Origin of the sequence: Collinsella aerofaciens (assembly GCF_040926185.1) — a bacterium.
In the GTDB taxonomy this organism is placed as follows: domain Bacteria; phylum Actinomycetota; class Coriobacteriia; order Coriobacteriales; family Coriobacteriaceae; genus Collinsella; species Collinsella aerofaciens_BC.
The window spans coordinates 1-55,336 of the sequence record NZ_JBCOIQ010000013.1; the positions used below are offsets into that span (position 1 = coordinate 1).

Consider the following 55,336-nt stretch of genomic DNA (forward strand, 5'->3'; position numbering starts at 1 on the left):
GGGCCGCGGGGGCGTTCAGCTAACTGCGGGAATGGCCTATTTGCTCAATGTGTTCGGCTGAGATCGGAAATCAACCTGCTTATGTCCTTGCAACCCAATGCGTCTTTACGTTTTAAACGGAATTAGAAAATCACTCATAGCAAAAACGGGCTTTAATCCCAAAGAGATGACTTTGATTATGAATCAAACCAGCAGCCAGGGCATAGCTGCAGTGCAATTGCTACAAGAAAGGCCGCCCTTGGTGGCGGCCTTTCTACTTGCTACTAGTCGCGCGTCAGCTTGCGGTGAATACGATGCGGCTGGGCTGCGTCCTCGCCCAGGCGCTCGATACGGTTGGCCTGATAGGCCTCGAAGTTGCCCTCGAACCAATACCAGTTGCCCGGATTCTCGTCGGTGCCCTCCCACGCCAGAATGTGCGTGGCGACGCGGTCCAGGAACATACGGTCGTGGCTAATGACCACCGAGCAGCCCGGGAACTCGAGCAGCGCCGCTTCGAGCGAGGACAGCGTCTCGACGTCGAGGTCGTTCGTGGGCTCGTCGAGGAGCAGCAGGTTGCCGCCCTGCTTGAGCGTGAGTGCCAAGTTCAGACGGTTGCGCTCGCCACCGGATAGTACGCCAGCGCGCTTCTGCTGGTCCTGGCCCTTAAAGCCAAAGCTCGCCACATAAGCGCGGCTCGGAACCTCAGTCTCGCCGACCATCATGTGGTCCAGGCCATCCGAGACGACCTCCCACAGGTTCTTATCGGGGTCGATGCCGGAACGGTTCTGGTCGACGTAAGAAATCTTGACGGTCTCGCCCACCTCGAGCTCGCCCGAAGTCAGCGGCTCCAGACCCACAATCGTCTTGAACAGCGTGGTCTTACCGACGCCGTTGGGGCCGATGACGCCCACGATGCCGTTGCGCGGCAGGGTGAACGAAAGGTCGTCGATAAGCACGCGGCCATCGAACTCTTTGTGCAGGTGATGGGCCTCGAGCACCTTGTTGCCCAAACGCGGGCCCACAGGAATGCGAATGTCGGTCCAGTCGAGCTTCTGGCTTGCGCGGGCCTCGGCCTCCATCTCCTCGTAGCGAGCCAGACGGGCCTTGTTCTTGGCCTGGCGAGCCTTGGGCGAGCTGCGTACCCACTCGAGTTCGGCCTCCATGCGCTTGGCGAGCTTGGCATCGCGGTTGCCCTGCGCCTCGATACGGGCAGCCTTGGTCTCCAGATACGTGGAGTAGTTGCCCTTGTAGGGATAAAGGTGGCCGCGGTCGACCTCGCAGATCCACTCGGCAACGTTATCCAGGAAGTAGCGATCGTGCGTGACGGCAAGCACCGCGCCCTGGTAGTTGTGCAGGAAGTGCTCGAGCCACAGAATCGACTCGGCGTCCAGGTGGTTCGTGGGCTCGTCGAGCAGCAGCAGGTCGGGAGCCTCGAGCAGCAGCTTGCACAGGGCCACACGGCGGCGCTCGCCGCCGGAAAGCACGTTGACCGGCATGTCGGAATCGGGCAGCTGCAGGGCGTCCATGGCCTGGCCGAGCTTGGAATCGATATCCCAGCCGTCGGCGGCGTCGATCTCGTCCTGGAGCTTTCCCATCTCGGCCATGAGGGCGTCCATGTCACAGTCCGGGTCGCACATCTCCTCGCCGATCTTGTTGAAGCGATCGACCTTGGCGATCATGTCGCCAAATGCCATGCGCACGTTCTCGATGACGGTCTTGTCGTCGTCGAGCGGCGGCTCCTGCTGCAGGATACCCACGGTGTAGCCGGGGGTGAGCCTGGCATCACCGTTGGAGACCTCCTCGATGCCGGCCATGATCTTGAGCAGGGTCGACTTGCCCATACCGTTGGGGCCCACGACGCCGATCTTGGCACCGGGGTAGAAGCTCAGGGTCACGTCGTCAAGGATTACCTTGTCGCCATGGGCCTTGCGAGCCTGATACATCTGGTAGATAAACTCCGCCATTTGCCTGTTTTATCCTTTCTACCTGCTGTTTCCCTATTCTTGTTTCGCTTTAGTGGAAACGAAATGAGGAAATCAGCTCTGAAACGTAACGAAAAAGGGGCATGGTTGCCCACGCCCCCCTAATACTACCTGGGAAAAGTCCCCCGGAACACACCATGAACTGCGTACGCTAGTTTTCCGCAACCTTAGCGAACGGCTCGCTGCGATTTGCGCCACAGCAGATACGAGTAGACGTAGACGGCTCCGACCGAACCAAACGCCAGAACCGCAATCACCGCGGCGACGACTTCACTCGAAAGCACGCTACCCACAACGCCCATCACTATCAAGCCGACACCCAGCACCATAAAGCAGGCACCGCCAAAGCGCTGCGTACGGCGCCAGTTCTCGGGATCGGCAAGCGCCCAAGGTGTCTTGATACCGAGCGTATAGTTCTGCTTCACACGCGGCAAGTAGTTGCCTACGCCGATGAACAGCAAACCGACAACACCGGAAATAAGCACGTTGACCGAACCGACCGCCGGCACCACGCCCCAGACCGTAAGCTCTCCCAGCCAGCTTATGGCGCACATGAACAAGGTGAAGGCGATTACGAAGCCCTGGTAGAACTTGCCCGAGGTTCGATATGCCTCACCTTTGGGGTCGATGCGCGGCACCACGCAGAACATTGCGAGAAGCGCCAGAGGCAGCGCGCCGAGCGCGGAGGCCATCCAGCTAGGACCCCAACCGTCGACGGCGCCGTTCGCGCCCCAGTGCGTGGGAATCTGCGCAGGCAAGCTCGGCATCACCATGAGGTGCGCTACGACATTGGCGGCGCACAGAGCGACCAGCGCAATCCACACGCGCGACGATACCCCCGTGGGGTGAATGCCCTTGTTTTCGTTATTCATCCTTATCACCTTCAGTGTTTGTAAAGCCCATAAACCAGCCAATTAAATCCTGCATGACGGTGGTGTTTAAGCTGTATACGATGTTTTGGCCATGGCGCTCGTCGGTCACCAACCCGGCATTTTTGAGCGTCGCCAAGTGATGGCTTAGCGACGGCTTACTGATATCGAAATGCTCGGCAAGCTCCCCCGCCGTGCAATTGCCCTCGCGCAGCAACTCCAAAATGCGCCGTCGCGTTGGATCGGCAAGCGCCTTAAAACCCTCTCCCGGCATAAGACCTCCTCTCATCATCTCTCATGACGCGCACACTATACTCGATATTTAGATGTTTGTCTAACTATCTAATCGCAATGCTTCAAACCACATCAAAGCAAACGCCATCGCAACCTATAGGCGATTACCTATAATGGCGATAGATAAAACACGACCTGCTTCCCCATCGGAGGATATTTATGACCGAAACCGCTGCCGCAGCCGCCATCGAGACACGCGACACCAAGCTCGAGATTATCATGGGCCGCGAGGCACTCGATAAGCTCGCCGATGCTACGGTGCTAGTGCTCGGCTGCGGAGGCGTGGGCTCCAACTGCTGCGAGGCACTCGCCCGCGGCGGCATCGGTCATTTCGTCATTCTGGATAAGGACATCATCGCGCCCAGCAATATCAATCGCCAGGCTATCGCCTTTCACAGCACCATCGGCAAGCGCAAGGTCGATGTTATGGAAGCCATGATCCACGACATTAATCCCGCCGCCACCGTTATCAAACGCACCGAATACCTGCTGAGCGACAACATCGACGAGTTCTTCGCGAGCGTTTTGGAGCAGACGGACGGCAAGCTCGACTACGTCGTCGACGCCATCGACACCATCTCGGCCAAGCTCACCATTGCCAAATATGCTCAGGACCACGACATTCGTTTGGTTAGCTCCATGGGCGGGGCCAACAAGCTCCATCCCGAGTGCCTCCGCTTTGCCGACATCTTCGATACGGTACGTGACCCCATGAGCCGCATCATGCGCAAAGAATGTAAGAAGCGCGGCATCAAGAGCCTGCATGTACTGTTTAGCTGCGAGGAATCGGTTAAGACACAGCCCCGCGACCCTTCCAATATCCACGAGCGCACCGAGTTGGGCACCGCCAGTTTTATGCCGCCCATCATGGGTCAGATGATCGCCGGCGAGGTTATCCGCCAGATCAGCGGGCGCGGCACCGAGCGCGTACGCGCCGACGGCCAACGCCTGGACTAGCAGGATGTCCTGCGATGGAACCGCAATTCTTTGACACGCATTGTCATCTTGATTTGATGCTCGGCCCCGATGCTGCAGCCAGTGAGTCGGCGGCGTCGGGTCTGGGGCTCTTTGACTGCGGGGTCGACCCACGCGACTTTTCGGCCGCAAACGAGCGCGCCCGTCGCCTACCAGGCGTCATCGCTGGCGTTGGGCTCCACCCCTGGTGGCTCGCCGACGGCCGCTGCGGTCCTGCCGAAGTCGATCTGCTTTGCGAAGTTGCTGCCCAAGAGCGCTACATCGGCGAGGTGGGACTCGACTTTTCCGCACGCTTTGCCGGAAGTGAGCCGCTACAAATACAGGCATTTGACCGGCTCTGCGATACACTCGTGCAGCATCCTCTTACCGGGCGCGTGATATCAATTCACGCCGTTCGTTCGGCAGGAGCCGTACTGGACGTCCTCGAATCGCATGGACTACTCATCCCAAACCCCGACTCCCCCGTTATCATCTTCCACTGGTTTAGCGGCACTTCGGACGAACTCGTCCGCGCGCGTGATGCGGACTGTTATTTTTCCGTCAACGAACGCATGCTCGCGTCTAAACGAGGACGCGAATACGCACGACAGATTCCACTCGATCGTTTACTGCTCGAGACCGATGCACCGGCGGAGGCAAACACAGAAACAAGCGCGCAGTCGCTCATCAAATCGCTCACAAGGACCTCGATGCGCATTGCCTCGCTCAAAAACTGCGATGCAAAGCGCATTGAGTCGGCAGTTTTAGCAAATGCGCGCTCTGTATTTGACCTTCGCTAACCCCTGTAGGCAAAAATGCCAAGGAACATGCGAATCGCACAACGCAGTCCCTATTGGAAGGCAGTACAGTTCGACAGCATTACACCAATTCGTGCATGAGATCACGGTTACGTGCATACAATTCGTCAAAGATATGGCGGCGCGACGCATATAACTCGTGGGCAGCCATATCGGGCACGATTGTTTGCGCAACGCCAAGGACTTGGGCGAGCTCATCCCATGATGCATAGGCACCACCTGCGAGAGCTGCCATGATGGCATCACCGAAGCATGCGCCCACCGTAACCTTGGCAACCGAGACCTCGCGCCCGCATACGTCGGCGATGGCCTGCATCCAAACTGGATTTTTGGTTCCACCTCCGACAAGCATAATGCGCCCAATTGGCAGTCTATGCTCTCGCTCGATAATGTCGACATGGGATGCAACGGTATACGCGACGCCTTCCAAGGCGGCGCGAACCATATGGGCTCGCGTATGCCTTCCGGTCAGGCCAAAGAAGACGCCGCGCGCCTCGGGATCGTTGAGCGGAGTACGCTCCCCCGCAAAGTACGGCAGACACAGGAGCCCATCGGCACCCGGCGCCACATCGGCGGCATCATGCGCCATAACCGAATATGCATCGGGGCCACCGTGGCCCTCGGCCTCCACGGCGTCGCGATACAGCTCTTGGCGCAGCCACGATGTGAGCGCACCCGCTGTATTGGTCCCCGCGCAGATCCCGTAAGTTCCGGGAATGATAAACGTCCCTGGCCACAGGCGGGCATCATCGACCATATGATCAGCTAGGTAGATGAAATACGCCGTGCTCCCCAACTGAACCATCATATCGCCGGGACGGAATACACCCGTCGAAATGGCCTCGGCACCAGAGTCGCCCGTTCCCACTAAGACAGGTGTCCCCGCCGCGAGCCCCGTCGCCTCAGCCGCACGCTGCGTAATCACCCCGGCAATATCGGTAGCCGACATTACCTCCGCCATCTGGTCAGGCCGGCAGAAACGAGCACATTCCCGAGCATCAACCTTCCAAGTGTAGCGGTCGTATAGGGGAAGAAAATCCTCCGCCAAATAACGGTCCACCGTAAAACGCCCCGTCAACTTCGCGCACAGAAACGATGACGCCGTCAGGAACTTCGCGGCACGTTCGTGCACCTCGGGCATATTCTCCTTAAACCACAAGATCTTGGGAGCAATATCTGACGAACAGGGATCATGCCCGAAAAGCTCGCGTGCGCGATCTGACCCATATTCGGAAAGAAGCTCGTCGATCTGCGGCTTCGAACGTGCATCGACTCCATACAAAATCGCGGGCGCCAGCGCGTTGCACTCGGTGTCGACCGGTACGCAGTCGCAACCCAATGCGGAAAGGCCCACGCATCCGATCTGTGCCGCGTTAACCCCCGATCGCACCACCAGCTCGCGCGACAAGCGGCAAAAATCGCCCCACCAAACTGCCTCCGCATCATGCTGGTACCATCCATCACGCGGGTTCTCCGTCTCGTGTCCACAAGAGGCCTGGCAAACGATGTTGCATCGATCATCGATTAAAACGCCTTTAGAGGCGCTTGTCCCAATATCAATACCCAGATAGAGCGCCATAGGTGCCTACTCCCCTCGCGCCGTACGAGCGGCAGCCATAAAACGAGCTACCCGCTCAACATCAACCGGGGCATCCAGCTTTCCGTCGCGCTTTAAGCAGGTGCCGACAAACGCGCCATCGTAGTGAGCAAATACGTCAGCCACGGTATTTTCGCGACAACCGGTGCCACATACCACGGGTACTTCGCCAACACGCTCGCGGACTTCATCGGCAAGCTCGCCCGAAGCGCCACGACCGGCAGCCGAACCGCCGATGACCATCGCATCCGGAAGGCAATTAAAGAGAAGTGAATCGGCAATGTCCGCAGTCGTGCGGTCGTTGAGATAAACCTCCCCCTCGCTCGTGATGAAGTGAAAAAGCTTGAGGTCGTCCAAACGCAGCGCCGCCTTGCGACGCATGGTGTGAGCGAAATCTCGGTTAATCAGCCCGAGATCACCGGCCCAGGCACCGCAAAAATTGCAGCGCGTGAACTGCGCGTCGACGGCAGCGCACAGCTCGATTGTGGCATCACCATCGTAAATAGCCTCAGCTCCCCAAGGAGTCGACAGATCATGGGACAGAGCCCCGATTACATAGCCCATCGATGCAAGGGTTGAGGGAGAAACGTGCTGCTCATAGGGCATCGAGAGCTCATTGGTAATCAAAATGCCATCGACACCGCCCTGCTGCAACGCCTCGAGATCGCGCTTGGCGGCTTCCACGACCTGCGACACGCTTCCGCCCGGGTAATACAGTGGATCGCCCGGCAGAGGACGCAGGTGCAGCATTCCGATAACCGGCTTTTCGGTCTTGAACATCGAGGTTAGAAACGACATAACATGCTCCTTCATAGGGTTATTGCAGGAACGTTATTCCCCCAGCACCTCGACGTACACTTTTCGCTTCTGAGGACCGTCAAACTCCGCAAGATAGATGTTCTGGGCACCTCCGCACACGATGTGGCCATCTTGGACGGGAAAGAAGCAACTGTTTCCACAAATCATGCTCTTGATATGCCCACAGGAGTTGTTGCCGGTGGCTCCATAGCTCGGCAGGAAGTGTGCATGCGCATAGGGGGCGTCGAGTGGGGCGATGCGATCAAGCGTCTCCATAAGATCCGTCTCCACGCAGGACAGCCCCTCGTTTACCACGATTCCACAGGTCGTATGCGACAAAATAATCGCTGCCAAGCCATTGGTCACCGAGCTGCGTTCGATGGCAGCGTGCACGTCTTCGGTAATATCGATGAACTGGTCCGGAGCAGTCGATAGATAGCTCAATGTCTCGAGCGTCACCATGTTTACTCATCCCCTTCAAGAAAACGCAGGGCATTACCCCAGTAGAGCCTTTCTCGCGCATCGTCGCGCATGGGCACGGTATCGAGCGCCCGCTTGAGTTTGAATGCACGGAAGCGCGGCGTATTGCTGGCGAACATCACTTGATGCGATAGCGCGCGCTCATACCACAGCGGCCCCATATCGACCGTGAAAAGACGCTGCATCATCTCCTCGGGCGAATCGATGTAAGTGATAGAGGTGTCCGTGTAGCAGTTGGGATACTTGAGCAGCATCGCCACGGTCTCGCGCACCCAGGGCCAGCCAAAGTGGGTCAAACTAAAGCGCACATTTGGATGCGTTGCGATTGTGTGCTCAAATGCAAGCGGGTTACTGCGCGAGAGCTCTGCGCCAGGCTCCCAAGACATACCGGCATGGAAAACCACCGGCTTGTTATAGCGCTCGCACAGCTCGTAAAGCGGCTCGGCCACAGCATCATCGGGGGCAAAACCCTGCTTTGCCGGATGCAGACAAAGCCCCTTTGCCCCCAACTCGGTAAAGGCGCGCTCCAATTCGTCTGCGGCACCGCTCACCTGCGGATCTACGCTCGCAAATCCCCACAGACGATCGGGGTGCGCGGCAACCAGCATGGCAATCTGGTCATTGGTGCCAAAATGCCCTCCGCATGCCGTGGTTACATCGAGCGGCATGAGCACACTCTTCTGCACGTCGCAGACGTCCATCTCGACTTGAAGCTCATCCCAATCCATGGGGCCCATATGCCCCATACCATATTCTCGTGACCAAAAACCGAATCCATCAGGCTCATCACCCGGCGTACAGATCTCGCCGTAGAGCATAGGATGGACCAACATGTCGATAACCATTTCGTACTCCTTTCCAGGCATTTAACCCTAGTACGGCTCAAACGAACCAATCACTCGGGACGACAGCTCAGCGCCCGCCTTCATACACGCCGGAATATCAAGGCCATCGATCACGCCCTTGGTAAACCCGGCAATATACGAGTCGCCGGCACCCACGGTATTAACGACCTTCTCCGCCGGTACGATCCCGCACTCATAGAAGCGCTCACCGTCATAGGCAATGCTTCCCTTCTCGCCAAGTGTGGCAACCGCAACGCGCGGTCCCAATTCCTGCACGTGGCGTACCCAGTCTCGCAGCTCCGGAGTGTCCTCTTCAAACGACATGAACGCATAGTCTACGTAAGGAAAATGAGCCTCGCATGCATATTCGGGATCCTGGCTGAACACCGAGAAGTCCATAACCACCGTCTTGCCCGCATCATGCCATTCGGGCAGGAGGTCCAAACAATTGCCAAACAGGTCGGTGTGAATGATGTCGTGCTCTAGGATAAACGCCCGGTCGTCTTCATTCGGACGATATGTCTCCATTACGCCATCGATTGCCTCGAGATGCACGCGATCGACGCCGTCTTTCAATGCCATGAGCATCACCGAGGTGTCGCCATCCTCCACCCGCAGATGAGAGATATCAAACCCCTCAGCGGCCAGCGCCTCTCTCATCTTGTCTCCGTACTCGTCCTTGCCGACAACCGACACGGCGGATACCGAAACGCCCATTCGTGCAAGATGGATACCCCAGTCAATGCCGTTACCAGTCGGATAGAACACGCCGATGTTTTGATAGACGTCCGCGCAGCAAAAACCAGCCGCACACGCTTTAATACCCATGGTCTTCTCCAATGCTCAAAAGGGGACCCACCACATGGCGAGCCCCCTTTTCGCGTTTCGCTTATTGTTTTGCATCGGCTGTCCAAGGCCTCATAGCCAGACCGCCGTACGCTTTCTTAAGCTATTCGACGATTGGCGCCCCGTGGCCCCAAGAACCTTCCATACCGCACACGGTCGAGGCAAACCCGGCAGCAAAGTCGAGCGCGCGCTCGATGGCCTCGGCGCCATCCTCACCACGCTTGGCGGAATCGAGATAGCACATCAAAAACGAGGTGAGGAACGAGTCGCCCGCCCCCATGGTGTCCTTCATGTCCGTTACCGGTTTAGCCAGCTGGCGGTAATAACGCTCGCCGTCGTAAGCAATGCAGCCCTCGGCGCCCGCCGTAGCCGACACAAAACGCGGACCCAGGCCCTTCACCCATGCCAGACGCTCGCGAATCTCGTCCTCACTCGCGGCATCCGCCGCACTAAAGAAAGCAAAATCGACGTAGGGCGCAATCTGCTCGTAGTACTCGTCGGTGGAGTCGTCCGAAAAGTCAAAAGAGACCGTGACGCCCGCAGCCTTCAGCTTGGGCAGCTCGCGCTCGGTAAAGCAATAGTTGCCCGAATGAACCACATCGAACTGCTTCATGTACGAAAGGTCAAAGCGATCGAGGACATAGCGCGCATCGCCACGGATACCGCCCTCGTTGGAGCCGAGGAAGACACGGTCACCGTCAACGACGGTCACGCGAGCCGCTCCGTTCTCGCCAATCATCTGCTCGCACTTGTCAAGCTCGATACCCTCATCCTCGAGGCTTGCAATGACATGCTCGGCAGCGGCGTCATTGCCAAAAATGCCCATGTATGCAGAGCGTGCGGCACCGCATTTCTTGGCATAAACGGCGAAGTTCACCGCATTGCCGCCGGGATACATGGTGTGGATATGCTCGTAGCGATCGACGACGTTGTCGCCAAATCCGAGCGCGTTAACGTTAAATGCCATGGCCTTTGTCCCCTCTAGTACTCGACAACACCCATATAGCGACGGAAATCGGGATCGTGATCAAACACCTTGCCGCGTGCAGCACGCAGCTCGCAGTTCATGGCGTAGAACAGCACCGGGTCCAGATAGGCACGGACGCTCGCCGGCACGGCTTCCATACCGTACTCCTTGGCATCGAGCACCATCAGCGTATCGGTATGCGTCTTAAGGAACGCCAGGGCGCGCTCGTCCATAGCACGGCACTCGCTGGAGCCCATCTGCAGGAAGTAAAAAACGCCATCCTGAGTAGCCTCGAAGGGGCCGTGGAAGTACTCGGCAGAGTGGATGTAGCTGCAGTGCTGCCACTGCATCTCCATAAGAGAGCAGATAGCGAAACCGTAGGTCTGGCTAAAGTTGGGACCGCTGCCCAGAATGTAGAAGAACTCGTGCTCCTGGCAAAGCTTGGCAAAACGATCGCCCAGCTCGGCATTTACCTTCTCGCGTGCCGGGGGAAGAATCTTATCCATCTCGGCGATACCGGCATACATATCGGCAAGATCGGCGTAGCCCTCCTGCTGATCGAGCAGCTCTGCCGCAAGCGACAGCGAAATACCAACGGGGACCTCGGCCTGCGGCACACCCTCGCCCCACGGGTAGACCCACGTGGTCCACTTGCCGGAGTCGATCTTGGATCCAGCGTTGTCGGTCTGGGCGATCACCGTAGCGCCGGCGGCAAGGGCAATCTCGCAGCCCTCGACGACCTCCGGGGTGTTGCCACTGTGGCTACAAGCGATGACCAGAGATTTCTCGCCCAGACGACGCGGACGCATAATGTCAAATTCACGCGCGGTATAGATATACGAAGTGAAGGTGGTTGCCTCGCGCTGCAGAAGCTCATGAGCCGGGATCAAATCGATCATGGAGCCACCGCAAGCAATCCAGTAGACGCTGTCGAACTTGCCCTTCTCGGCAATTGCCTCTTTGATCAGATCGTGTGCGTTCATATCCAGTTCCTTTCTTGTTTGGCCCGCAATCAATGACGTTGGTTGCGTGGCCGATGGTTGTTTTAGTCAATCAGATATTTCTCGAATGCGGCCATGTTCTTGGCATCTGCCGCTGCCGGGTCATCGTAGTAACGACCATCCGTGATTTCCTGGCCCAGCATGCCGTCGAAACCATGGGCGTTGAGTGTGGCGACGAAGGCGTCCATATCGTGCTTGCCATCGCCCCACACCAGATGGCCATACGGGTCGCCGTCGATAAAGTGCATCTCGTGAATTGCCCCATCACCAAAGGCGGCAAACCAGTCCTCGAGCGTCTCGCCTGCAACGCCCATCGCGGTTGTATCAACCATGGGCTGTAAGTACGGGCTCGCGACCTCGTCAATCATGCGCTTCGCATCGGAAACCGTCGTCACAAGGTTGCTCTCCTCGGGACGCAGGCTTTCCATCGTAAGCACCAGACCGTGCTCGCCGGCATACTCCGCCAGAATGGACAAGTGCTCGCGGCTGCGCTTCCAGGCTTCCTCGCGGTCCTCGTCCCAGTCGCCCCAGCCCGAGTTGATGGACATACGGTCGCACCCAAGTACCTCGGCAAGTTCAATGCCGTGTTTAAAGTACGCCAGGCTGCGCTGTTCATGCAGCGGCTTGCGTGCGCAGTACTGCCAAGGATAGACAATATTCTCGGGGCACAGAGTACGATACCTAAGCCCACGGTCTGCAGCCTTTTTCGCCAGGACCTCAGCCTCAAAGTAGCCCGTATGGTCGAGCGTCACATGCGGCTCTGCACACCACAGCTCAATGGACTCAAAGCCCAAGCGCTGCTGCACATCAAGGAAGTAATCGAGCGACCACATGATGTAGTGGATATTCATGCCCGCAATCTGCTCGCGACGCAGCGTCGGTTTGGATTCAGACATCTTATGCCTCCTTATTTCGATCGAACACGATTTGTCCGTCCGACATCGTCATATCAACCGCAAGATCGCGTGCGTCGCGATAATCGAGGTCGAACACATCCCGATCGAGCACGCAGATATCGGCAAGCTTGCCAACCTCAAGCGTACCCAGCTCGTCTTCGCGAATCAGATCGTACGCGCCCCCGGCAGTCCAAGCGCGCAAGAGCTCGACAAGCGTCAGCGTGTTGACCTCATTCACGGGCAGTCCGTCGGCGAAGAATCCGCCGCACGCGCTGTAGATTGACTCGCCCAGGCTCGGAATCAGCAGTGGCAAATCCGTTCCACAGCACACTGTGCATCCGGAATCTTCCATGCCGCGGCGATTCCAACTGTGCAAAAGTCGCGTCTCGCCAATTTGTCGACGCATCATCGACAGGCAATCCTCGCGCCGGTCCAGCGTCAGAATCTGCGGATAGACCTCGCAAATTCCACCTAACTTGCCAAACTCGACAAGATCGGTCGGGTCAGAGTTCTCGAGATCGGTAATCGCATGGCGGCGAAGCATCCGTCCATGCTCGTCTCGAGGCAGCGAGGCATAGAGCGCCACGGTGCGGCGAACGGCGCCATCGCCCTGGCAATGCAAGGAATATCGGAAGCCCTCAGCATCAATTGCACGCAGCTCGTTCTCAATCAGATCCCACTCTGGCTCCTCGACGACCGTCTTGCCGGCAGCGCCCGCATCGGCCGTGCCCTCATAGGGGTCAATCATCTCGGCAAGCCCCGCCCATACGCCGCGATCGGTCATACGGTTGAAGCCAGAAAAACGAACGAACGGTCCCCGGAAGCGCTCTCGCGCCTCGCGGGCATATGCCAGATTTGCACCGGCGCCCACCGGCTGCGACATCATAGAGACGCGAACCGTCAGCTCACCAGATTCCTCACGGCGAGCCATTTCGTCGGCAAAGCCGTAGTAGTCATCAAACGCCATTTCCTTGATGGCGGTAACGCCGCGCTCGTTAAGCATGCTCATGTAGTCCGAATACCCGGCACGCACCTCGGGCAGCGCAAGGAAATCGCTCATCATGCGCCAGATCTTCTCGGCATAGCACGCTTGGGGTGTAAAGCCATATCGCGCACTGGCGGCAGCATTGAGAACGCAGGTCTCCGCGCCCGGCGTAAAGCAGACGACAGGGATATCGCCAAAACACTCGTCAAACACAGCTGCTGTATTTGCGTTCTCGGCATCCGATGCCAACGCTTCGGGTAGGTTGTGGCCAAAAGCCGCCGCGCAATCCGGATGACCTTCTTTCCATGCACGCAAGAGCGACACGGCCTCTTTGGCATCAGCGATGCCGGACAGATCAGACCCCAACGTCCGCAGCGCCCAACCTGTATAGAAGGTATGCACATCGATCAGGCCAGGCATGACAGTGCGGTCGCCCAGGTCAACTACCTCGTCCGCCTGGGTCAAATACGAAGCTACCTCACACTTGGTGCCAACAGCCTCAATCCGATTGCCGCGTACCGCGACAAAACCTTCAAACTGCTGGTCTTCCGTACCGGTGAAGACGCTCTTGGACGTCAGCACCGTCAAACGATCGGACATCGCGACCTCCTTACGCCGGAAGCATGCCGGAGATGGCGGTAATGACCAAGCCAAACACGACCATGAAGATGAAGAACTTCCAGATGGTCTTCCACCATTGGCCAAACGAGATCTTTGCCACGGCAAGGCCCGCCACCGTCATACCTGCCACGGGGCTAATGGTGTTAATGGTCTGGTTGGCAAACTGCAGCGCCGTTACGGCGGCTTCGGGGTTGAGGCCCATAAGCTCGGTCAAAGGACCCATGACAGGCATGGTAAGCGCGGCCAGGCCGGAGCTCGAAGGAACCAGGAAGGACAGGAGGCCAAGGACAACGTACATGAACGTGGTGTACACGGCGGCAGGGGCTCCAGCAAGCAGAGTGGCAAGTGCCTGAAGGATGGTGTCGATAATCATGCCGCCCTCGGCGATGACCAGAATGCCGCGAGCGATACCGATAACGACGGCTGCGTAGGCAAAGTCGGCAAGACCCTTAACGAACTCATCGGCGATGGTCTGCTGGTCAAGACCGCCCAGGATACCGGCGAGCAGCCCCATGCCAAGGAACACGGCAGAGATCTCGTTCATATACCAGCCCTGCGTAACAAGACCCCACACGATAAGCGCCATACCACCGGCAAAATCAATCAGCACGAGCTTCTGGCGAGTGGTGAACTCTTCCTCGATGGAAGCATCGGTCACGGAGAACTCAATGCGCTTGAGTTTGTCGTCCTCGAACGTAACGGACGACTTGGGGTTCTTCTTGACGCGCATGGCATAACGCATGGCCCATGCGATGCCGGCGGCGGTGAAAATAACCCATGCAACGGCACGCAACCACAGCTGCGGGTTGCCCTCGATGCCAATGATGCCCTGCGCGATCAAAACGTTGAACGGGTCAATCGTCGAGGCGCAGTAGCCCAAGTTGGGACCGAGGAAGCAGATGATAAATGCCGTCATGGAGTCATATCCGATGCCCATCATGATGGGGATGAAGATGGCATAGAACGGCAGGGCTTCCTCAGACATGCCAAACGTGGTGCCGCAAATGGACAACAGCGTCATGGTAATAGGAATGATGAGGATGTCTTTGTTTTTGAGCTTTTTAATCACGCGGCTCATACCGGCGTTAAGCGCGTTGGTCTTGGTGATGATCGCGAACGAGCCGCCGATCAGCAAGACGAACGCAACGACGTCGGCGGCCTCTTGAATACCCTTAGTAGGCGCCTGCAGGACCGCAAAGATATCTTGGCCCAGGTTAACGGTCTCGCCGGTCTCGGAATCGGTATAGTTCTTATCGACCTGTTCATAGGTTCCGGCAACGGCGACTTCGCGCTCGCCTGCCGCAGTCGAGATCGTCTTGCGCTGGTATTGGCCAGAAGGAACGACCCAGGTTAAAACTGCAAAAACCACGATCAGCAAGAACATGATCGTATAGACGTGCGGTAATTTGAATTTGAAACGTCTGTTTGTCTTCTTCGCCTTCGTATCTGACATAGATACCTCCAAAGAACCCGAGACCTTATCGTGTCTCGCTTTAACGTTCGCGCAATGCAAACGTCCTATGACGTTCTATAGATTATCAGCGTGTTTTTAGCACTTCAAGGATATTTCGGACAGATTACGAGGACTCGGGTGAACGGTCGTTCAACGGCGGCGAACGGCAAAAACGCCCGGCAGGCAATTTAGCCTGCCGGGCGTTCTCTTGATCAACGTCCTAAATATCAAAAACGTAGCGCGATCCTACAATCCGCTGTCGGCCGATGATAAACGGCCGCTGCTGCTCGTCATAGAAATATGCCTCCATATAAAACAGAGGCTCTCCCGTGGGAACGGACAGCAGCCGGGCGACTTCGGGTGACGCACACGCGATCTCAAGCGTGCACGGCTCGGTGCGAGCAGGCCCGCGACCCGTCTGTTCGCGCACGACCTCGAAAATTGATTGATCGGTAAGGTCCGCCTTCGCCAAAAAGGCGTTGTCTTCATAAACGTACGTGTTGTTCTCGAGCATCACGGGGATGCCATCGGCGGTGCGCACGCGTTCGATGCAGATCAGCTCCGACCCAGCGGGAACGCCAAAAAACTGCGCTTCGGTAGCATCGGCCGGCAACACTTTTCTTGAGACAATACGCGCCCCGGGCTCCATCTCGTTGACGCGGCAGGCGTCCGAAAAACTCTGAACGTCGTCCTTCTGGCGGATTTTACGCTTGAGCTTGGGGGCGTTTACAAACGTGCCCCTCCCCTGCTGCTTGGTTAGGTAGCCCTGCTGCACGAGCTCCTCAATGGCCCGCCGAACGGTAACGCGACCAACTTTGTAGCTTTCGGCCAATTCGAATTCATTCGGTATCCGAGCGCCCGCCTTATAGGTACCAGAATTGATGTCATTTTTGATGATATCGATAACCTGTTGATATAGCGGGATTGCCGCTTTTCCGTCGGTCAACCCTTCAGTCGATGGCATTTGCCCTCCCCTAGCAAATATGGAATCAATAATCGGTGCGGATTACGCATCGCCAGTCCTACGCAAGCTCCAGCAGCTCCGGCAGCTGGTTGATGATCTTGTCAGCGGCATCCTGGCTAAAGCCGAAGCGCTCCTCGCGCTTGGCGATCACCGTCAGACCCGCTCGCTTGCCGGCAGTGATGCCAGGGACGGAGTCCTCGACGCAGCAGCAACGGTCCGCAGGCAATCCCAACAGATCCAGCGCATGCAGGTAAATATCGGGTTCGGGCTTGCTCTCCTTAAACTGCTCGCCGCTCACCACGTACTCAAAGGCATCCGACAGGCCGCACGCATCGAGCACTTCCTCGATGCTGTCCATGGGAGACGAACTGGCCAGCGCCACGCGAACGCCGCGACGCGGGAGCTCGCGAATCGTCTCCACGGCGCCCGGATTGATCAAGGTCTGATAATCGCGCGGGCGTTTATGCGCCCACTCATCCCAGCGGGCCAGCGCCTCCTCGCCGGTAAAGTGTCCCTTTCCGGCGCGCTCAAACCAATCGACCAGCATATGCAAGAAGAACTGGTGCGAGGTACCAACCTGCCCGTTCAACTCCTCTTGGGTCAGGTTCAGCCCAAGCTCTTTGGCAAACGCAGCGGTCTCCCCCAGGTAATAATACTCGGTATCGACGATGACACCGTCCATGTCAAAGATAACGGCGTCGAACGGAAATGCGGACACGGCACCCTCCCTAACAAAAAGGCGCCCGCAAGCGGACGCCCGAACCATGCACTATCGGCGATTCTAACCCAGCAGCCTATCGAGTGCCACCGCGATGCCGTCTTCGTTGTTATCGGCGGTCACCATCTGGGCCACGGCCTTGACCTCATCGACGGCGTTGCCCATGGCGACACCGGTGCCGGCCCACTCGATCATGGACTTATCGTTCTGACCGTCGCCAAACGAAACGACCTCACTGGCATCGATACCCAGCTTGGGCAGAGCGCCCTGCAGCGCGCGGGCCTTATCGATACCGGGCGCCGTAAACTCAAAGTACCAATCGGCCGTGAACATGCCCGAAAGCGTCTCGGTAAAGGGCGCGTACATCTCCTCGTGATGCGCCTGCAGATAGGCCGGATCGCCCGCGGTGAGCAGTTTGTCTACGGGGTAAGCATCCGCGACTTCATGAAGGCTCTCGACCTCGCGAATCTTAAGATCGCACGCGTCGCGCTCATACTTGACGATGTTCTTCTGCGAACCGTCCGGCAACGTGATCATGCAACGATACGAGTCCACGACATGCAGGTCGCGACCGAGCGAGATCATGGGAATCACGTCAAAGTTGCGCAGGTGGTCGAGCAGACGGTGCAGCTCGTCGACCGGCATAGCCTGGTCAAACAGCACCTCGTCGGTCTGAGCATCGACCACGTGCGCACCATTAAAAGCCACCAGCAGGCCATCGTGGTTCTGAAGATCGAGCTCCTGCGCCAGAGCATGAAGCCCCCATGCGGGACGGCCCGAAGCCAAGATGAGCTTGATGCCCGACTCCTGCGCCGCGAGCAGCTTCTCGCGCGTGCGCGGGCTGATCACCTTCTGGTCGTTGGTGAGCGTACCGTCGATATCCATTGCAATGGCCTTGATTGCCATATATGCCTCCCTGCGTTGAGTTTGTCGCGCACCATCATATCCGAGCCGAGCATCCCCCGAAGAACATTTTTGAAAAAGATACTTGCCAAATCGCTGGAGCCTGATTAAGTTAAAAATGACCGTAACGTTGGTCACCATTTGGTCGAGCATATTCAGTTTCAGTTTTCAGCATGTAAGAGAAGGAAGATCGGCAAAGTACAACCCCAAACGCAATGACAACTTAATGAGGTAACTGCCACATGTGAGGCACCCAGGACATTGCTGTCTCGATTTTGAGCACGATGCCTTCCGCCTTGCATGGGCCGTTCCATCCCGCCCCTGCAGCAACTGCCTCACGGGCTCATTGAAAACCGCATAGCACCCCAACGTCAGCACATCACCCACGGCAAGCACATCACTCACGACAACCAACACATCAACAAACAGCACGAACATCAACCGATTGGAGAAGCTATGACAAACCACCACGCTGAAGACGGCGATAAGAAAAGCATTCTGGATGCCCGCATTGAGCGAGCATATGCAAACGAATATGACGCCGCCTTTGCCGCCGCGACCATCAAGAACTACGCGTCGCTACCGCTCGCGACGATCTTGGCCGACCACCCTCAACTGCTGAAGCGCTGCACAAAGATCATGGGCGACCCCGACATTCGCAAGCTGACAGACCCCTATGCCCCAAAACGCGACAACGATTCGTACGTTCTTACCGTAGGCTGCCTAGCCCATATGCTTACGGCGCTTGACACGAAACTCAAGCTCGAATGGGAACCCGACGAGCGTCATGAACTCGAAAGCAAGCGGAACACCCTGCGCACCGCACTGTTCCTTCCGTTGGACGGCCTCAAGCGCTGCAACGTCGAGCTCAATACACAGGCGCGGCAAAAGCCCGGGACCACGGGGCAGAAAACTCCAAGACCCCATGCGGCCATCGTCGACCGCAACCGATATAACCGCATGACCGCGCACTTTTCCGCCGAGGGAGCAGCCATAAGGACGCTGATCGACCTGCTGTGCCTCCTGAGCATCAACGAGCTATTTGAGGGCTATCTCGCCCTTGTTCCCGCGACGGCACCCAAGTCGGCAGCAAAGATCATCGAGACCTGCAGACGCCAGTTTGAGCGCCATCGCAATGGCAGCGAGATGAACGCCAGCATCGCGCAGTACTACGCGGCTCATTACAAAAATGACGGATGTGCCCCTGTCGAGCATCAGCTGCGGCTCGCCTACACCACGCCCGTCGCAACGCTCCATCGCTTTGGAGCCCTTGGCGCTTGCGAGCCGCACGAACAGGCAGCCTGCCCCACAGCCGAGCTCGATCTCAGGCTCGGACGAACCCTGTAGCCCGCCAGCCCCTCCGCGGGCAACAATCCTATTCCACAACACAACCAACAGAAAGGAGTCCTCATGGACACCAATCATTCCCCCATCATCAGCCCCCTCACCATGCGTGAATCCGCCCGAGGTATCACGCTTACCAGCATTTACGATGAGATGCTCGCCCGTCGCGAGCTCTCCGTCATGGGAAACATCGAAACCCCGATGGCCCACGACCTATGCCAGCAGATTCGCCTGCTCGATGCCACCGACCCCAGCCGCCCCATCACCATATTTGTCGCCAGCGCCGGCGGAAGCGTGCGATCGGGTCTTGCGATCTATGACGCCATGCGCCTCGCATCGTGCCCCATCCGCACCGTCTGCCTGGAATTCGCCGCGTCCATGGGCGCCGTGATCTTTATGGGCGGCGACGATCGCCGTATGGCGCCCCATGCAGAGCTCATGATTCACGACCCGCTGATCCCCCAGGGGGCAGGCGGCTCGGCACTTGCGCTGCAGGAAACCAGCCGGCGTCTCATGCAGACCCGCAAGACCCTCACGCAAATCCTCTCGGATCGCAGCGGCCTCACGCCCAAGCGCATCCAGTCCCTCACTGCAAAAGACACCTACCTTTCGGCCGAGCGCGCCGTCGAGCTCGGCTTTGCCCACGAAATCCTCTCGACCACCAAGGAGGTCGCCCATGTCTAACCTCGCCAGCCGCCTCGCCGCATCTGAGTCCGCATCGTCCACCATCCTCGCCAAGGATCGAACACTTTCCTGCGACACCCGCCAAACGGGACTCAACAACAACGCACTTGTAATCGGCCCCTCGGGAGCCGGCAAGACCCGAAACGTCCTCAAGCCCAACCTGCTGCAAATGAACGCAAGCTACATCGTGCTCGACACCAAAGGCACGCTCTGTCGCGAAGTGGGACCCGTGCTGGCAGCCCACGGCTACCGCGTGCAATGTCTCAACTTCGCCGACCTCAACACCGTCCCGGCCCTTGCGCCCGGCATCGAGCGCTGCGGCTACAACCCCCTGAGGCACATTCGCCGCAAGGCGGACGGCAGGCCCAACCAGCAGGACATCCTCTCGGTGGCAAAGGCCATCTGCCCCATCGAGGACAACAACCAGCCTTTTTGGGATCATGCGGCGGCAAACCTGCTGTCGTGTCTTATCGCCTACGTCACCGAACAGCTACCCGCCGACGAGCAGACGATCAGCTCGGTCATCAAGCTGATCGAGCACCTGCAGGACGGTGCCACGGGTCGATTGTTTGACGACCTGATCACGACCGACCCCCAAAGCTATGCCCTCTCGCTATGGTGGCGCTACGCCATTACACAAAATGCCGAGCGCATGCACGCGAGCATCGTCGGCATCCTTGCCGAAAAGGTCATGTGTCTGGGATTCGACGGTGCGGCACGGCTCTATCGTGAGTACCATCAGGTGGACTTCGCTTCCATGGGACACACCCCCTGCGCCCTGTTTGTAACCGTGAGCGATATCGACCGCAATCTCGATCCGCTGACCGGCCTCTTTATTACGCAGGCGTTTATGGGCCTCATTCGCGAGGCCGATAGGCAGCCCGACGGCAGCCTGCCCGTGCCCGTGCGCTTTATGCTCGATGACTTCGCAAATCTGCAGATCCCCCAGATCGACAACGTGCTCTCGATTATCCGAAGCCGCAACATCTGGGCAACGCTGCTGCTGCAGTCGACCAACCAGCTCGATGCGCTCTATGGCGAGGCACGCGCACGCTCCATCATGGGCAACTGCGACACGCATCTGGTGCTGGCGTTCCAGGATCCCGAGAGTGCCCGGGTGTTTTCCGACCGCGCCGACGCGCTGCCCAGCACGCTCATGGCGACGCCGATCGATCGCTCGTGGCTCTTTGTACGCGGTCGCACTCCCGAACAGGTCGAGCGCTTTAGGCTCGAAGACCATCCGCTCTACGGGGAGCTGCCCGAGGCGCAGCGAGGCCATGCGGAGGCCGAGATCTAGGCGCAGGGTTCTCGCAGCGCGCGACGCCCCGGCGATGCTCCACAAAGGCCGTGCGCCCCGGGACCACGGCAAAGCAAAGGGGCCCGCATCCGATAGGATACGGGCCCCTGACTATAAGGCGCGATGCGTTAACAGCAGCGACTACTTGCGATGCGCGCGATAGAACTCGATGAGCGCCTGGGTCGAAGCGTCCTGCTCGGCCTTGGCGGCATCGTCGTGGAAGGCAGGGGTGATCTGCTTGGCAAGCTGCTTGCCCAGCTCAACACCCCACTGGTCATAGGAGTCGATGCCCCAGACCGTACCCTCGACAAACGTGATGTGCTCGTACAGGGCGATGAGCTCACCGAGTGCGAACGGGGTCAGCGTGTCGCCAAAGATCGAGGTCGTCGGGCGGTTACCCTCAAAGCAACGGGCCGGGACGATCTGCTCGGGCGTGCCCTCGGCACGAACTTCGTCGGCCGTCTTGCCAAAGGCGAGCGCCTTGGTCTGGGCCAGGAAGTTGCCCAGGAACAGCTCGTGGACATCCTGACCGCTGTCGGTTGCGGGGTTGGCAGTATTGGCAAAGGCGATGAAATCGGCCGGGACCACCACGGTGCCCTGGTGCAGCAGCTGGTAGAAGGCATGTTGGCCGTTGGTGCCGGGCTCGCCCCAGAAGATCTCACCGGTGTCGGAGGTCACGGCGCTGCCGTCCCAACGGACATGCTTGCCGTTGGACTCCATGGTGAGCTGCTGCAGGTAGGCCGGGAAACGGTGCAGGTACTGGCAGTACGGCAGCACGGCATGGCTCTTGGAACCGAAGAAGTTGACGTACCAGACGTTGAACAGGCCCATCAGCGCGACGGCGTTGTTCTCGAGCGGGGTATTGCAGAAGTACTCGTCGATGGCGTGGAAGCCCTCGAGGAACTGCTGGAAGCGCTCGGGGCCGAGCACGACGATCAGCGACAGGCCCACGGCGGAGTCAACAGAATAGCGGCCGCCGACCCAGTTCCAGAAACCGAAGGCGTTGGCGGGGTCGATGCCGAAGGCCTCGACCTTCTCGAGCGCGGTGGAGACGGCGACGAAGTGCTTTGCCACGGCCTCGGCGTTCTGCTCATCGGAGCCGTCGATGGCGCCCTGAGCCTTGAGCTGCTCGAGCATCCAGGTCTTGACCTCGCGAGCGTTGGTGAGGGTCTCGAGCGTGGTGAAGGTCTTGGAGACGATGATCACGAGCGTGGTCTCGGGGTCCAAACCCTTAAGCTTCTCGGCCTGGTCGTTGGGGTCGATGTTGGAGATGTAGCGGCAGTCGATACCGGCGTCAGCATAGGGACGCAGAGCCTCGTAAGCCATGACCGGGCCCAGATCGGAGCCGCCGATGCCGATGGACACCAGGTGCTCGATCTTCTTGCCGGTAACGCCCTTCCACTCACCGGAGCGCACGCGCTCGGCGAAGGCATACATGCGGTCGAGGACCTCGTGCACGTCGGCGACGACGTCCTGGCCGTCGACAATGAGCTGGCCCTTCTCGCTTGCCGGGCGACGAAGCGCGGTGTGCAGGACGGCGCGGTCCTCGGTGGTGTTGATGTGCTCGCCGGAGAACATGGCGTCGCGGCGCTCCTCGAGCTTCACCTCGCGGGCAAGATCGCACAGCAGCTTGACGGTCTCATCGGTCACCAGGTTCTTGGACAGGTCGAAGTGCAGGTCACCGGCGTCAAAGCTCAGCTTGTTCACGCGCTCCGCATCGGCAGCGAACCAGGCCTTGAGGTCGATACCCTCGGCCTCGAGCTTCTCCTGATGAGCCTCGAGTGCCTTCCAAGCGGCAGTCGACGTAGCATCGATAGGTGCGGCAACAGTTGCCATAGAGTCCTCCTCAGCATACGGGCGCACGCCTCCATGCGCCCGGACATTCAGATGCCACTATTCTAGCGCAGGTCAAGACTACAATCAGCGAGCGTTGCCAATCGGCCCCCAAACGGCAACCGATCAAAAAGGGACAGGCTTATTTTGGCAGGTCAAACGCTTTACCAACCAAAAATAACCCGTCCTTTTATGGCAAATATTAGGCCGCGGCGCAGACGCTACCGAGTAACTCACGCAGAGGAGACCCGATGCCCTCCAGCAGTTCGGGCGCGATAATGGCAAAAACGGGAACCTCGCCGGTGCCCACGACAGCAGGCACCTTGCCCTCCGAGACAATGCATCCATAAGGCACAAAGCCGTCTTCGCCGGCATCGAGCGCCGCCATGCGACGCGCGAGCTCGCGCGCAAAGCCAGCAGTATCGGCATCGCCAATCGCCAGGACAAAGTCCACGCCTTCATCGGTCGCCAGGGCCACGGCTTCGTCGATCAGCTCGTCTCCCCCGTCGCCCTCAAACGAGCCGCAGCGGAAAAGCACACGCTCGAGTAGGGCTCGATCAAGCGAGCCAAGTGCCGCCGAGACAAGCTCATCGCGCGTATGCTTGTCACCGCCCAGCACAACCAGCGCCTTGGTGCCACCGTAGTGAGCGACCAATCGTCCGCACCAGCGAGCCACGTCTCCATCCGCAACAAGGCGCGTCGGCATACCAAACCCATAATTGACCATCTTTTCCACAACCCTTCCGTGCGTATAGGCGGTATCAATCGTTAGGCTCATGCTACGAAGCGAGGTTTTCCGAGCTGTTTCGCACTCTTTAGAGCTGCGTTAAAACCCGATCCAACCGCACGACCATACCTACCAAAACAAACCAGTCCCTTTTTGACAGGTTTTGACGATGTCCGGATGAGCGGGTATTATCGAACAGGTATTCGATAAGAACATGTGTTTGATGGGAGGCTCGGATGGCGCACGAGCAGCACACCTATATCTGCATCGACCTCAAGACGTTTTATGCCAGCGTCGAGTGCGTCGACCGTGGGCTCGATCCGCTCACCACCAACCTGGTCGTTGCCGACGAATCGCGCGGACGCACGACCATCTGCCTTGCCATCACGCAGGCCATGAAGGACCTCGGGATACACAATCGCTGCCGTCTGTTCGAAATTCCCGATGGCATCGACTACATCACGGCCGTACCACGCATGCAGCATTACATGGAGGTGTCGGCGAAAATCTACGGTATCTATCTGGAATACGTCAGCCCCCAGGACGTGCACGTCTACTCCATCGATGAGTGCTTTATCGACGTGACGCCCTATCTGGACCTCTATCACACCGATGCTGAAGGGTTCGCCTGCACGCTGCGCGACGAGGTCCTCGCGCGCACCGGCATCACGGCGACGGTCGGCATCGGCCCCAACCTATTCCAGGCCAAGGTAGCGCTCGACATTACCGCCAAGCACGTACCCAGCCGCATCGGCATACTCGACGACGAGACCTTTCGCAAGGAGATCTGGCCCCATCGTCCCATCACCGATATCTGGGGCATCGGTCCCGGCGTGGCAGCCCGCCTCGAGAAATACGGCGTCTACGATCTGATGGGCGTCGCGGCGCTCGACGAAAACCTGCTTTACGACGAGCTCGGCGTCAATGCCGAATATCTCATCGACCATGCCTTCGGGCGCGAGCCGACAACCATCGCCGATATCCAAGCCTATCGCCCGCAAGCAACTTCGACCACCACAGGACAAGTGCTCTCGAAGGGCTATGCCTACGAGCAGGCCTACACCGTCTTGCGCGAGATGGTCGACAACGCCGTGCTGGATTTGATCGACAAGCACGTGGTGTGTGACAGCATCTCGCTCTTTGTAGGCTATGCAAGCGAGCGCGCCGACATACGCCGGCTCGATGCCAGCGGCACAGCGCAATATGTGGACGGATGCGGACACCTACGCTCGAGCACGTCGAGTATCGAACCCACCGCAACCGCCGGCCCCGAGCTCGCGCCCCGTGCGCCCAAGCCCGTCCAGCGCGATGACGAACGGCGGCGCTTGGTGCGTGAGGCGCAGGCAATCGATGGCATCTTTGTGGGAGAGCATGGCGGCAAACCGCGTGGTGGCTATGCCGCACTCTTTGCGCACTCTAACGCCTCGCGAAAGCTGCCCGAGCGTACCAATTCGTTTAAGAAGATCATGGGCTATTTCGATGAGCTCTGGGCGCAGACCGTCGATCCCAAACGACCGGTCAAACGCATCAACCTGGGCTTTGGCAACCTCATGCCCGAGGAATTTGCCACCATCGATCTATTTAGCGATATCGAGGCAGATGAGCGCGAGCGCGACCTGGCGCGCGCCGTCCTGGCCGTAAAGGGTAAGTACGGCAAGAACGCGCTCGTCAAGGGATTAAGCTTTACCGCCGGCGCCACCGCACGCGAACGCAACGATCAGGTAGGAGGACACCGTGCCTAAGCCCCAACAACAGCCGATGCGGCCACCGACACCTTTTGAACGCCTAGCGGACCCCGAGGGAAGACGTCGCTCCGCCGACCCCAAACTCACCGCCAACGGCGCCGTCCGCGCCGGCCGTGCCGCGCAATTTATGCCCTTTGCCGCCCTCACGGGATACTACGAGCTCGTGCGCAAACAAGAGATTACTGTTGAGCCCAAATGCGAACTCACAGAAGAAAAAGCCCTCGAGCTTTCGAAAAAGCTCGAGGGCCTCAAACGCGGCGACTTGGTGCGCGTCATCTATTACGATACGTACGGCTATCGTAGCCGCACGGGCATTCTCGACGAAGTGTTACCCGCATTCAAGCTGCTCAAACTCAGGGATATCGCCATCAACTTCGACGATATCCAAGGCATCGAACTGCGCGGACGAGCCTAGACAAGGAAATGCATCCAAGGTGGTGCTTACAGCGTCATGACGTAGTAACCCGCATCTCTCACGGCCGCCACGAGAGCGCCGCGGTCGATCGGCTGCTTAGAGCGTACGCGTGCCGTGTGGTCCGCATACGTCACCGTTGCCCACACGTCATCCAGCGCATTCAGGGCATTGGCCACGTTCTGAGCGCAGCCGTCGCAACTCATGCCGCCGATAAGCAGCTCATCGCTATAGGGGTAGTGGGACTCGTCGGTGTCTGCCACCACAACTTTCTTGGCTTTCTTGCCGCTCGCACCATCGCTGCAACAACTCTTCCCGTGTGTCGAAGCAGCAATGCGACGCAGTCCAAAAAACATGCCAACGGCAATGACGACCAGCACGATGAGATTCGCGGGGTTAAGCAAATCTTCCATGCGTTCCCCTTTCTCCAAATACTGATATCTATACCCCCATGGGGTGTTCCCATCTTACTCCAAACTCGTGTCGGTTCAGTCAATTAGTTTCCCTCTTCAAACTTTTTTGTTGACCTAGGCTTACTTTCGTGTATAAGTTTTCCTAGGCTAACAGTGAGGACCAGAAGGAGCGCCGTGACTCGAACCATAGACATCCCAACGTTTCAGGCAGCGGTCGTGCGCAACTGCTCCCCCACGCTCGCGAGCATCAAGCCGGCATCGCTCTTTACCTATCCCGGCGTTTACGCCAACCAAAACGGAAAACCCGGCGCCGCCCATATCGAAGGGCGACGCTCTCGCCTGCTCGCCGTCATAGCCCAATGCAACCGCGAGCTCCAGCCACTCGGGATCCATATGAGCGTTTTGGTCTGGCGCCCCTGCGGAGCGCTCATCTATGTGTACCGCCCTGCGGACCTCATGCGATACCTCTCCGACCCCCGCGCCACGACGGCGCTTGCCGCCGAAGGTTACGATGTCCACAACCTGCCCGCATCGCTGGTGCATCTTGCCGCGCGCATCACACTGGCAAGCAGCAATGCCGCAGAAAGCGCCTATGACGGCAGCGTCTGCGCACTCGCACGGAATAGGCACTGCGATACGGGGTGCACGTGCGAGTTCCCCCACGAAATTGGCTATTTTTTGGGCTATCCCTACGAAGATGTCCATCAGTTTATCGTCCAGCACGGCGAAAACTATAAGGTCTTTGGCGCATGGAAGGTATACACAAACGTTGAGCAGGCGCTCACGACCTTCGATTCCTATCGCGCATGCACGCAATACCTTACCTACATCTATCAACAGGGCTGCACCCTGGGACAACTTGTCCAGGCAACCCGATAGAGCATACAAAACGCGGCCGCACACCGCACAACCGAAAGGAAAACATATGAGCAAGATCACAGTCGTCTTCTGGAGTGGCACAGGCAACACCGAGGCCATGGCAAACTTTGTTGCCGAGGGCGCAACCGGTGCCGGCGCCGAGGCAGAGGTCATCTCCTGCGCCGACTTCTCCGCAGACAAGGCCGCCAGCTATGACGCCATTGCCTTCGGCTGCCCCGCCATGGGTTCCGAGGAGCTTGAGTATGACGAGTTCCAGCCTATGTGGGACGAGGTCAAGGAGACCCTCGGCGATAAGAAGGTTGTCCTCTTTGGCTCCTACTCGTGGGCCGAGGGCGAGTGGATGGACAACTGGAAGGCCGATGCCGACGAGGCGGGCGTCAACGTCGTCGATTCCGTCATTTGCTACGATGCGCCCGACGATGAGGGCGAGGCAGCCTGCCGCGCCCTTGGAGCCGAGCTCGCCTAGCGGCAATGAGCTCTGCCCATAACGCGCTCTGCACCAAAACACATTCGCGTCCCAACAAAAACGGGAGCCGGATCACATCCGGCTCCCGTTTTCTGCTATGTCAGTCATATAAAGCGGCTACGAGATATTGCCCAAGAACGCCTTAGTGCGCTCGCTCTTGGGGTGGTCGAAGACCTCGCTCGGCGTACCCTCTTCCACGATAACGCCGCCGTCCATAAAGACCACGCGGTCGGCGACATCGCGGGCAAAGCCCATCTCGTGCGTCACCACGATCATGGTCATACCGTCACGTGCCAGGTCGCGCATGACGCCAAGAACGTCGCGGACAAGCTCGGGGTCAAGCGCTGACGTGGCCTCGTCAAAGAGCATCACGTGCGGATTCATCGACAGGGCGCGGGCGATGGCCACGCGCTGCTGCTGGCCGCCCGAAAGCTGACTCGGCATAAAGTCGATGCGCTCGGCCAGGCCGACCTTGGTCAGCTCCTCGATGGCGATCTTCTCGGCCTCTTCTTTGCTGCGCTTGAGTACCTTTTGCTGCGCAAGCATGACATTCTTTTTGACTGACAGGTGCGGGAACAGGTTGAACTGCTGGAACACCATGCCCAGATGCGTACGTACCTTGTTGAGGTCGACGCCCTTGGCGCACACGTCCACGCCCTCAACGACAATCGAGCCGCTCGTGGGATGCTCCAGACGATTGATGCAGCGAAGCATCGTCGACTTGCCCGAGCCAGAAGGACCCAGGACTACGACGACCTCGCCCTTGTGCACATCCAGATCGATATCGCGCAGGACCACGTTATCGCCAAAAGCCTTCTGAAGGTTCTTGATGCTGACGACGACCTCGTTCGAGTTATTGGTTTCGCTCATGATAGAACCTCCTTACAGACCGGCAATATGATCGGCGGGCGTCGCGACGACCTGTCCGGCGCTCTTGGTGGGACGCTTCTTTTTGGTTTCGGCCGTCCCCAGCAGTCTCGCCTCAAGACCACTCACCAAGCGCGCAAGCGGCAGGGTGATGACCAGGTAGAACAGGGCGGCAACCACATACGGCGTGATGGACCCCGTCGTGGCAACGATGGTGCGGGCGTTCATGACGATCTCGACCACGCCAACGGCGGCGAGCAGCGACGTATCCTTGTAGAGCAGGATAAACTCGCTGGTCAACGTAGGCAGGACATTGCGGAACGTCTGCGGAATCATAACGTAGAGCAGCGTCTGAAAGGCATTCATGCCCAGCGAGCGCGCGGCCTCGTTCTGGCCCTTGGGGATCGACTGAATACCGGCGCGGAAAATCTCGCACAGGTACGCAGACGAGTTCATGGCCATGACGATAACGCCCAAGACGTAGTCGTCAACCTTGACGCCGGCCAGCGGCAGGCCAAAGAACGCGATGTAGATCTGCAGGAACGCCGGCGTACCGCGGATGATATTCACATAGATGCCGGCAAGACAACGAAGGATGCGCGACTTGGAAATGCGCATGAGAGACAAGGCAAAGCCAAAGGGAATTGCCAGCGGAAACGCCACAAGCACGATCGAGAGCGACATGAGGAAGCCCTTAAAGACGATCGGCAGGCTTTGGACCAAAATGACCGGGTTTAAGAACAGGCGCAGGAACATATTGGAGTTCCAGGCCTCGACCCACGGCTGCTCCTTAAGATCGGCCAGGAAATTATCGAATGCCGTCACGCCCTTGATCTCGACGGAAGGAATCTTGGAAATCTTCTTGGTCGAACCGTCGGCGAGCGTATAGGTACCGCTGAAGGCCTCATCGCCTCCCTCGACGGGAAACGTCACGCCGTAAACCTCGACACGGAAAAAGCCGCCGGCAGGCGCCGTCTCGCCAAAGTCGATCTTGAGCGTCTGGCCGTCAGCCTTGCACGTGGGCTTCATGGGCGTACGATCCATGAGGTCCTCGCCCGAGAGCATCGTCAATCGCGTGTCATCGGTACCAAACGTCGTGCCGTCGACAAACGTCAGCGAAAGACCGCTCAGCTCCTCGTCGGCGTCGGCCTGAACTTCCCAGGTAATGCGCGTCTCGGTGCCGCCGACCACAGCGCTGCCCGAACCGGTGTTGGGTCGGGCGGTAATCTTTGCGGTCTCAAGCGCCTGGGCGGTCGTGGGCGCATATGCCCCCGCGCACACCAGCGCGAGCGCCACGGCCATGACACAGGCTAGCTTTTGGAGCAAGGCGGGCAGTGGAAAACGCTGCTCCGCGGCCCCTTTGTTCAGTCGAGACAAGGTGGCTCCTATCGTAGAAGTTGCCGGCAAAACGAGACGGAAATGCTCTCCGTCAAGAGAAGCGCAAAGGCCCTCTCCGCCAAAACGGAAAGGGCCCGCGCACAATCAAGTAGATATTTTACTTGATATTGTACTTAGCCATGAGGGCGTCAACGGTACCGTCGTCGGTCAGGTCCTTGATGGCCTGGTTGATGTCGTCCTTGAGCTTGGTGTTGCCCTGGTTGATGGCGATGGCGTACTCCTCGCCGGTGCTGATCTGCTTGATGGTCTGGCAGGTGTTGAACTGCTCGGCGGTCAGCTGGCTGGCAACGGAGCGGTTGGTGACTACGGCGTCGCCCTTATCGGACTGCAGAGCGCTGAAGCACTCGGTAGCGTCCTTGTAGGGGACGATCTTGGCCTTGGGGAAGTTCTCCTGGGCAAAGGCCTCGGCGGTCGATCCAGACTGGACGATGATGGTAGCGTCGGCGTTGTTGAGCTTCTCGCTGTAGTTGTCGGCCGTGATGTCGGTGTTATCGACCTTGGTCACGATAGCCTGATCGTCCATGTAGTAGGAATCGGAGAAAGTGACTTCCTTCTCACGCTCGGGCGTGTCAGTGATAGCCGCGATGGCGACGTCGTACTTGGCGCCCGAAGCAACGCCGGGGACGAGCGTGTCGAAGTCGTTGTTGACGTACTCGACATCCAGGCCCAGCTTGTCGCCAATAGCCTTGATGAGCTCAAGGTCAAAGCCCTGATAATCGCCGTTGTCATCCTTGTACTCAAACGGAGCGTACTCGGCAGAGGTGCCGACGGTCAGCGTACCGTCCTTGACGAGCGCATACTCCTTGGAGCCGTCGACCTTCTCGACCTTAGCGTCGTCAGAGCTGCTGGAACCGGCATCAGAACCAGAGGTGGCGTTGGACGAACCACAGCCCGTCAGAGCAAGGGCGAGCGCCATAGCACCCGTGGCGGCAAATGCGCCAAGCTTCTTCAGCTTCATAATCAGTCTCCTTCCAATGACCCCACATGATTCAGGGGCCTGCAAAAACTGAGGGTTATTATGCACCCGCTTGGGAGAATCTGCAATTAGAAAACTGATTGAAACAAACCCATAACGTGAATGGAGCACTCCACTTTACGACAGTTATTACTGCTGCAACGACCTTAACAGTTTGATTTCAGCCGCATAACCTGCAAGTTCGTTCGGTGTCTCCAAAATGAATGGCAATGCACGCAAACGACCATTCGATACAATATTCTGCATAACCTGCATACCACCGCCAAACTCTTCACCACCCAGATAGCCCTTACCGATGCATTCGTGGCGGTCCTTATGGGCGCCGCAGGGATTCTTGGAGTCATTAATATGCACGGCGCGCAAGCGCTCAATACCCACCACACGATCGAACTCGTCGAGCACACCGTCAAGATCGTGGACGATGTCATAGCCGGCGTCATTCACATGGCAGGTGTCCAGGCAAACGCCCAACTTGGCCGACAGCTCGGGGCGCTTGTCGGCAACACCCTCAATGATGAGCGCCAGTTCTTCAAAGCTGCGGCCTACCTCGGTGCCCTTGCCGGCCATGGTCTCGAGCAGCACCGTCGTCTGCTGACCCTCAAACATCACCTGGCACAGGGTGTCGACGATCATCTGAATACCGGCGTCGGAGCCCTGCCCCACATGCGCACCGGGATGGAAGTTGTAGTAGTTGCCGGGCAGTGCCTCCATGCGCCGCAGGTCCTCTGCCATGGCCTCCAGGGCAAACTCGCGCGCCCGCTCTTTGGCCGAGCAGGGGTTATAGGTATACGGGGCATGAGCCACGAGCGGGCCAAAGTCGTTTTGCTCCATAAGCTCACGCAGGGCCGCCACGTCATCCATGTCAAGATCTTTCGCCTTGCCGCCGCGCGGGTTGCGCGTAAAGAATGCAAAGGTGTTGGCGCCAATGGATAGCGCCGTCTCCCCCATTGCCCGATAGCCCTTCGTCGTCGAAAGATGACACCCAATCGTCAGCATCTCCAGCTCCCCCTCATCAGTTGCGGTGAAATAGTTTCTGTTTGGCCCCTATTCTGCCGCAAACAGGAACTATTCCACCGCAACTTATAAAAGGGGCATCAGAGATGCGGGCCGCCAAGCACTACGGCTACGGGCGCCAGCGTCATAATCCCCTATGCGTCAGCGCCAAGTCCTAGAGGGCTAGACAGATTGCATCGATAATGCGCGCGCAGCGCTGTGTGGCGGCAAGGGGCATGGCGGGACTCTCGAGTTTCCCCGCCCGGATGAGCTGGGTCGCATGCTGGATTTCGCCGTAGAAATCATCAACCTCAAACGGGGCATTTATTTCGAGCATTCGCCCGTCGGAGTACTTCACATGGGCGAGCTCGGGGCGATGGAGGCGCTCGATTTCCAACGAGCCCCGCTCGCAGACAATCGTTAAGCGGCTTTCATATGCTGCTTTGCCATCGCACGCCATATGAATAGGTATGCCGCCGACGCTCATACGGATTTCATCGGCCCAATCGACGCGGCCGCCTGATACGTCACGCCAGCGAACTTCACGGGACGAAACCTCACACGCGCCCGCGAGCAAATCCTCAAACCAACCGACCGCATAGCATCCCATGTCATATAGACAGCCACCCTGCAACGGATCGAGCAGATAACTCGAAGGGGATTCACCATAATCGAGTTTTTGCACGCTTTCAATCGAGACAATACGGCCAAGCTCACCCGACGCAAGCAAGTCCTTCACGCGAGTGCGCATCGGGCAAAACCGATTCTTCATCGCCTCCATAAACAGCACTCCGCGCTCGCGAGAGGCGGAGGCAATCGAGAGAGCCTCTTCCTCACTCAAAACGGCCGGCTTTTCGCACAGCACGGCCTTTCCGGCGCGCAGCGCGCGACAGGCCCAACGCGTATGCATGCCATGCGGAAGAGCCAAGTAGATTGCGTCGACATCGGGGTCGGCAATCAGCGCATCATAGGCCGCATCGCCGCTATCGTCAGCCGTGGCATAACTGTGCGCGGCATCAATCGAAAACGCCCTGCAAAACTCCTCAACATGCGAAGGAGTGCGACCGGCGGCAGCCACAAGCCGTGCCCCGTCCACCTCCTTGAGCGACGATGCAAATCGATGCGAAATGCGCCCAGCGCCCAAAACGCCCCAACGAACCTCACGCAAATCATCACATGAATCCCGATGGCCCACGACAGCCCCCTTCAGTTGCGGTGGAATAGCTCCTGTTTGGCCCCTATTCTGCCGCAAACAGGAACTATTCCACCGCAAGTTATAAAAGGGGCATCAGGAGCGCGTTTTGCAAAAGGCTTTAAGCGCGGCCGTTACGGGGCCAGGCTGGAAACGTCGGCGCACATCGTCGAGACGCTCGGGAATATCGATGTGCTGCGGGCAGTGACGTGCGCATTTACCGCACTTGACACAATTGCTCACCAGCTTGGGCTCGTTCGTCCGCACCGCGCTCGCCGTAAAGTATTGAGACAGCCCCGTAAACCAACTATGTGCGTAGCTCGCGTTGTAGGCGCCAAAGCAACCGGGAATATTGATGCCCTTGGGGCACGGCATGCAGTAGCCGCATCCCGTGCAGGGCACGCGATTCGATTTTTCAAACTCTCCCAGCACACGCGCGATGGTATCGAGCTGCTCTGTCGTCATCGAATCCGGCAGCGCGCAATCCGCCAATGCCGCGTTCTCGTCCACCTGCGCGGTATCGGTCATGCCCGAAAGCAGCATCGTGACTTGAGGATGGTTCCACACCCACGAAAGGCCCCAAGCAGCCGGCGTCTTCAGGTACGGATCGCGTACGTCATCGAGCACGGCGCGGGCCCGCGGAGGCAGTTTGCCCGCCAGGCGTCCACCCAAAAGCGGTTCCATCACAAACACCGCGAGCCCGCGCTCGGCGGCTGCCATGAGTCCCGCCGTTCCCGCTTGGTATCGCTCTCCAGCGTAGTTGTACTGGATCTGGCAAAAGTCCCAGTCATACGCGTCAAGCATCGTGAGGAAGTCCGCCGCACTGCCGTGGTACGAAAAACCTATCTGGCGAATACGCCCCGCAGCCTTTTGGTGCGCAATCCAGTCCTCGATACCCAACGCTACCACGCGCTCCCACTGCGCGGGCGAGGTGATGTTGTGCATAAGGTAATAGTCGATATGGTCAGTCCGCAAACGGCGCAGCTGCTCGTCGAAGAACCGATCGAAATCCTCTGCGCACTTGCACGAAGCGTGCGGCAACTTAGTCGCCAGCAACACCCGGTCACGCAGCCCCAAGCGCTCAAGTGAGGCGCCCACGCACACCTCGTTACCGGGATAAAGATACGCGGTATCCAGATAATTAATCCCCTGCTCTACCGCACGGGAGATGATGGCATCGGCCGTCTTCGCATCGGGGTGTCCCGGCGCACCGGGAAACCTCATGCACCCCAGTCCCAACGCCGAGATACGGCTGCCGCTTTTGGGGTCAACGCGATATTGCACGGCCCCTCCCTTCGCCATCGGTGTCCCGGTCACGCGAAACACAACGGTCACGCCGTCGAAACAACTTGGAATCGCAATTGAGAACGTATCGTAACGCAGCGGAAATCGAGCCGTCACGGCACCGCTTTAACATCAGCAAAAAGCCCGATGAAAGGAGCCAACCATGCCCGCGCTCGACCTTTGGAACCTCGCCTCCCAGCTCAAAAGCACCGATTATCGCTGGGTCGACCTCACCCATACGCTTTCGTGCGATACCCCGCACTGGTTTGGCTTTAAGCCGTTCGAGTCCACCAAGCTTTTCGATTATCTGCCCGACACGCCCGAGGACATGCTCGCGCCCATGCGCTGCTTTCAGTATTCGGTCGCTTCGCAGTACGGCACCCACGTCGACGCGCCGCGCCACTTTCATGTCGACGGGCGTTCTCTTGGCGAGATCGAGCCCATCGAGTTTATGCATCCGCTCTGCGTGATTGACAAGCACGAGGAGTGCGCCGCAAACCCCGACTTCATCCTGACCGTCGAGGACCTTAAAGCCTGGGAGGACGAGCACGGCCGTATTCCCGAGGACGCCTTTGTTGCCTTCCGCTCCGATTGGTCCAAGCTCGCTGACCTTGAGAACAAAGACGAGGACGGCCAGCCCCACTACCCCGGCTGGGATCTCGACGCCATCAAATGGCTCGTTGAAGAGCGCAACATCGGCGCTATCGGCCACGAGCCGGCAGACACCGACCCTGCGACCGTAACCACGCGCGAGGATGCCTACCCCTACCCCGGTGAGCAGTACATCCTCTCGGTCGACCGCTATCAGATCGAGGTCATGGACCATCTGGATGAGCTCCCCGCCACGGGCGCCGTTATCTTCTGCACCTTCCCCAAGGTTCGCGATGGTGTCGGATACCCCGCGCGCGTCTTTGCAGTCTGCCCCGCGGCATAAGCCCAGTGCATCCGTTCTTCTCAAATATCCGCCGCCCCGCACGCGCGAGACGCTCCGGCAGCTTACAATCCATCAGGCGCCCCCTACGCGGGCGCCTTTTTATGGGGAGATGATTCACATGCAGATCAACAAGGTTGCCTTTATCGGCAAAGGCGGTGTCGGCCTGCTCTACGGCAGCATGATCGCCCAGGCGCTCGGCAACGACGCCGTCGAATATGTCATGGACGATGCACGCTTCGAGCGTCACGCAAACGACGCGCTCACCGTCAACGGCAAGCCTTGCGCGCTCAAGTCCGTCCGTGCCAGCGAGGCCTTGCCCGCCGACCTGGTTATCCTCACGGTTAAGACGACCGGTCTCGATCAGGCACTCAAGACCATGGAGCACATCGTGGGCCCCAATACGCTCATTGCCTCGCTGTGCAACGGCATCACCAGCGAGCAAAAAATCGCCGAGCGCTTTGGCTGGGAGCACACCGTCCTGGGCATCTGCCAGGGTATGGACGCCGTATTCCTCAACGGCGAGCTCACTTTTACCAATACCGGCGAGATTCGCTTTGGCGCGGCCGCCGGCACCGACCCCGCGACCGTCGCCGCCCTCGACGAACTCTACACGCGCTGCGGCATCGCCCACACCGTCGAGGCAGACATCGCGCACCGCATGTGGGCCAAGCTTATGCTCAACGACGGCATCAACCAGACCTGCATGGCCTACGGCGGCACGTACGGAAGCGCCACGGAACAGGGCTCCGAGCAGCGTCGTTGCTTTGTCTCCGCCATGCGCGAGACGCTTGCGGTCGCCAACGCCGAGGGTATCGAGCTCACCGAGGCAGACCTAACGCAGATGGTGCATCTCATCGAGGGGCTCGACCCCGCCGGCATGCCCTCGATGGCGCAGGACCGCGTCGCGCAGCGCAAAACAGAGGTCGAGGAGTTCGCGGGCACCGTCCGCCGCCTCGCGGCCAAGCACGATATCCAAGCGCCGCAGAACGAATGGCTCTATCAGCGCATCCGTGATATCGAGGCAAGCTGGTAACGCCGCCGCACCGCATCCAACAGTCTCAATAGCAAAAACCGCCGCAAAGGGCACTCCCCTTGTGCGGTTTTCATGTTCAGCCATGGCCAACAGTCATTTTCGCAACAGTTAGAGATGCGACTCCGGAACCTCGTCCTCATCATCGCGACAAAGGACAACACCGGCGCTTCCCAGCAGTGTGGCCGCGATCAACGCGCCGACCACGATAGAGGCAGCCCCACAAGACCCCTGCATGCCCGCGACGAGCGCGGCCGTAGGACCAAGGCAACCAAGCGTCAATGCAACGGCGGCAACGGCGATGTCTCGAGCGTTCACAAGACCACTTCCTCCACGAGAAAGACCTTATTTCTCATGAACTAGTGTGCCCCGCGCCCATATGCGCGACGTACCGTCACGGTAAGGGCTCTGTTAGCTCAAGCGTATACATAGAACGGGCGTCCTTACGTTGCCCTAAAGCTCGGTAAAGACGCCCGTCCGCCAAATATCCGTGATACAGAAAAACTACCAACCGGTGTAGTAGTCGGTGGTTCCGGCAGCGCAGCCGGAGTCATAGACCTTGCAATCACCCTTGGAGCCCGTAAAGGTCGAGCCCTGGGCCATATCGCCCGCGGCAACAACGTAATAGCCGTCGGAATCGCGCCAGAAGCCCTCAGAATCCTGAGTCCATTCGCCCGTGCGATAGTGATAAAGCACATTGCTGCTGTAATAGGTCTCACGGCGCCCGTTGTAGCTATTGACACCCGCAGAGCGCGTCAGGCCCGATCCGTTCGCGTAGGACGCGGCAGACGCGTAGGACGGAGTGTAACCGGCGTTGTAGTACGAAGCCTGGGCGGCCTCGGCAGCCTCCGCCTCGGCGGCAGCGGCCTCGAGCGCTTCGCGCTTGGCATTCTCAAGCGCAGTGCGCAGCTCATCGAGCTCGGTCGACTTCGCGTCGACCTCCCCCATCGTCAAAAGGCTGCCCGCACCGTCGATGCAACCCTGCAGCACAGCGCGCTCGTCATCAGTGGCATAGTCACCATACATGTTTAGGATAATCTGAGCGCGCATTTCAAGGGAATCGCGCTTGGCCTCCATCGAGGCGTTCCACTCCTGCATAGAGCCATAACCATCGCCGCGATAATCAACGGGCTGTACCAGCGTCGTCTCGGACGGCGTAGATCCAACCGTATCGGACAGTGTTGCGGCGTGGGCATCAGTTGCACCGGCGCCCGCCAAAAGTGCCACGGTCAGAGCGGCGGAAAGGGCAGCGGCTTTCGGTTTTCGTGAATCGATCCTCATGTAGCTGGAAACCTCCGTAGTGCGTTTTTGCTGCGTTTGAGCTGCGCGTGATTCGATCGCGCTGCATAGTACCTCGAGCAAATCGCGACCTGCGGTTTTACTCAAAAGGCGCACGTCAATTGCGTAAAACTCACATCCTCTCAACAGGAGTTTTCCACAACTCGAATGCATAAAGCATGCCAAAAACCCTGTAATAGCGCCCTTCCTATGCAAAAAAGGCGCCTGCGCAACCATTGCTTGCACAGGCGCCTTGAGCAGGCATTTTATGCAGTTATACCTATCGAGTCGCAAGGGGTCCTTGCACAAGTCGCCTTACTCGTCCAGCGCGGCGAAGGCCTGCTTCAGATCCCAAATGATGTCCTCGGCGTTCTCGGTACCGATGGAAAGACGGATCGTGGAGGGCGTGATGTTCTGCTCGGCGAGCTCCTCGGCAGAGAGCTGGGAGTGCGTGGTGGTAGCCGGGTGCACGACGAGCGACTTGACGTCGGCCACGTTGGCGAGCAGCGAGAACACCTGCAGATGATCGATGAACTTCCAAGCTGCCTCCTGGCCACCCTTAATCTCAAAGGTGAAGATCGAAGCGCCGCCGTTGGGGAAGTACTTCTGATAGAGCTCGTGATCGGGGTGCTCAGGCAGGCTCGGGTGGTTCACCTTGGCGACATGGCTGTCACCAGCCAGGAACTCAACGACCTTCTTGGTGTTCTCGACATGGCGGTCGACGCGCAGCGACAGGGTCTCGGTGCCCTGGAGCAGGACCCAGGCGTTGAACGGGCTGATGCAGGCACCCTCGTCGCGCAGCAGGATGGCGCGGACATAGGTTGCGAAGGCGGCGGGACCGGCAGCCTCGGCAAACGAAACACCATGGTAGGAGGGGTTGGGCTCAGCGATCTGGGCGTACTTTCCGCTCGCCTTCCAATCGAAGTTACCGCCGTCGACGATCACACCGCCCAGCGAGGTGCCGTGGCCGCCGATGAACTTGGTTGCGGAGTGGACAACGATGTTGGCGCCATGCTCCAGCGGACGGAACAGATACGGGGTGCCGAAAGTGTTGTCGACGACAACCGGCAGACCGTGCTTCTTGGCGATCTCGGAGATGGCGTCGATGTTGGGGATGTCGGAGTTGGGGTTGCCGAGCGTCTCGAGATAGATGACCGTGGTGTTGTCCTTGATGGCCCCCTCGACCTCTTCCAGGTTATGGGCATCGACGAAGGTGGTCTCGACGCCAAACTGGGAGAGCGTATGCTCCAGCAAGTTGTAGGAGCCACCGTAGATGGTCTTCTGGGCAACCACATGGTCACCGGCCTGGGCAAGAGCCTGCAGGGTATAGGTGATGGCAGCAGCACCGGAAGCGACGGCAAGACCTGCCACGCCACCCTCGAGTGCGGCGATACGGTCCTCGAAGACGCCCTGGGTGGAGTTGGTCAGACGGCCGTAGATGTTACCGGCGTCGGCAAGACCAAAGCGATCGGCGGCGTGCTGGGCATTGCGGAACACATAGCTCGTGGTCTGGTAGATAGGCACGGCGCGGGAGTCGGATGCGGGGTCGGCGCTCTCCTGGCCAACATGAAGCTGCAGGGTATCGAAACCAAAGTTGTGCTCGGGGTTGTTGATGAACTGGCTCATGATGATCTCCTTGATCGAACGAAAGTAAATAAATAAGAGAGAAGTAAGTCGCTGTCTCCTGATCACGCCGACGGGCGCAAACAGGAGCCCGGCATTCGTCTTGGTAAGCAATTCATATGCGGGCCTCCTTTCGCATCCCGGTTCCGTGGTCGGTTTAATTACCTACCGCCTTTGTGTGTTTTGAATAGTACGAGCATTGTTTCCCTCGGTCAATCACTTAAAAGCGCTAACCTGTTATCGGTTTTATAGATAACACTCGAAAGGATGGCGCCGATGACCCTCCAGCAGCTTCGTTTCCTGATCGCCGTAGCAGAGTCCGGCTCAATCAATGCCGCAGCCCAGCGCCTCTATACCGCTCAGTCCAACATCTCAAACGCCGTCAAAAGCCTGGAACAGGAGCTCCACCTGGAGATCTTTACGCGCTCCAGCCGCGGCGTCACGCTCACCAACGACGGCACCGAGCTTTTGGGCTATGCGCGCCAGGTCGTAGAGCAGGCCGACATGCTCGAGGCGCGCTACGAGGACGGCGGCACCCCGCAAGCCCGCCTCGCCATCTCCGCCCAGCACTACGCCTTTTCGGTCGAGGCCTTTGTCAACGTGGTCGAGCGCTGCCGCGACAGCAAGTTCGAGTTCATCATGCGCGAGACCACCACATCGCAGATCATCGATGACGTCCGCGCGTTTCGCAGCGACATCGGCATCCTCTATCTGGACGACTTTAACGTCCGCGTTCTGCAGAAGGCTTTTGCCGATGCGCGCGCGAGCTTCCATCCCCTCTTCGACGCGACGGTCCACGTCTTCGTTAGCGAGCGCCACCCGCTTGCCCGCCGCCCGCAGCTGTCCCTTGCCGACCTCACACCATATACGCGCTACAGCTTTGAGCAAGGCACCTCGAACTCCTTCTATTACGCCGAGGAACCTTTTAGCTATATCCCTTGCGACCGCAACATACGAATCTCGGACCGCGGAACACTTACCAACTTACTTATCACGTCGAACGGCTACACCCTATCGACCGGTGTCCTCTCCAATGAAACGCAGTGGGGCATGGCCTCGATCCCGCTGGCAGACGCCCCAACGATGCACGTAGGCTATATCATGCACGACGAGCGCAAACCCTCTCCCCTCTTGCAGCAATACCTCGACGAGCTCAACCGCATCATCCATGCCAACCAACTGTCGGAAGACGGGGTAGAAATCGTAGATTGCTAGCCCCCGGCGGGCATGGCGCTACAATGGTCACTCGCACGAAACATACCCAACGAAAGGAACCATGTGAAGGTCATCATCTATACCGACGGCTCGGCCCGATCAAATCCGGGACGCGGCGGCTACGGCGCCGTGCTCAAATACACCAACCCCGCCGGCAAGACCTTCACCTCCGAGCTTTCGCGCGGCTACGCCAAGACCACCAACAACCGCATGGAGCTCATGGCGGTCATCGTGGCGCTCGAGGCACTTAACCGCCCCTGCGAGGTCGAGGTCCATTCCGATTCGCAGTACGTCGTCAACGCTTTCAATAAACACTGGATCGACGGCTGGAAAAAGCGCGGATGGAAAACCGCCAACAAGCAGCCCGTCAAGAACCGCGACCTGTGGGAGCGCCTACTCACCGCCAAAAGCAAGCACAAGGTTGAGTTCATCTGGGTTAAGGGTCACGCCGGCCACGAGCTCAACGAGCGCTGCGATGAGCTCGCCACCACGGCGGCCGACGGCAGTAACCTCGATATCGACACCGGCTTTAACGAGAGCGACCTGTAATAGCGTTTTCGCGCAGCTTTATATCCCCACGCGCTACACTCATCCTGTAGACCAAACAACGCAAGGGGGACGTATGCTGCGCATCGCGACCATCGGCACATCCACGATCACCGACGACTTTATCCAAGTCGTCAACGCCAACGACCAAGCCGCGTTTGTGGGCACGCTTTCACGCGACGCCAATCGCGGTACTGCCTTTACCGCCGAGCGCGGTGGTGAGCGAAACTTTACGTCACTCGATGAGCTTGCGGTAGCCGCCGACGTCGACGCCGTCTATATCGGCAGCCCTAACGCACTTCACTACGAGCAGGCCCTTGCCTGCATCGCCGGTGGCAAGCACGTCATCGTCGAGAAACCCTTCTGCGCCACCGAAGCGCAGGCGCTGGAAGTCTCCCGCGCTGCCGAGGCAGCAGGTGTCGTGGCCCTCGAGGCCATGCGTCCCCTCCACGATCCCGCCTTCCACGCCATCGAGGACGCCCTGGGCGAGATCGCCCCCATCCGCCGCGCCTCATTGCGCTTTGGCAAGTATTCCTCGCGCTACAACGAGATTCTCGCGGGACGCGCCACCAATATCTTCGACTGCAATATGGCATCGGGTTCCCTCATGGACATTGGCGTCTACACCGTCGAGCCCATGGTCGAGATTTTCGGCATGCCCTCCGGCCTTACGAGTATGACTACTCTGCTCGACCCCACCACGCGACAGCTCACGCACGGCCCCATCGATGGCTGCGGTTCCATCCTCGCCAGCTACGGCGGTGGCCGTATCTCCGTCGAGCTCGCGCACTCCAAAATTACGAATGACCTGCTGCCCTCGCAGATCGAAGGCGAGCACGGCACTATCCAGATCGACCATCTGTCCACGCCCCGCAACGTCCGCATCGACTATCGCGGCGAAGTCGTACGCGGCTCGGCGACCGAGGCACCGCGCGAACAGGGCGACAACGGCCGCGTGCTCGACCTGCCCAAATCGAGCAACACTATGGAATACGAACTCACAGACTTTATCACCGCCATCGACGGCATCGATAACGTTAAGGAAGAGATTTGGGAGACCCCGGCGGGACGCCACGAGCTTGGCCACTACCGCGATGTCACGCTCGTCTCACTGCGCATCATGGATGCCGTGCGCCAGCAGGCCGGCATTACCTTCCCGGCCGACGCAGGCAAGCAGGCATAGCGATGGGCCTCTTCGATACGTTCTTCTCCAGCGTCACCGGCGGCAGTCGAGAGCCTCAAAAACCATCAAACGTCGAGCTCGAGCTGCGCCGCAGGCTTACCGTACTCGCAAGCGACGAGGCCACTCAAGACACTCCCCTGCGCTATTTCCTGCGCTGGGCGGGGCAAGTCCAAGGCGTTGGTTTTCGCTTTACCAACACCAACCTCGCACAGGCACGCGCACTCACCGGCTGGGTGCGTAACATGGAAGACGGCTCAGTCGAGATGGAGATACAGGGAACTCCGGCAAACGTCCTATCTCATCTCGAGGCGCTTCATGCCTCCTACGAGCGCATGGGAACGCGTTTTCGCCTTGTAGACGCCCAGGCCCGAGCCCCACTTGCCAATGAAGACGGTTTCAGTCCTCATTATTAGTATTGTGTGCTAAATACGGTATCATTTACCTACGACCGTTAATAGAAAAGAGGCGAGGCGCATGGCGGTGCAAAGAAGGAATACCAAGCAGCGAAAGCTGGTTCTTGACGCCGTGCGCCAAAGCTATAACCATCCCACCGCCGACGAAATCTACAACGCCGCGCGCGAACAGGATGACAAGATCAGCCGCGGCACAGTCTACCGCAACCTCAATCTCTTGGCAGATGCCGGCGAGATTCTCTCCATCAAGACGCCGGGCGGCAGCCGCTTCGATCGCACGATCGAGCCGCATGCGCATATCATCTGCACCTCGTGCAGCCGCGTCATCGACGTACCGCTCCCCTTCGATGCCCAGCTCGACGCCAAGGCGTCCGAGCAAATCGGCTGGCACGTCACGTCGCACTACACCATCTTCGAGGGTCTCTGCCCCGACTGTAGGTAGATGTTTGGAACATGCCTTAAAATCCACCTTTCCGCACTTTGCAGCAAAAAGTAGATTTCTAGACATGTCCCAAATGTCTACTCAGCAAGTAGACGACGCAGCTCTTCTTCGACCGTGCGCACGTAGCGGACGCGGTCGTTAATGCCACGCATAGAGGGGTTGCAGCTCTCCATCAGATAGGGATGGCCCACGACGTTGAGCATGTCGCGATCGTTTTCGTTATCGCCAAACGCCATCATCTCATCGGGCGAAATACCCAGGGCACGACCGTAATCGGCAAGCGCGGAGCCCTTGCCCGAACCGAAACCGATAAAGTCCGTCCATTCGGTTCCCGACGTCATCACGTCAACACGGTCGCTAAAGAGGCGCTCGAAATACTCCAGGGCCGCCGGCTGATCCACCTCGGTCGTCTGGAAGGCAATCTTAATGACGTCCTCGTCGATGTCCTCGGGGCGATCGACCACCGCCACATCGCAGTGGACCTCATAGCGCAAATGATCGACGAACGCATCGTTGCCGCTCATGGTGTAGAGGTGTCCCTCACATGAAAGGGTCACGTCGGCATGGGGATACGCAACCACGGCATTCGCGATATCCATAGCAAGGCTACGCTCCATGGAACGCTTGACAACGGCACGCCCCTCGCTCATCACCAGGGCTCCGTTTTCGCATACATAGGCGAGCTCATCGGCCACCGGGGCAAACAGGTAGCGCAAGCTCGCATATTGACGGCCGCTCGCCGGCATAAACACGATACCGCGACGATGCAGTTCATCGATGAGCTCAAAGGCCTCGGAACGCGGCTCGTGCTCCCCCGGATGCAGCAATGTGCCGTCCAAATCGCATGCAATCAGCTTGATTCCCTCAAGACCCATATGCTTTCCCCCACAGCATCTCATCAACAGAAAGACGGACTTTGAATAGTTGCCTCTCAAAGTCCGTCTTACTTATACGCACGTTAACCGCGCGCCTTCTTTACGATCGTAAAGTCGGGAGCCATGCTCACAACGGCATCCGCCGCACTCGACGCAAAGCGCCGGTCCGAATCGAGTTCACGGATAACCCTCGAGAGCCGAACGCCCTCGACGCCCCGGAGCATGCGGCCCAAAACAGGCTGCACCGGCGTATACATGCGCACGGTATGCTCGTCCGAATCGCCTCGGAAAAGCGGCGCATGCATATTGCCGATCTCCCAGCACGCATGCGCGAGCGCAATCGGATCCATGCGGTCGACTTCGACCAAATAAACCTCGGCGCTGCGCAGGCGCACGACAACCGCCACGGGCACCACGCCCGAACGGTCAATGGCGAGCACGTCGCCGTCGGCAAGACGACCACCGTCGGTAGCATCCGGCCGAACATCGATCGTGCGCCCCAGCTCCGTCACGCCCGCAAACGCGCATACATCAGCCTGGTCCCAATCGAGCAGTAGCTCGTCAACTTCAAAGACGCCGCCCAAATTCCGGCGGAGCAGGAGTTCATAGGACGGATCGTTGAGATTTCCCAAGCATGTCGTCGAAACCAAGCGCTCGGACATACTCTAACCCTCGACCTCGACGAGCTCGATATCAAAGTTGAGGTCCTTGCCGGCCAGCTCGTGGTTGGCGTCGAGCGTCACGGCCTCGGGCGTTACATCGATGACCACAGCAGGGACGGGCATACCGCTCGGCGTGGACAGGAAAAGCTTCATGCCCTTCTCGATCTGCTCGATGTTGGGAACCTGTTCGGCCGGGAAGGTAATAACCATCTCGGGATTGTGCTCGCCGTAGGCATCGGCAGCCGGGATGTGCACGGTCTTCTTCTCGCCCACCTGCATGTCGACAACAGCGGCGTCGAAGCCCTTGATCATCTGACCGGCGCCGCAGGTGAACTCCAGCGGCTCGCCGCGATCGTAGGAGCTATCGAACTGCGTGCCGTCATCGAGCGTGCCGCGATAATGGGTCTTGACCTTCTTGCCCTGGTTGGACATGGTAACCTCCGTGATAAGGGCGGCGCACAACGCGGGCCGCCGTGAACATATGGCGCTAACTATACCCTAGTCATACAATTCAATGACAGTTTGCAAAGAAACGCTGCAACCGGAGGAACCATGGCATATCCCGTATTTGACCTACACTGCGACACCGCCGACCGCATCGGCTGGGCCACGCTCGATCTCGACCTGCGCTTTACCGCCGGCACCGACGGTTATTTCCCCGGCGACGAAACGCATCCGCAAGATTTCGACCTCATCGAGGGCAACGCCTGCGCCATCTCGCTCGCAAAGATCGGCAACACGCCGTGGGCACAGTGCTTCGCCACGTTTGTCCCCGATGAGATTCCCACCGCCCACGCCGCGCGCTTCCAGGCGCAGATCATGGCGCATATGAGCGGCCAGGCAATGCTCAACCACGACCGCATGGTCAACGTACGCAGCGCGGCAGACATTCGCCCCGCGCTCAAAGACGGCAAGGTCGCCTGCATCCACACCATCGAAAACGCCACGTTCTTTGCCGAGGACCCCGCGCTGATCGAGGTGCTCAAGAGCTTGGGCGTACTCATGTCATCACTCAGCTGGAACGCGCAGGGACCGCTCGCGAGCGGCCACGACACCCACGCCGCCCTCACCGCCGCCGGCATCGAGGCGCTTACGCAGATGGAGCACGCTGGCATGGTGCTCGACGTCTCCCACCTCAACGATGAGTGCTTTGACGAGGTCGCCGCCCGCGCCACGCGTCCCTTCGTCGCCAGCCACTCCAACTCCCGTGCGGTTTGCGGCGCCAAACGCAACCTTACCGACGACCAGTTCCACACCATCCGCGACATGGGTGGCATCGTCGGCCTCAACTACTGCAGCGAGTTCCTTTCCAACGACGCAACCGACAAGACCGCCGCAGACGTCACCTTCGACCAGCTGGCGGCACATATCGAGCACTGGCTCGACCTGGGCGGCGAGGACGTCATCGCGCTCGGCGGCGACTGGGACGGCGCCACGGTGCCCGCTTTCCTCTCCGATGCCAGCAAGATGCCCGAGTTCCAGAACATGCTTTCCAAGCATTTTGGCAAGACCGTGATGCAAAAGCTCTGCAGCGACAACGCGCTTGCCTTCTTTGAGCGTTATTAATTTCACATCCCTTGAGCGGGCCGGCATGCCGAACGGTCGACATGCCGGCCCGTCCCCAATCTGAAGGACCGCTTTTGACGCAGCAATTTACGATTACCGTATCCCGACCGGATGGCACATCCATCCCCGTCGTCGTTACCAAAAAGCGCGTCAAGAACTTCAACCTACGCGTCACATCGAGCGGTGAGGTCCACGCCAGTGCACCGCTCGGCGCCAGCCGCGAGCGTATCGAAGCGTTTGTGAAGCGCAACAGCACCTGGATTATCAGCCGGCTTGCCCAGCGCGAGCAACGTCAGGCGACGGCGCGAGAGCCGCTCAGCCCCTCGTCCATCATTGCACTTTGGGGCAAGCCCATCACGGTACAAGATGCGCTCGATCACAACTTTAAGTCACCCGCACCGCGGCCCAAGCAGGCCACCTTCGCAAGTTTTATAGGTGCCGACAAATCGAACGAACGCCCACAGGCCAAGCGGCGCGCAACCCTCGACGGCCTAACGCCCAAAGAACTCCAGATCCACATCGACCAGCTCTATACGTCCGAAGTCACATCGGCGCTGCGCGATATGGTGCACGCATACGAAATCGCAATGGGTGTCGCCATTTCCCGCGTTTCCGTACGCAGCATGAAAACGCGCTGGGGCTCATGCACGCCCAAAACCGGCACCATTCGCATTGCACGCGAACTTGCCGCCTACCCCGTCGAGTGCCTTGACATGGTTGTCGCCCACGAGCTCGTCCATTTGCTCGAGCCAAGCCACAATCAGCGGTTCCATGCCCTGCTCGACACGTACTGTCCCAACAATAGGGTTCTGTCGCAGCGGCTCAAAAAACCGCCCGCCAACGAGCTCTAGCGTCGGTTAGCGCACGCGCTCGATCTCGACGCCGCAGCTTGCCAGGGGAAGACCGACGGGCGCCCAAGGCTTATCGAGCTTAACACGCACGCCAAGCAGCAGGGGGTAACGACGTAGCAGCATCGAGGCCACACCCTCGGCTGCAGCCTCGATGAGCTTAAACGTATGCTCGCGCAGATAGCCATCGACATCGTGGCACACCGAGCCATAGTCAATCGAGGCGTCCAGGTTATCGTGCTCCCCCGCTGCACGCAGGTCGGCATAGAGCACCAAGGACACGATGAACTTCTGGCCCAGCGCGTTCTCCTCGGGATACACGCCGTGGTTGGCAAAGACTTCGAGACCTTCAACGGTGATGCGGTCGGCATGGCGCAGATCGTCATAGCTCACGTGGGGTACCGCCGTTGCGGTGGATATTTCGCCCCTTCCACGGCGGGCGAGCTCGGCACCTTCAGTCTTGGTTGCATTCTCGGGCAGTTTCTTATTGCTCATCGCGATCGTCTCCTTCGTTTAGAACCCCGACCGCGCAAACTAACTACACGCGAATCGACAGGTTCTTTTTATCATCGCTCCAGTTGCAAGCATTGCGCGCGGGGCATGCAAAGCAGGCGCGCGACGCTTTATCGGCCGCATAGAGCAGACGCTCAAGCGGTTGGCTGTTCACGCGCAGCTTTCGATGGCCCAGAATGGCCGTCTTAATGGCTGCGGCATCGGCCGGCTCAAACGCCACATCATCGGGCATGCCGCCGAGAATCGCATCAGCGACGCGTTCGCTTGCAACATCATGGGATATACCCGATTCATACTGTTCATCTTTGCCGATATCGTGAAGAAGTGCCGTGGCGTAGATGACCTCGCGGTCAAATTCGAGCTGTTCCTCGAGATTCTTGATCCACATAATGCGAGCGACATCGAGCAGATGGTCAATACCGTGGCGGCAGAAGATGCGCCCCGATTCCAACTGCGCAATGTTGCCCAGGTGCCGCCGAAACAGCCCGTTGGCACAAATGTAATCAATGCGAGGCATGGCATCAAAGGGGGCCAGGCCCGAAGCCATGAAGCCGCGACGCGGCGTCCCCTCATCGGTCTTCGATGTAAAGTCGTTGACGACCCTCATGCTAACGGCCCAGCATCCTAAAGAACCGCTCCTCGAGCGCGGGATCGGTCTCAAAGACGCCGCGGCGAGAGAGCGTCACGGTCTTGGTGCCAGGCTTTTGCACGCCGCGCATGGTCATGCACATATGCTCAGCCTCCATGAGCACAATCGCTCCCTGGGGAGCGAGATACTCCATGAGGGCATCGGCAACCTGTGCGCACAGCTGCTCCTGCAGCTGCAGACGACGGGCGTAGACCTCAACCGTGCGGGCAAGCTTAGAGAGCCCTGCGACACGGCCGTTGGGGATATAACCAATGGCGGCCTTGCCATAAAACGGCAGCAGATGATGTTCGCACAGCGAGTAGAACGTGATGTCGCGCTCGATAACCAAGTCGTTCGAAGCGACGGCAAAGGTTTTGGACAGGTGCTCCTCGGCACTCTGATCCATACCGCCGGCGATCTCACCATACATACGGGCAACGCGCGCCGGGGTCTCCAGCAGGCCCTCACGAGTTGGGTCCTCGCCTATGCCCTCAAGCAACAGCTTAATGGCGGCCTCGACTTTTTCCTGATCGACCATCTGGGCCTCACTTTTCCGATTTCACGTTCGCGCTATGGTACCACGCCCTTTGGCATCGGCCACAAGCTACATAGTATGGGTCGAATAGACTGGATCGTCCCGCCAAAGTTCAACCGCATCACAAAGCGCAACACCCTCGCGCTCAGCACGGTCGCGCGTAGCGTTCATATCGATCACACGCTGGTTACTCGAGCCCCTAAAACGCAATGAGATATCGTACAGCTCCTGAACAAACGGGCCATCCACCAACATATCGAGGCAGGCAAGGATACGGTCCGTCGCCTCGGTATGGTGACGACCACCCGGCATAAGCTCCTCGAGCACGTCGCCGGTAAAACACCAAATGGTCTTTCCTGACCCCGCGGGATAGGCCGCACGCACGCGTTCGATAAAGTCAACAAGCCCCACCTGATTCTCGGGCTCCATAGGCTCGCCGCCCAGAATCGTCAGGCCGTCAATAAAGGGATGATCGAGGCTCTCGATAATCTTGTCCTCGACGGCACGATCGAACGGCTCGCCCGCAGCAAAGTCCCACGCGACAGAGTTAAAGCAGTTCTTGCACCCACGACGGCACCCACTCACAAACAGAGAAGTACGAACGCCTTCCCCATCAGCAATGTCGAAATACTTAATGTTCGCGTAGTTCATAGGTAACCTTTCTGGGGGTCTGGAGTATATCATCCCGTCCTCAAACAGCTTCGCTCGCTGCGCTCGCTGCAGAACTGCGGGCGGGATGATATACTCCAGACCCCTCGCGAGCGATACTCAATGAACGTAGCGAACATCGAGTATAGGGTTCGAGGTCTAATAAAAACTTTGTTGCAGCTCAACCGTCATCGCAAGCAAAGCGTTGTTGCAAGTCAACTCATGTCCGCTAAGAACTTCGAGGAGTGAGCAGACCACGAGCTGCATCTCAGTTACGTCAACTTGACTGCCCCGTAGCGAGGCCCCGGACCTTTGCTCGATATGAGTTCCGCACGAACAGGAGGCGCCAGTGGCGCCTCCGTCGTGAGCCAGGACTGTCCGAAATAGCGAGTAAAGGTCCGGGGCCTCGCTACGGGGCGGTCTGGGATGGTTATTAGAGATGCAGCACGCGGTCGCGGATCTCCTCGGTTCGACCCTGGTTCCAGAATTGGGTACCGATGTAGCCGCACGTACGACGGGCGACGTTCATCTTCTCCTGATCGCGGTTGCCGCAGTTGGGGCACTCCCACACCAGCTTGCCGTCATCCTCGACAATCTTGATCTCGCCGTCGTAACCGCACACCTGGCAATAATCGCTCTTGGTGTTGAGCTCGGCGTACATGATGTTGTCGTAGATGTACTGCATCACGCGAATGACAGCCTTGAGGTTGTCCTGCATGTTGGGAACCTCGACGTAGGAGATGGCACCGCCCGGCGAAAGCTGCTGGAACATACCCTCGAACTTGAGCTTGTCGAATGCGTCGATCTCCTCGGACACGTGGACGTGGTAGCTGTTGGTGATGTAGCCCTTGTCCGTCACGCCCGGGATAATGCCAAAACGGCGCTGCAGGCACTTGGCGAACTTATACGTCGTCGACTCCAGCGGCGTGCCGTACAGCGAGAAATCGATGTCGCTCGCGGCTTTCCACTCAGCACATTTGTCGTTCATGCGCTGCATGACGGCCATGGCAAAGGGCGTGCCCTCCTTCTCGGTGTGGCTGTGGCCCGTCATGTACTTGACGCACTCATACAGGCCGGCATAACCCAGACTAATGGTGGAGTAACCGCCCACGAGCAGCTTGTCGATCGTCTCGCCCTTCTTCAGGCGGGCGAGGGCACCGTACTGCCAAAGAATCGGTGCGGCATCCGAAAGCGTACCCATCAGACGCTCATGACGGCACAGCAGGGCGCGGTGGCACAGCTCAAGGCGCTCGTCGAAGATCTTCCAGAACTTGTCCATGTCCTGATGCGAGCTCAGTGCGACATCGGGCAGGTTGATGGTCACAACGCCCTGGTTAAAGCGACCGTAGTACTTAGGCTTGGCCGGGTCGTAGTTCAGCGCGTTGGCGACATTGTTAAAGCCGTTGCCCGAACGGTCAGGCGTCAGGAAACTGCGGCAACCCATGCAGGTGTAGCAATCGCCGTTGCCGGCGGTCTCGCCCTTAGACAGCTTGAGCTCGCGCATCTTCTTCTCGGAGATGTAATCGGGCACCATACGCTTGGCAGTGCACTTGGCAGCCAGCTGGGTCAGGTAGAAGTACGGGGAATCCTCGTGAACGTTATCGTCCTCGAGTACATAGATAAGTTTGGGGAATGCCGGGGTGATCCATACGCCGGCCTCGTTCTTAACGCCCTCGTAGCGCTGGCGAAGCGTCTCCTCCACGATCATGGCAAGGTCGTGCTTCTCCTGAGGCGTACGGGCCTCGTTAAGATACATAAAGACCGTCACGAACGGCGCCTGGCCATTGGTGGTCATAAGGGTCACGACCTGATACTGAATCGTCTGGACGCCGCGACGGATCTCGTCACGCAGACGGTCCTCAACGACCTCACGGACCTTCTCGGCAGACGCAGAGACGCCGAGCTCCTCGAGCTCGCGGGCGACCTCGCCGCGAATCTTTTGACGGCTCACCTCGACAAACGGGGCAAGATGGGTCAACGAAATCGACTGGCCACCGTACTGGGAGGAAGCAACCTGAGCGATGATCTGCGTCGCGATGTTGCAGGCAGTCGAGAAGCTGTGCGGCTTCTCGATCAGCGTGCCCGAAATAACAGTGCCGTTCTGGAGCATGTCCTCCAGGTTCACCAGATCGCAGTTGTGCATGTGCTGGGCAAAGTAATCCGAATCGTGGAAATGGATCAAGCCCTCATTATGGGCATCCACGATCTCTTGGGGCAGCAGCACACGCTGAGTCAGGTCCTTAGAGATCTCGCCGGCCATGTAGTCACGCTGAACGGAATTGACGGTCGGGTTCTTGTTGGAGTTCTCCTGCTTAACCTCTTCGTTGTTGCACTCAATCAGCGACAAAATCTTGTCGTCGGTCGTGTTCTTCTGGCGCTTCAGGCTCTGAACATAGCGATAGATGATGTAATGGCGAGCGACCTCGTAGCAGTCGAGGCGCATGATCTCGTCCTCGACCAAATCCTGGATCTCCTCGACCGACACGGTGTGGCCCGCGTTCTCGCATGCCTCGGCGACGTTTTGTGCCGCGTAAACCACCTGGCGGTCGGTAAGACGAGAGCTCTCCTCGACCTCCAAGTTTGCGGCGCGGATGGCATTGACGATCTTATCGATGTCAAAGACAACCTCGGTGCCGCTGCGCTTGATGATCTTCATCCTCTTGCCTCTTTCGCATCGTAGCCTCATCGCGCTTCAGAGCCAAACGATACCCGGCAGGGCTTGCCCCTGTCTTGCGGCGCCGTCGCGCAATCTGTGTTCTCGATAACCATAGGCCCTCATGCGGACAATCCTCGCAGCCAATCAAGGGACTCGAAGATCTATCCAAATGGGGCGAATAAGGTTCTCGTTCTCTGTCCGCCATCTATCATACGACAAAGAGGCATCTATATCCTGTATTCTTTTTTTAGGTCAAACACAACATATAGTGTTTCAGCAGGTCAAAGCAATTAGTCATTTTGCAGACGCATTAAAAATGAGGGGTTCTTGGGAAGTCGGTAAAACGTTACCAACACGGCTACCTGCATGGCAGTTATAAAACCCCCTTAGTCAAGCCGCTGACAAATCCTACCAAAACCAAGCCGCTCACGCCAAAAGAATCCAAAAGATTATGCTTGACCAACATGTTGCGGTCACGGTCGGCCAGGACGTATGCAATCTGCCGGCACCTCTACGGGGACCTTGGATCAATATTTGGTGGCATATTTGACGGCGTGCTTGGTAGCAAAACAAAACAGCCCAGAGGACATAGCCTCTGAGCTGCGAACATTTGGTGGGCGTTAGAAGATTTGAACTTCTGACCTCTTCCGTGTCAGGGAAGCGCTCTCCCCCTGAGCTAAACGCCCAAATGGAGCGGACAACGGGGCTCGAACCCGCGACCCCAACCTTGGCAAGGTTGTGCTCTACCAACTGAGCCATGTCCGCTTACGAGAATTAATCTTACGTGATGCCCGCATCCTATGCAAGAACTTTTTTTAAAAAGTTTTGCGACGCTCTCGCGAGGGCATCAGTCGTCACGAAAGGCGCGAACAAACGCAGGCTCGCAGCGAGATGCCCCTACATCTCACCGAGCATGATCCAGGCAGAGCTGTCCTGCGCGAGCCTGCCGTCTGCAAGCGGTGATGAGGTGAGCAGGACCCTGCCCGCCGGCAGCTCCACGGGTGCTGCGCCGAAGTTCGTCACACACGCCCAGCCGTTGTCGCGGCGATAGGCGATGACGCCGCCCTCGGCGCCCTCGGCACCATCCGCAAGACCGGTGCGCCCGTCAAGATCGAGCCACGCAAGATCGTTGGCGCAACCGCGCAGCTTGCGCCGCAGCCAGAGGGCGTCACGATAGAGCGCAAGCATCGATGTCGGGTCCGCTTCTTCCCTATCGGCAGCATAATCGGAAAACCATGCAGGCTGCGGCAGATGGGGCGCCGCATCGGCGTCTGCCGGCGAAAACCCAAACGATCCGCCATGCGCGGGATCGTCCGCCGCCACCCACGGCAGGGGCACACGACAGCCGTCGCGCCCCTTCTCACGCTTCGGTCCGTGCGTATTGGTCGCAGTAGGGTCTTCGAGTGCAGCCCACGGGATATCAGCCACCTCAAAAAGGCCGAGCTCCTCACCCTGATACACGTATGCCGAGCCCGGAAGCGCCAGCTCAAGCAAAAGGGCCGCCCGCGCGCGGCGCTCGCCGAGTTCACGGTCCTCGTCATAAGACGACCCGTCGCGCAAGAGCCAGTCGAGCGCAATCTGGTGGTAGCGCGTCGCCTTGATTTGCGGCAGGGCATAGCGTGTCGCCACGCGCGGCACGTCGTGGTTGGAGAGTACCCAGGTCGAGGCGGAATCGGATTCGACGGCTGCCTTCAAGCCCTTCTCGATTGCAGTGTGCATGTCATCATAGGTCCAAGTGGCCTTGGCAAACTCAAAGTTGAATGTCTGGCCAAGCTCGCTGGGACGCGCGTAGAGATACTGGCGCTCGGGCAGCACCCACGCCTCGGCAACGGCACTGCGCGGCGGATTATAGCGGTCGAACACGCGGCGCCACTCGCGATAGATCTCGTGGACCTCATTGCGGTCCCACAGCGGATGGGTGCCGTCGTCAACCATGTCATCGCCCTCGGCGAGATGCCACCGGTCGAGGTCATCGCGGTCGAGATCCTTGGCGAGACCCTGCGCCACATCAATGCGAAAGCCGTCGACGCCTCGATCGCTCCAAAACGCCAGGACGTCGCAAAAGAGCGCGTGAACCTCAGGGCATGACCAGTCAAAGTCCGGCTGCTCGGGCGTAAACATGTGCAGATACCACTGACCGTCCGCAACACGCGTCCATGCGGGGCCGCCAAAGTTGGCATTCCAATTGGTGGGAGGCAGCTCGCCATGCTCGCCGCGACCATCGCGGAAGATATAACGGGCGCGTTCGGGCGATCCGGGGCCGGCGGCAAGAGCGGCTTTGAACCAGGGGTGCTGGTTGGATGAATGGTTGGGCACGATGTCGACGATGACCTTGATGCCGCGCGCGTGAGCCGCAGCGATCATGTCATCGAAGTCGTCAAGCGAGCCGAGACGTGGGTCGACATCGCAGTAGTCCGCCACATCATAGCCGCCATCGACAAGAGGCGAAGGGTAAAACGGGCTCAGCCAGATGGCCTCGATACCCAGCCGCTCAAGATAGTCCATCTGCTGGGTAATGCCCGCGATATCGCCCAGACCCGAACCAGTCGAATCCTTAAACGAGCGCGGGTAGATCTGATAGATCGCGGCATCGGACATCCATGAGCGCGAAGAAGACTTTTCTGTAGCCATGGGGCGTATCTCCCTTGCAACGAGGTTATGCGAGATGCCCACGATGATACGCCCAAAGCGGACATTCGCGACAAACAACGCCACAGCCACGCCCCAAAACGATCGCCCCCTCTCGGGTTCGAGCCCATGCGATGGATACAAAAAAGCCCGGCTACCGTGGTAGCCGGGCTGTTGCGTTTGGAGCGGACAACGGGGCGTCCGCGTATCCGCTTCGCGGATCCGCACCGGCTTCGGCCGCCTGTCGGCGACCTCGCCAGCTCGCTACAAACGCTCCGCGTTTGCTTATCGCTCGCTCCCTCTCGGGTTCGAGCCCATGCGATGGGTACGAAAAAGCCCGGCTACCGTGGTAGTCGGGCTGTTACGCTTGGAGCGGACAACGGGGCTCGAACCCGCGACCCCAACCTTGGCAAGGTTGTGCTCTACCAACTGAGCCATGTCCGCATATGTAAAAACAAAACGGGCACCGGAGCGCCCGGATGTTGCCTGGAGGCGAAGCCCGGATTCGAACCGGGGGTAAAGGCTTTGCAGGCCTCTGCCTTACCACTTGGCCACTTCGCCGAAAAAGGACCGCCTAAACGGTCCGGAAATGCAATGGAGCGGACAACGGGGCTCGAACCCGCGACCCCAACC

55 protein-coding genes and 4 tRNA genes are annotated in these 55,336 nt (G+C 58.8%); 18 read left to right on the plus strand and 41 right to left on the minus strand.

Annotated features, from left to right (window positions below; genetic code table 11):
* Positions 1-263 precede the first annotated feature (263 nt).
* The 3 genes from ettA to AB5750_RS06480 all read right to left on the minus strand — a co-directional run bounded on the left by ettA (position 264) and on the right by AB5750_RS06480 (position 3,104).
* Positions 264-1,943 carry an energy-dependent translational throttle protein EttA gene (gene ettA, locus AB5750_RS06470; protein ID WP_055251458.1) on the minus strand — a complete coding sequence of 560 codons (1,680 nt, stop codon included), beginning with the start codon at positions 1,941-1,943 and terminating at the stop codon, positions 264-266.
* Positions 1,944-2,128: 185 nt separating this feature from the next.
* Entirely contained in the window at positions 2,129-2,833 is a 705-nt protein-coding gene (locus AB5750_RS06475) for an SdpI family protein (RefSeq protein WP_368145495.1), read from the minus strand.
* A complete protein-coding gene (locus AB5750_RS06480) occupies positions 2,826-3,104 on the minus strand; it encodes an autorepressor SdpR family transcription factor (protein WP_022094448.1) in 279 nt (92 codons plus the stop codon). The genes AB5750_RS06475 and AB5750_RS06480 overlap by 8 nt, the downstream gene beginning before the upstream one ends.
* A 179-nt stretch (positions 3,105-3,283) precedes the next feature.
* On the opposite strand from AB5750_RS06480, the gene AB5750_RS06485 reads away from it, so the two are divergent.
* Positions 3,284-4,081, plus strand: a complete 798-nt coding sequence (locus AB5750_RS06485) for a tRNA threonylcarbamoyladenosine dehydratase (RefSeq protein ID WP_368145496.1) — start codon at positions 3,284-3,286, stop codon at positions 4,079-4,081.
* 14 nt (positions 4,082-4,095) lie between these two features.
* Entirely contained in the window at positions 4,096-4,878 is a 783-nt protein-coding gene (locus tag AB5750_RS06490; RefSeq protein WP_368145497.1) for a TatD family hydrolase, read from the plus strand.
* 79 nt (positions 4,879-4,957) lie between these two features.
* On the opposite strand, the gene AB5750_RS06495 is transcribed toward AB5750_RS06490, so the two are convergent.
* The 13 genes from AB5750_RS06495 to AB5750_RS06555 form a co-directional block, all read right to left on the minus strand.
* Entirely contained in the window at positions 4,958-6,475 is a 1,518-nt protein-coding gene (locus tag AB5750_RS06495) for an FGGY-family carbohydrate kinase (protein ID WP_368145498.1), read from the minus strand.
* Between the two features lie 6 nt (positions 6,476-6,481).
* The gene (locus tag AB5750_RS06500; RefSeq protein ID WP_117786628.1) at positions 6,482-7,291 is read right to left on the minus strand and encodes a BtpA/SgcQ family protein; all 810 of its coding nucleotides are present in this window, start codon (positions 7,289-7,291) and stop codon (positions 6,482-6,484) included.
* 33 nt (positions 7,292-7,324) lie between these two features.
* Positions 7,325-7,753, minus strand: a complete 429-nt coding sequence (locus tag AB5750_RS06505) for a secondary thiamine-phosphate synthase enzyme YjbQ (protein ID WP_368145499.1) — start codon at positions 7,751-7,753, stop codon at positions 7,325-7,327.
* 2 nt (positions 7,754-7,755) lie between these two features.
* Entirely contained in the window at positions 7,756-8,616 is an 861-nt protein-coding gene (locus AB5750_RS06510) for an amidohydrolase family protein (RefSeq protein WP_229055555.1), read from the minus strand.
* 27 nt (positions 8,617-8,643) lie between these two features.
* On the minus strand, positions 8,644-9,444 hold the full coding sequence (frlD, locus tag AB5750_RS06515) for a fructoselysine 6-kinase (protein ID WP_195239143.1): 801 nt from the start codon (positions 9,442-9,444) through the stop codon (positions 8,644-8,646).
* Between the two features lie 121 nt (positions 9,445-9,565).
* Complete coding sequence (locus tag AB5750_RS06520; RefSeq protein WP_035138847.1) at positions 9,566-10,429, minus strand: PfkB family carbohydrate kinase; 864 nt, start codon at positions 10,427-10,429, stop codon at positions 9,566-9,568.
* A 14-nt stretch (positions 10,430-10,443) separates the two neighbouring features.
* The gene (locus AB5750_RS06525; RefSeq protein WP_368145500.1) at positions 10,444-11,412 is read right to left on the minus strand and encodes an SIS domain-containing protein; all 969 of its coding nucleotides are present in this window, start codon (positions 11,410-11,412) and stop codon (positions 10,444-10,446) included.
* 62 nt (positions 11,413-11,474) lie between these two features.
* Positions 11,475-12,326, minus strand: a complete 852-nt coding sequence (locus tag AB5750_RS06530; RefSeq protein ID WP_368145501.1) for a sugar phosphate isomerase/epimerase family protein — start codon at positions 12,324-12,326, stop codon at positions 11,475-11,477.
* Between the two features lies 1 nt (position 12,327).
* Complete coding sequence (locus AB5750_RS06535) at positions 12,328-13,911, minus strand: amidohydrolase (RefSeq protein WP_368145502.1); 1,584 nt, start codon at positions 13,909-13,911, stop codon at positions 12,328-12,330.
* A 10-nt stretch (positions 13,912-13,921) separates the two neighbouring features.
* Entirely contained in the window at positions 13,922-15,385 is a 1,464-nt protein-coding gene (locus AB5750_RS06540; RefSeq protein ID WP_316369889.1) for a YfcC family protein, read from the minus strand.
* A 220-nt stretch (positions 15,386-15,605) separates the two neighbouring features.
* Positions 15,606-16,349: a GntR family transcriptional regulator gene (locus AB5750_RS06545; RefSeq protein ID WP_195622410.1), complete on the minus strand. Its 744-nt coding sequence runs from the start codon at positions 16,347-16,349 to the stop codon at positions 15,606-15,608.
* 58 nt (positions 16,350-16,407) lie between these two features.
* Positions 16,408-17,067 (minus strand): HAD family hydrolase, encoded by a 660-nt coding sequence (locus AB5750_RS06550; protein ID WP_368145503.1) that lies wholly within the window; start codon positions 17,065-17,067, stop codon positions 16,408-16,410.
* A 63-nt stretch (positions 17,068-17,130) separates the two neighbouring features.
* Positions 17,131-17,973 (minus strand): Cof-type HAD-IIB family hydrolase, encoded by an 843-nt coding sequence (locus AB5750_RS06555; protein ID WP_368145504.1) that lies wholly within the window; start codon positions 17,971-17,973, stop codon positions 17,131-17,133.
* Between the two features lie 453 nt (positions 17,974-18,426).
* On the opposite strand from AB5750_RS06555, the gene AB5750_RS06560 reads away from it, so the two are divergent.
* The 3 genes from AB5750_RS06560 (at position 18,427) to AB5750_RS06570 (ending at position 21,295) form a co-directional block, all read left to right on the plus strand.
* Positions 18,427-19,317: a hypothetical protein gene (locus AB5750_RS06560; protein WP_368145505.1), complete on the plus strand. Its 891-nt coding sequence runs from the start codon at positions 18,427-18,429 to the stop codon at positions 19,315-19,317.
* Between the two features lie 63 nt (positions 19,318-19,380).
* Positions 19,381-19,998 carry an ATP-dependent Clp protease proteolytic subunit gene (locus tag AB5750_RS06565; RefSeq protein WP_022094432.1) on the plus strand — a complete coding sequence of 206 codons (618 nt, stop codon included), beginning with the start codon at positions 19,381-19,383 and terminating at the stop codon, positions 19,996-19,998.
* Positions 19,991-21,295 carry a VirD4-like conjugal transfer protein, CD1115 family gene (locus AB5750_RS06570; protein WP_368145506.1) on the plus strand — a complete coding sequence of 435 codons (1,305 nt, stop codon included), beginning with the start codon at positions 19,991-19,993 and terminating at the stop codon, positions 21,293-21,295. The genes AB5750_RS06565 and AB5750_RS06570 overlap by 8 nt, the downstream gene beginning before the upstream one ends.
* Before the next feature lie 141 nt (positions 21,296-21,436).
* On the opposite strand, the gene pgi is transcribed toward AB5750_RS06570, so the two are convergent.
* Together pgi and AB5750_RS06580 are read right to left on the minus strand one after the other, a co-directional pair.
* Complete coding sequence (pgi, locus tag AB5750_RS06575) at positions 21,437-23,131, minus strand: glucose-6-phosphate isomerase (protein ID WP_117757367.1); 1,695 nt, start codon at positions 23,129-23,131, stop codon at positions 21,437-21,439.
* Positions 23,132-23,330: 199 nt separating this feature from the next.
* Positions 23,331-23,855, minus strand: a complete 525-nt coding sequence (locus AB5750_RS06580) for an iron-containing alcohol dehydrogenase (protein WP_368141639.1) — start codon at positions 23,853-23,855, stop codon at positions 23,331-23,333.
* A gap of 236 nt (positions 23,856-24,091) precedes the next feature.
* On the opposite strand from AB5750_RS06580, the gene AB5750_RS06585 reads away from it, so the two are divergent.
* Together AB5750_RS06585 and AB5750_RS06590 are read left to right on the plus strand one after the other, a co-directional pair.
* Positions 24,092-25,597, plus strand: a complete 1,506-nt coding sequence (locus tag AB5750_RS06585; RefSeq protein WP_368145507.1) for a Y-family DNA polymerase — start codon at positions 24,092-24,094, stop codon at positions 25,595-25,597.
* A complete protein-coding gene (locus tag AB5750_RS06590) occupies positions 25,590-26,015 on the plus strand; it encodes a hypothetical protein (protein WP_368145508.1) in 426 nt (141 codons plus the stop codon). The genes AB5750_RS06585 and AB5750_RS06590 overlap by 8 nt, the downstream gene beginning before the upstream one ends.
* A gap of 26 nt (positions 26,016-26,041) precedes the next feature.
* Here the strand turns inward: AB5750_RS06590 and AB5750_RS06595 are convergent, their stop codons facing one another.
* Complete coding sequence (locus AB5750_RS06595) at positions 26,042-26,425, minus strand: heavy-metal-associated domain-containing protein (protein WP_368145509.1); 384 nt, start codon at positions 26,423-26,425, stop codon at positions 26,042-26,044.
* Positions 26,426-26,599: 174 nt separating this feature from the next.
* Between AB5750_RS06595 and AB5750_RS06600 the strand changes: the two genes are divergently transcribed.
* Together AB5750_RS06600 and AB5750_RS06605 are read left to right on the plus strand one after the other, a co-directional pair.
* Positions 26,600-27,304 carry a DUF3793 family protein gene (locus tag AB5750_RS06600; protein WP_368145510.1) on the plus strand — a complete coding sequence of 235 codons (705 nt, stop codon included), beginning with the start codon at positions 26,600-26,602 and terminating at the stop codon, positions 27,302-27,304.
* A 46-nt stretch (positions 27,305-27,350) separates the two neighbouring features.
* Positions 27,351-27,770 (plus strand): flavodoxin, encoded by a 420-nt coding sequence (locus AB5750_RS06605; RefSeq protein WP_368145511.1) that lies wholly within the window; start codon positions 27,351-27,353, stop codon positions 27,768-27,770.
* Between the two features lie 117 nt (positions 27,771-27,887).
* Here AB5750_RS06605 and AB5750_RS06610 read toward each other — a convergent pair whose 3' ends face one another.
* The 6 genes from AB5750_RS06610 to AB5750_RS06635 form a co-directional block, all read right to left on the minus strand.
* A complete protein-coding gene (locus tag AB5750_RS06610; protein WP_117629740.1) occupies positions 27,888-28,640 on the minus strand; it encodes an amino acid ABC transporter ATP-binding protein in 753 nt (250 codons plus the stop codon).
* A gap of 12 nt (positions 28,641-28,652) precedes the next feature.
* A complete protein-coding gene (locus AB5750_RS06615) occupies positions 28,653-30,014 on the minus strand; it encodes an ABC transporter permease subunit (RefSeq protein WP_225093386.1) in 1,362 nt (453 codons plus the stop codon).
* 118 nt (positions 30,015-30,132) lie between these two features.
* Entirely contained in the window at positions 30,133-30,993 is an 861-nt protein-coding gene (locus AB5750_RS06620; protein WP_117648317.1) for an ABC transporter substrate-binding protein, read from the minus strand.
* Positions 30,994-31,140: 147 nt separating this feature from the next.
* Positions 31,141-32,007: a deoxyribonuclease IV gene (locus AB5750_RS06625; RefSeq protein ID WP_368145512.1), complete on the minus strand. Its 867-nt coding sequence runs from the start codon at positions 32,005-32,007 to the stop codon at positions 31,141-31,143.
* Between the two features lie 172 nt (positions 32,008-32,179).
* Positions 32,180-33,199, minus strand: a complete 1,020-nt coding sequence (locus AB5750_RS06630; RefSeq protein WP_368145513.1) for a Gfo/Idh/MocA family protein — start codon at positions 33,197-33,199, stop codon at positions 32,180-32,182.
* A gap of 93 nt (positions 33,200-33,292) precedes the next feature.
* Positions 33,293-34,480, minus strand: a complete 1,188-nt coding sequence (locus AB5750_RS06635; protein ID WP_368145514.1) for an aldo/keto reductase — start codon at positions 34,478-34,480, stop codon at positions 33,293-33,295.
* Between the two features lie 163 nt (positions 34,481-34,643).
* Here AB5750_RS06635 and AB5750_RS06640 point away from each other — a divergent pair, with 163 nt between their 5' ends.
* The gene (locus tag AB5750_RS06640) at positions 34,644-35,414 is read left to right on the plus strand and encodes a cyclase family protein (RefSeq protein ID WP_368145515.1); all 771 of its coding nucleotides are present in this window, start codon (positions 34,644-34,646) and stop codon (positions 35,412-35,414) included.
* Between the two features lie 118 nt (positions 35,415-35,532).
* Positions 35,533-36,447, plus strand: coding sequence for a ketopantoate reductase family protein (locus AB5750_RS06645; RefSeq protein WP_368145516.1), 915 nt, complete (start codon positions 35,533-35,535; stop codon positions 36,445-36,447).
* Between the two features lie 108 nt (positions 36,448-36,555).
* On the opposite strand, the gene AB5750_RS06650 is transcribed toward AB5750_RS06645, so the two are convergent.
* The 3 genes from AB5750_RS06650 to AB5750_RS06660 form a co-directional block, all read right to left on the minus strand.
* Entirely contained in the window at positions 36,556-36,762 is a 207-nt protein-coding gene (locus tag AB5750_RS06650; protein WP_147336372.1) for a hypothetical protein, read from the minus strand.
* A 186-nt stretch (positions 36,763-36,948) separates the two neighbouring features.
* Positions 36,949-37,725, minus strand: a complete 777-nt coding sequence (locus tag AB5750_RS06655; RefSeq protein WP_368145517.1) for a hypothetical protein — start codon at positions 37,723-37,725, stop codon at positions 36,949-36,951.
* 312 nt (positions 37,726-38,037) lie between these two features.
* The gene (locus tag AB5750_RS06660; protein ID WP_368145518.1) at positions 38,038-39,348 is read right to left on the minus strand and encodes an O-acetylhomoserine aminocarboxypropyltransferase/cysteine synthase family protein; all 1,311 of its coding nucleotides are present in this window, start codon (positions 39,346-39,348) and stop codon (positions 38,038-38,040) included.
* Positions 39,349-39,621: 273 nt separating this feature from the next.
* On the opposite strand from AB5750_RS06660, the gene AB5750_RS06665 reads away from it, so the two are divergent.
* From AB5750_RS06665 to AB5750_RS06685, 5 genes are all read left to right on the plus strand, one after another.
* Positions 39,622-40,560 carry a LysR family transcriptional regulator gene (locus tag AB5750_RS06665; protein ID WP_368145519.1) on the plus strand — a complete coding sequence of 313 codons (939 nt, stop codon included), beginning with the start codon at positions 39,622-39,624 and terminating at the stop codon, positions 40,558-40,560.
* Positions 40,561-40,572: 12 nt separating this feature from the next.
* The gene (gene rnhA, locus AB5750_RS06670) at positions 40,573-41,109 is read left to right on the plus strand and encodes a ribonuclease HI (RefSeq protein WP_368145520.1); all 537 of its coding nucleotides are present in this window, start codon (positions 40,573-40,575) and stop codon (positions 41,107-41,109) included.
* A 73-nt stretch (positions 41,110-41,182) separates the two neighbouring features.
* Entirely contained in the window at positions 41,183-42,289 is a 1,107-nt protein-coding gene (locus AB5750_RS06675; protein WP_368145521.1) for a Gfo/Idh/MocA family protein, read from the plus strand.
* Positions 42,290-42,291: 2 nt separating this feature from the next.
* A complete protein-coding gene (locus tag AB5750_RS06680; protein ID WP_196022659.1) occupies positions 42,292-42,702 on the plus strand; it encodes an acylphosphatase in 411 nt (136 codons plus the stop codon).
* 61 nt (positions 42,703-42,763) lie between these two features.
* On the plus strand, positions 42,764-43,144 hold the full coding sequence (locus AB5750_RS06685) for a Fur family transcriptional regulator (RefSeq protein WP_368145522.1): 381 nt from the start codon (positions 42,764-42,766) through the stop codon (positions 43,142-43,144).
* Between the two features lie 77 nt (positions 43,145-43,221).
* Here the strand turns inward: AB5750_RS06685 and AB5750_RS06690 are convergent, their stop codons facing one another.
* The 3 genes from AB5750_RS06690 to AB5750_RS06700 all read right to left on the minus strand — a co-directional run bounded on the left by AB5750_RS06690 (position 43,222) and on the right by AB5750_RS06700 (position 45,113).
* Positions 43,222-44,019, minus strand: coding sequence for an HAD-IIB family hydrolase (locus AB5750_RS06690; protein WP_368145523.1), 798 nt, complete (start codon positions 44,017-44,019; stop codon positions 43,222-43,224).
* A gap of 83 nt (positions 44,020-44,102) precedes the next feature.
* Positions 44,103-44,681: an urease accessory protein UreE gene (locus AB5750_RS06695; protein WP_271737079.1), complete on the minus strand. Its 579-nt coding sequence runs from the start codon at positions 44,679-44,681 to the stop codon at positions 44,103-44,105.
* A 3-nt stretch (positions 44,682-44,684) separates the two neighbouring features.
* Complete coding sequence (locus AB5750_RS06700) at positions 44,685-45,113, minus strand: FKBP-type peptidyl-prolyl cis-trans isomerase (RefSeq protein ID WP_055286916.1); 429 nt, start codon at positions 45,111-45,113, stop codon at positions 44,685-44,687.
* A 120-nt stretch (positions 45,114-45,233) separates the two neighbouring features.
* Here AB5750_RS06700 and AB5750_RS06705 point away from each other — a divergent pair, with 120 nt between their 5' ends.
* Together AB5750_RS06705 and AB5750_RS06710 are read left to right on the plus strand one after the other, a co-directional pair.
* Positions 45,234-46,247 (plus strand): dipeptidase, encoded by a 1,014-nt coding sequence (locus AB5750_RS06705; protein ID WP_368145524.1) that lies wholly within the window; start codon positions 45,234-45,236, stop codon positions 46,245-46,247.
* A 74-nt stretch (positions 46,248-46,321) separates the two neighbouring features.
* Complete coding sequence (locus tag AB5750_RS06710; protein ID WP_368145525.1) at positions 46,322-47,098, plus strand: M48 family metallopeptidase; 777 nt, start codon at positions 46,322-46,324, stop codon at positions 47,096-47,098.
* Positions 47,099-47,104: 6 nt separating this feature from the next.
* Here the strand turns inward: AB5750_RS06710 and folB are convergent, their stop codons facing one another.
* From folB to AB5750_RS06760, 10 genes are all read right to left on the minus strand, one after another.
* Positions 47,105-47,590: a dihydroneopterin aldolase gene (gene folB / locus AB5750_RS06715; RefSeq protein ID WP_138112053.1), complete on the minus strand. Its 486-nt coding sequence runs from the start codon at positions 47,588-47,590 to the stop codon at positions 47,105-47,107.
* 43 nt (positions 47,591-47,633) lie between these two features.
* A complete protein-coding gene (locus AB5750_RS06720; RefSeq protein ID WP_175406008.1) occupies positions 47,634-48,215 on the minus strand; it encodes an HD domain-containing protein in 582 nt (193 codons plus the stop codon).
* Position 48,216: 1 nt separating this feature from the next.
* On the minus strand, positions 48,217-48,774 hold the full coding sequence (gene folE / locus AB5750_RS06725; RefSeq protein ID WP_368145526.1) for a GTP cyclohydrolase I FolE: 558 nt from the start codon (positions 48,772-48,774) through the stop codon (positions 48,217-48,219).
* A gap of 66 nt (positions 48,775-48,840) precedes the next feature.
* Positions 48,841-49,422 carry an anaerobic ribonucleoside-triphosphate reductase activating protein gene (gene nrdG / locus AB5750_RS06730; RefSeq protein WP_161144848.1) on the minus strand — a complete coding sequence of 194 codons (582 nt, stop codon included), beginning with the start codon at positions 49,420-49,422 and terminating at the stop codon, positions 48,841-48,843.
* A gap of 430 nt (positions 49,423-49,852) precedes the next feature.
* Positions 49,853-52,075 (minus strand): anaerobic ribonucleoside-triphosphate reductase, encoded by a 2,223-nt coding sequence (gene nrdD, locus AB5750_RS06735; RefSeq protein WP_196022652.1) that lies wholly within the window; start codon positions 52,073-52,075, stop codon positions 49,853-49,855.
* A 611-nt stretch (positions 52,076-52,686) separates the two neighbouring features.
* Positions 52,687-52,761: transfer RNA gene (locus AB5750_RS06740), tRNA-Val, on the minus strand.
* Positions 52,762-52,764: 3 nt separating this feature from the next.
* Positions 52,765-52,840: transfer RNA gene (locus tag AB5750_RS06745), tRNA-Gly, on the minus strand.
* Between the two features lie 132 nt (positions 52,841-52,972).
* Complete coding sequence (locus AB5750_RS06750; protein ID WP_368145527.1) at positions 52,973-54,706, minus strand: glycoside hydrolase family 13 protein; 1,734 nt, start codon at positions 54,704-54,706, stop codon at positions 52,973-52,975.
* Positions 54,707-55,071: 365 nt separating this feature from the next.
* Positions 55,072-55,147 (minus strand) — tRNA-Gly (locus AB5750_RS06755).
* A 43-nt stretch (positions 55,148-55,190) separates the two neighbouring features.
* Positions 55,191-55,264: transfer RNA gene (locus AB5750_RS06760), tRNA-Cys, on the minus strand.
* Between the last annotated feature and the right edge of the window lie 72 nt (positions 55,265-55,336).

What these genes read in the sequence shown, in the direction of transcription:
- ettA (WP_055251458.1), bottom strand. Translation starts at nt 1,943, where the DNA reads ATGGCGGAGTTTATCTACCAGATGTATCAGGCTCGCAAGGCCCATGGC.
- AB5750_RS06475 (WP_368145495.1), bottom strand. Translation starts at nt 2,833, where the DNA reads ATGAATAACGAAAACAAGGGCATTCACCCCACGGGGGTATCGTCGCGC.
- AB5750_RS06480 (WP_022094448.1), bottom strand. Translation starts at nt 3,104, where the DNA reads ATGCCGGGAGAGGGTTTTAAGGCGCTTGCCGATCCAACGCGACGGCGC.
- AB5750_RS06485 (WP_368145496.1), top strand. Translation starts at nt 3,284, where the DNA reads ATGACCGAAACCGCTGCCGCAGCCGCCATCGAGACACGCGACACCAAG.
- AB5750_RS06490 (WP_368145497.1), top strand. Translation starts at nt 4,096, where the DNA reads ATGGAACCGCAATTCTTTGACACGCATTGTCATCTTGATTTGATGCTC.
- AB5750_RS06495 (WP_368145498.1), bottom strand. Translation starts at nt 6,475, where the DNA reads ATGGCGCTCTATCTGGGTATTGATATTGGGACAAGCGCCTCTAAAGGC.
- AB5750_RS06500 (WP_117786628.1), bottom strand. Translation starts at nt 7,291, where the DNA reads ATGTCGTTTCTAACCTCGATGTTCAAGACCGAAAAGCCGGTTATCGGA.
- AB5750_RS06505 (WP_368145499.1), bottom strand. Translation starts at nt 7,753, where the DNA reads ATGGTGACGCTCGAGACATTGAGCTATCTATCGACTGCTCCGGACCAG.
- AB5750_RS06510 (WP_229055555.1), bottom strand. Translation starts at nt 8,616, where the DNA reads ATGGTTATCGACATGTTGGTCCATCCTATGCTCTACGGCGAGATCTGT.
- frlD (WP_195239143.1), bottom strand. Translation starts at nt 9,444, where the DNA reads ATGGGTATTAAAGCGTGTGCGGCTGGTTTTTGCTGCGCGGACGTCTAT.
- AB5750_RS06520 (WP_035138847.1), bottom strand. Translation starts at nt 10,429, where the DNA reads ATGGCATTTAACGTTAACGCGCTCGGATTTGGCGACAACGTCGTCGAT.
- AB5750_RS06525 (WP_368145500.1), bottom strand. Translation starts at nt 11,412, where the DNA reads ATGAACGCACACGATCTGATCAAAGAGGCAATTGCCGAGAAGGGCAAG.
- AB5750_RS06530 (WP_368145501.1), bottom strand. Translation starts at nt 12,326, where the DNA reads ATGTCTGAATCCAAACCGACGCTGCGTCGCGAGCAGATTGCGGGCATG.
- AB5750_RS06535 (WP_368145502.1), bottom strand. Translation starts at nt 13,911, where the DNA reads ATGTCCGATCGTTTGACGGTGCTGACGTCCAAGAGCGTCTTCACCGGT.
- AB5750_RS06540 (WP_316369889.1), bottom strand. Translation starts at nt 15,385, where the DNA reads ATGTCAGATACGAAGGCGAAGAAGACAAACAGACGTTTCAAATTCAAA.
- AB5750_RS06545 (WP_195622410.1), bottom strand. Translation starts at nt 16,349, where the DNA reads ATGCCATCGACTGAAGGGTTGACCGACGGAAAAGCGGCAATCCCGCTA.
- AB5750_RS06555 (WP_368145504.1), bottom strand. Translation starts at nt 17,973, where the DNA reads ATGGCAATCAAGGCCATTGCAATGGATATCGACGGTACGCTCACCAAC.
- AB5750_RS06560 (WP_368145505.1), top strand. Translation starts at nt 18,427, where the DNA reads ATGACAAACCACCACGCTGAAGACGGCGATAAGAAAAGCATTCTGGAT.
- AB5750_RS06565 (WP_022094432.1), top strand. Translation starts at nt 19,381, where the DNA reads ATGGACACCAATCATTCCCCCATCATCAGCCCCCTCACCATGCGTGAA.
- AB5750_RS06570 (WP_368145506.1), top strand. Translation starts at nt 19,991, where the DNA reads ATGTCTAACCTCGCCAGCCGCCTCGCCGCATCTGAGTCCGCATCGTCC.
- pgi (WP_117757367.1), bottom strand. Translation starts at nt 23,131, where the DNA reads ATGGCAACTGTTGCCGCACCTATCGATGCTACGTCGACTGCCGCTTGG.
- AB5750_RS06580 (WP_368141639.1), bottom strand. Translation starts at nt 23,855, where the DNA reads ATGGTCAATTATGGGTTTGGTATGCCGACGCGCCTTGTTGCGGATGGA.
- AB5750_RS06585 (WP_368145507.1), top strand. Translation starts at nt 24,092, where the DNA reads ATGGCGCACGAGCAGCACACCTATATCTGCATCGACCTCAAGACGTTT.
- AB5750_RS06595 (WP_368145509.1), bottom strand. Translation starts at nt 26,425, where the DNA reads ATGGAAGATTTGCTTAACCCCGCGAATCTCATCGTGCTGGTCGTCATT.
- AB5750_RS06605 (WP_368145511.1), top strand. Translation starts at nt 27,351, where the DNA reads ATGAGCAAGATCACAGTCGTCTTCTGGAGTGGCACAGGCAACACCGAG.
- AB5750_RS06610 (WP_117629740.1), bottom strand. Translation starts at nt 28,640, where the DNA reads ATGAGCGAAACCAATAACTCGAACGAGGTCGTCGTCAGCATCAAGAAC.
- AB5750_RS06620 (WP_117648317.1), bottom strand. Translation starts at nt 30,993, where the DNA reads ATGAAGCTGAAGAAGCTTGGCGCATTTGCCGCCACGGGTGCTATGGCG.
- AB5750_RS06625 (WP_368145512.1), bottom strand. Translation starts at nt 32,007, where the DNA reads ATGCTGACGATTGGGTGTCATCTTTCGACGACGAAGGGCTATCGGGCA.
- AB5750_RS06640 (WP_368145515.1), top strand. Translation starts at nt 34,644, where the DNA reads ATGCCCGCGCTCGACCTTTGGAACCTCGCCTCCCAGCTCAAAAGCACC.
- AB5750_RS06645 (WP_368145516.1), top strand. Translation starts at nt 35,533, where the DNA reads ATGCAGATCAACAAGGTTGCCTTTATCGGCAAAGGCGGTGTCGGCCTG.
- AB5750_RS06655 (WP_368145517.1), bottom strand. Translation starts at nt 37,725, where the DNA reads ATGAGGATCGATTCACGAAAACCGAAAGCCGCTGCCCTTTCCGCCGCT.
- AB5750_RS06660 (WP_368145518.1), bottom strand. Translation starts at nt 39,348, where the DNA reads ATGAGCCAGTTCATCAACAACCCCGAGCACAACTTTGGTTTCGATACC.
- AB5750_RS06665 (WP_368145519.1), top strand. Translation starts at nt 39,622, where the DNA reads ATGACCCTCCAGCAGCTTCGTTTCCTGATCGCCGTAGCAGAGTCCGGC.
- rnhA (WP_368145520.1), top strand. Translation starts at nt 40,573, where the DNA reads ATGGCGCTACAATGGTCACTCGCACGAAACATACCCAACGAAAGGAAC.
- AB5750_RS06675 (WP_368145521.1), top strand. Translation starts at nt 41,183, where the DNA reads ATGCTGCGCATCGCGACCATCGGCACATCCACGATCACCGACGACTTT.
- AB5750_RS06680 (WP_196022659.1), top strand. Translation starts at nt 42,292, where the DNA reads ATGGGCCTCTTCGATACGTTCTTCTCCAGCGTCACCGGCGGCAGTCGA.
- AB5750_RS06685 (WP_368145522.1), top strand. Translation starts at nt 42,764, where the DNA reads ATGGCGGTGCAAAGAAGGAATACCAAGCAGCGAAAGCTGGTTCTTGAC.
- AB5750_RS06690 (WP_368145523.1), bottom strand. Translation starts at nt 44,019, where the DNA reads ATGGGTCTTGAGGGAATCAAGCTGATTGCATGCGATTTGGACGGCACA.
- AB5750_RS06695 (WP_271737079.1), bottom strand. Translation starts at nt 44,681, where the DNA reads ATGTCCGAGCGCTTGGTTTCGACGACATGCTTGGGAAATCTCAACGAT.
- AB5750_RS06700 (WP_055286916.1), bottom strand. Translation starts at nt 45,113, where the DNA reads ATGTCCAACCAGGGCAAGAAGGTCAAGACCCATTATCGCGGCACGCTC.
- AB5750_RS06705 (WP_368145524.1), top strand. Translation starts at nt 45,234, where the DNA reads ATGGCATATCCCGTATTTGACCTACACTGCGACACCGCCGACCGCATC.
- folB (WP_138112053.1), bottom strand. Translation starts at nt 47,590, where the DNA reads ATGAGCAATAAGAAACTGCCCGAGAATGCAACCAAGACTGAAGGTGCC.
- AB5750_RS06720 (WP_175406008.1), bottom strand. Translation starts at nt 48,215, where the DNA reads ATGAGGGTCGTCAACGACTTTACATCGAAGACCGATGAGGGGACGCCG.
- folE (WP_368145526.1), bottom strand. Translation starts at nt 48,774, where the DNA reads ATGGTCGATCAGGAAAAAGTCGAGGCCGCCATTAAGCTGTTGCTTGAG.
- nrdG (WP_161144848.1), bottom strand. Translation starts at nt 49,422, where the DNA reads ATGAACTACGCGAACATTAAGTATTTCGACATTGCTGATGGGGAAGGC.
- nrdD (WP_196022652.1), bottom strand. Translation starts at nt 52,075, where the DNA reads ATGAAGATCATCAAGCGCAGCGGCACCGAGGTTGTCTTTGACATCGAT.
- AB5750_RS06750 (WP_368145527.1), bottom strand. Translation starts at nt 54,706, where the DNA reads ATGGCTACAGAAAAGTCTTCTTCGCGCTCATGGATGTCCGATGCCGCG.